The organism is Desulfotruncus arcticus DSM 17038 (assembly GCF_900113335.1).
GTDB lineage: Bacteria > Bacillota > Desulfotomaculia > Desulfotomaculales > Desulfallaceae > Desulfotruncus > Desulfotruncus arcticus.
Window position 1 is genome coordinate 1 of sequence record NZ_FOOX01000010.1, and the last position, 56,543, is coordinate 56,543.

Here is a 56,543-nt window from a genome sequence, read left to right on the forward strand (position 1 = left end):
TTAACATTTAATCTAACCATCGTGGAATGTAAATTTTTTTCCATATCCGTTTCTACCAGTCTATAATGTACTAACAATGATGGTGAAAATTGTCCAGGGTCTGACGGACAATGATGCCAAAGTAGAATCGTCAGTCAGTCAGTCAGACGATTCTACTGCGCCTCCAAGTGTTTTATTTAGCGTTATATTCGATGAGCGTTTATGTCCATCTTGTTTTTGGGGGTCTGTGGCCCCTTTGCGGCAAGTCGCCGTCAATGTCCAAAAGTGAGCCAAAATGGCCAAATCAGTCCGTCAACCCACTTTTTGCCCTAAAAATCCGAAAATGCGAATATTTTTAGCTCGTCACAACATTTATTCAAAATCGCATGAATATAGGCTTTGGACAATTATTTCGTCAAATTAAAGACACTTTAAGCCGTCAATTCTTGGACAAAATAGCTTAGCTGTAACACATATCCCATTACGGCACCCCCTAAACACATTTAATCTAACCATTGTGGAATGTAAATAAGTTTCTCATGGACGCGCTGGTTAGGGCCGAGATCCATTTAATCTAACCATCGTAGAATGTAAATGGATTAACTTACATTGATGAAATGTTATCACTTGGCATTTAATCTAACCATCGTGGAATGCGGCAGACCCAGCTGCACTTAGGGGTCTTTCCGCTACAAGGCACAACTATTGATATTAGACCCCATATTCCTTGTAAAGGGCAGCCAGCGTTACGAGCCCTGCGTTTGCTTGGGCCTTTCGCCGCAGTAGGCTAACATAGGCCTCCCTCCACGTAAAGGGCGACCAGATACTTGTAGTGTTTCAATGTATAATCAAAACATAGGAATTAGCCATTTACACAAACTTTATTGCACTCCCGGCATTAGGCATTGAGAACGTAAAAAGTTTTGTGTAAATGGAAATAACTAACAATAAAGAAGTTGATCCATCGTGGAATGTAAATATGCAATGCTGAAGTATCTTAAACCTTGCGACGTCGTACATTTAATCTAACCATCGTGGAATGTAAATCAGGTTCTTGCTGGCCTGATCCCACAGGTTAACCACCATTTAATCTAACCAGCGTGGAATGAGTTACGTTATCGCAAGGGGATGTTTAGTTTTTTAATCTTACGACTTACAGTTGATTCATCCACATTCAGCGCCAAAGCAACTTGTTTTAAAGTTTTAAATTCATTTAAAGCTATTGTAATTAACTGACGCTCAACTTCTTCCACTGCTGTTTTAAGTGAAGTTAAACCGTGGACGGATATAGTTTTAGTCAGCTGCTTTTCTCTGTGGATATTTAAATAATCTCGTATTAATATTTCCTGGGTAACTAATTCACCGGGTGCTGAAATCACATATATTCTTTCAATAACATTTTCAAGTTCCCGGACATTGCCTGGCCAATCGTATGACATGAAAACTCGAATAACCTCGGACGAGCAATTCATTTTATGCTTATATTTCTGTTCAAACTTTTTTTTAAAAAAGTAAATCAGGGGCATGATATCCCCTCTTCGTTCCCGCAAGGGAGGTATTTTAAGGGGAATAACGTTAAGTCTGTAAAAAAGATCTTCTCGAAATTTACCTTCCTGCACCATCTTGTATAAATTTTTATTGGTGGCGGCAATAACCCTGGTATCTATCGGCTTGGCTTTGCTGCTCCCTATTCGTATAACTTCTTTTTCCTGGAGAATACGCAGTAGTTTAACCTGAAGATGTAACGGCAAATCGCCGATTTCATCCAGTAAAATGATGCCCTTATGGGCTTGCTCAAACTTTCCGGCGCTACCTTCCCTTTTGGCGCCTGTAAAAGCCCCGTATTCATAGCCGAAAAGCTCTGATTCCAGCAGGGTTTCGGGAATTGCCCCGCAATTAACTTTGACCAGGGGGCCGGAACGTTCGCTGTATTTATGTATTAATTTGGCCAGCACTTCCTTACCGGTACCGGATTCACCCAACAATAAAACAGTGCAATCTACCTTTGCCACCTGCATTGCCGTCCTTAACAGTTCCTTCATTTCAACTGATTGAGCAATAATAGGCGTCTTATTGATCATATTATTATCATCAAGCCGTTGTTTGGTAACGACAAAACTGGTCAAGGTTATCCCTCCCAAGCTTTTTTATTATTCCTTGATCTATAGGGGATATAGGCAGAAATTTCAGACATTTAATGCAACAATGCAATTTGTGTTCCTTATTAACTGAAGCGTAACTGTTTCAAAAATAATTATATGCCAAAATTATATACCTAAATGGTGGTTTGGGAAAAGGGTCAATATAACCTATTGGCTTAGACAATAGTCAATTGCAACATTGCAAGAATAATTGCGTTCTTGCCTTATTTTTCAAGTATTCTATGCCAAGAAACGCTTATTAATCCATAATTTCACGTCTGGCAGGCAAATTGCATTTTGATGTATCAATTATTGATTGGGGGTATAGATAATGAGGCTTAAAGATAAAGTAGCCATTGTTACCGGTGCTGGCAGGGGAATCGGCTGTGCCATTGCCAAGGCTTTTTCCAGGGAGGGCGCCAAGGTTGTAGTTGCTGATTTGGATTTTAGTTCCGCTGCCTATGTGGCCGGAGAAATTGAGTCAACCGGTGGTGATGCGCTGGCGGTGAAAGTAAATATAACTGAAAGGGATTCGATAGGTGCATTGGTTGGTACTGTGCTGGAGAAATACAGCACAGTAGATATATTGGTTAATAACGCCGGTTGGGATAAAATAGAGCCCTTTATGGATAGTACGGAAGACACTTGGAATAAGGTGCTCGCCATAAATCTCAAAGGAACGATTTGCTCTTGCCGGGCAGTACTACCCATAATGATTTCCCGAAAGTGCGGTAAGATTGTCAACATAGCCTCTGATGCCGGCCGAGTTGGTTCTACGGGTGAAGCGGTATACTCCGCCGCTAAAGGAGGGGTTATAGCTTTTACCAAAACTTTGGCCAGAGAAATGGCCCGGTATAAAATCAATATTAATTGTGTGGCTCCCGGCCCCACTGATACACCACTTTTTGCCGAAATTGCCGCAGGGAATCCCCAAATTGCGGAGGCTCTGGTTAAAACAATTCCTTTCCGCCGTTTAGGTCGACCGGGTGATCTTGCTAATGCCGTGCTGTTTATGGCTTCTGACGAGGCTGCTTACATTACCGGTCAGACTTTAAGTGTTAATGGCGGATTAAATATGCTGTAGAGGTGGGATGTATCTTGGATTTTAGGTTTAACGACGTGCAGGAATCTATGGCTAAAGTGGTAAGAAACTTTGCCAATAAAGTATTGCTGCCCCAATATGGCTATTGGGACCAGAAAGAAGAATTTCCCTATGAACAGTGGGCTAAGATGGCTGAATTGGACCTATTGGGGCTGCGGGTTTCTGAAAGATACGGCGGGCAAGAAGCCGACTGCGTTACAGCAGGCTTGATCGCGGAAGAAATTGCCCGGGGTGATTTTAACTGCGCGTATGGCGTACTTATGACCTGTCTGGTTGGGGATATCATAGAAAGATTTGCTACGGAAAAAATAAAAAACAACTGGTTAAGCAAAATGGCCAAAGGTGAAAAGATAATTTGCATAGCTTTAACTGAACCGCAGGCAGGTTGCGACGCAGCAGCCCTGAATGCACGGGCTGTTAAAAAAGAAGATAGCTATGTCTTAAACGGAGAAAAATCCGCCATCAGCCTGCTCAGGGCTTCCGACGCGGCCGTAGTCTTTGCTAAAACTGATCCGGCGGCGGGAGCCAGAGGGATTAGCGCTTTCTTGGTGCCTCTGGATCTGCCCGGAATTACCCTGCAGTCATACCCGGACATGGGCAGCAAGGCTATTGTGCGCGGTTCTCTCTTTTTAGATGACATAGTAATACCGGAGGAAAATTTAATCGGACAGGAAGGGGGCGGTTTTATTCAGGTAATGCAGGCCTTTGATTACAGCCGTGTAATCATTGCCCTCATGTGTCTGGGTGCGGCACAGATCACTATTGAAGAAACTGTTGAATATGTAAAGCAACGCAGTGTCTTTGGCAAGCCCCTGGCGAAATTCGAAGGTATCTCCTTTCCCCTGGTGGAATGGCTTACCCGGTTGGAGGCAGCCCGCTGGTTGTGCTACCGCGCCCTTTGGTTAAGGGATCAGGAGTTGCCTCATACCAAAGAAGCCGCGATGTGCAAGTGGCTGTGCCCGGAACTAGCGGTGGCTGCTATTCACGAATGCCTGCTTATCCACGGGCATTATGGTTATACCAGGGAATTTCCTATAGAGCAGCGCATGAGGGATGTCATAGGGCTGCAAATCGGCGACGGTACGGCGCAAGTGCAAAAAATCATTATTTCCAGAGAGGTCTTTGGCCGGGAATTTTTACCCTACTAAGATAGGTGCGCCATGAACTTTTTCGTTCGCTACGTTTAACAAAATTGATTCAGGAGGGATTAATTGTGAAATTTCAAGATATTCTTTACACCAAATACGACGGCAAAGCCAGGGTTACTATTAATAGGCCCAATAAGCTAAATGCCTTTACCAACCAGACTTTACAAGAAATGATCAGTGCCCTGTTAGATGCCTGGACTGACAAAAATATAGGTGTGATTATTATTACCGGCGCCGGCGACAGGGCCTTTTCTGTCGGAGGAGATCAATCAATCCGTTCTAAAGATGGTTATGCTACTTCTAATTCGGAAAAGAGCGGTTTGGAAGGACTGGAAAACCTGCCTCTGGCCAACAACCACGCTATGCTATTGCAGATAATCAGGACAATTCCCAAGCCGGTAGTGGCTATGGTCAACGGCTACGCCATCGGCGGCGGCCACGTTATTCATGTGGTATGTGATTTGTCCGTGGCGTCCGAAAAAGCCAAGTTCGGCCAGGTTGGTCCCCGGGTCGGCAGTTTCGACGCCGGTTATGGTTCCGCTTACCTGGCCAGAATAGTCGGGGAAAAGAAAGCCAGGGAAATCTGGTACCTCTGCCAGCAATACACGGCTGAAGATGCCCTGAAGATGGGATTGGTGAACAAGGTAGTCCCGCCTGAGAACCTGGAGGAAGAAGTGGAAAAGATGTGTGATACCTTGCTGTCCCACAGCCCTACCGCTTTGGCCGCACTAAAGGCGTCTTTTAATGCGGATACCGAAGCGATTTGGGGGATTCATTCCATAGCCGGGATCGCTTTAAATCTTTATTATGGTACAGATGAAGCTATGGAGGGTAGAAACGCTTTTATGGAAAAAAGAAAGCCGGACTTCAGTAAATTCCGTAAGTAAAAGGTTGAAATAAAAGGAGGTGAAAATATGGCAGAGACGCAGTTTACATATGATGTAGGGATGTTCAGAGAGACATTTGAACACGATTTTACTTATATTAATGGATTTTTACGTAATACCCGCCGTTTCGCCAACAGAAAAGCTTTAACTTGTACTGTTAGGGAAAAAAGCTGGACTTATGCAAAATTGAATTTAGAGTGTAATAAACTGGCAAATGCGCTGGCAAAAGACGGCGTTGATAAGAATAATGTAGTCATGTATCAGCTGCTTAACTGCACGGAATTTGTTTTTTTCTATCTTGCGCCACAAAAAATCGGTGCCATCAATTGCCCCATAAATTTCCGGCTTTCCCCCGGAGAAACTGCTTTTATTATTGATGACTGCAAACCTGCAGTGTTTGTCTATGATTCGGAAATCAGTGAAACAGCCGAAAAAGCCCTGGAGATGGCCAGGCATAAGCCAAAGAGGATTGTGTTAGTTGATTATTCCGGAAAAGGCAGCACATTTCCCGGTACGGTCACCTTCGAAGATTATCTGCGCGGGATGCCTGATACCGAGCCGCCGGTTGAATGTCGTTCCCATATTTATGATGAAGTCACCCGCCTGTATACTTCAGGAACCACCGGTATGCCCAAAGGAGTTCCTATAAATCAAATAAACGAAATATTAAGTGCCCACGATGTGATAATGCACTTTCCTCTGTCTCCTTTGGATAAAACGATGAATATGACTCCGTGGTTCCATCGTGGCGGGTTGTATTCAGGGGGCCCGATACCGACCCTTTATGTGGGAGGCGAGGTAATTCTGCTGCGAAATTTCGAGGCCAGGTCCGTCCTGGACTATGTTCAGAAGTATAATATTACTTACCTAATTGGTGTTCCTCCCGTGCTTAAAATGTTGTGCGATCAACAAATTAACAATCCGAAAAACATTAGCACATTAAAGGGCATTGTCACTATGGGAGCTCCCCTGGAGAAAGAGGCTTGCATCAGATATCAAAAGGTGCTTACCCCAAACATTTTTAACGGGTATGGTACTACCGAATCGTTCTGGAATACTTTTTTAAGGCCTTTTGATCTGCCGCAAAATGCCGGCAGCGCCGGGAGAACCTGTACTGACGATGATATGGCCGTGGTAAAGGTTTGCGATGACCGGCTGGCCGAGCCTTATGAACACGTTGCCAAGGACAACCGGGAAGTCGGGGAGATAATTGTTTGGTGCCCCGGAAAGTGCGCTTACAGTTATTTTAATAATCCCGAGCAAAGTAAAAAGCGATTTTATAAGGGTTGGGTATATACCGGTGATCTGGGCACCTGGGATAAAAGCGAATATGTAACCATTGTCAGCAGAAAAGACGATATGCTTATATCCGGCGGTGAAAACGTTTATCCGGTACAGGTTGAGGAAGCACTTAATGAAAACCCGAAAATTGGTGATTCTGTAGTGGTAGGGTTGAATGACCCAAAGTGGGGGCAAATAATAGTTGCTTATGTGGTAAAAAGCGATCCTTCGCTTACGGTTGATGAACTCAATAAATATTGCATGGAGCATCCGATGCTGGCCAATTATAAGAGGCCCAGATATTACTATTTTGTAAAACAACTGCCCATGACCGCAACCGGTAAAAAAATACACTATAAATTAGCGCAGCAGGTTGAAGAAGACTTGCGATTAGGATTGCTGGAAAAAGTTTAAAAGTAAATTCATCATTGATGCCACGCAAAAAGAATTACCAAGGGCAAAACAAAGAAAAACTATTCAAAGAGCATCGGGCATATTGGATCAAAAGGATTACCCTGAATTAAAAACATCTAAAGCTATTTCGAACCGGGTGAGAAATCTCAGGGAGGAATCTGAAGCCAGGAAGAGAGACCTTTTTGAGTAACGGTTTTCTTTTGGATACCACCATCTCATAGACTTATTTCGAGGTCGTCATTAAGCTATAGTTTTTCTTGATCAATTAGCTCAAAAAGGCTCTCTTTTTATTTGCTCTATTGTAGTGTCAGGGATCTTTTCAGGTGGCCGCTTATTATAACTTTATAAAATCCCCTATTATCGCCATCATTTTCGGGTTAATCTTATCCGGCATCGCATCCCGATCAAAAAATCGTAGTTCCACCCCTTCCACCCCGTCAGGCTGAAGCCGGCCGGAAAAATCATTCGTAACATACGCGGCTGTTACTGCGTAATACTGGTCCCAGTTGGGCAGCGTTACAAAGTACTCCGGCCCGGAATAAACTCCCAGCAGTTTCAACTCACCTATTTCTATGTTGGCCTCTTCCTTTAGTTCCCTTCTGGCGGTATCCTCCAGTGATTCGCCCAGTTCCATCAACCCGCCCGGCAAATCCCAGCAGCCGTCTTTTCTTTTTTGCAGCAGCAAACGACCCTGCCCGTCTATAACGAGCACCTTGGCCCCGTTCAGGATAACCGGGTCGTGACCAACGGCAGCACGCAGTTTTTTAACATAATCCGCAGCATAACACATTTTTATACCGCACCACTCCTTACATAATAGTTTTAAGCAGGGGTAAGACTATTCCTTAATATACACTAAACGGATAGTTAGAAGGAGCTTAAATGGCAACAACTTTATTTTACCCGGTATATTTAGTGCTGGCATTTATATTATCACTACTTTACATCCCCAAAGAAGATTATAAAAAGTATTTCATCTACGGCTTACTTATTGGGGGACTCGGCGATGTTATCGCCGTAAGCCTTTTTTCAAATCTTTTCCACATCATTTGGTTTAAAAATGCAGGAATTTTTGCTGTCCTGGGGCATAATATCCTTTCTCCCCCCAGCTGGACTTTTACCGTTATGATATTTCTCCGTTTTTTACCGCATCGACGCCCGTTTTTATATTTTTATGTAGTAACTTTTGCCTTTTCCAGTCTTGGTTATGGTTATTTTGTGCAAAACATTGGTTTATTTGACTTTAAAACATGGTTTTATCCTGTATTCAGTTTTCTTACCTTCCTGGGTTGGTGGAGTTTCGCTGCCTGGTTATATATAAAAACAAGCCTTTCGAGAAATACCCTGGTATAAGTTAAGAGGAGGCGTTCTACATGAGCGAGCCGGTCTACGACGAAATTTTTAAAAAACTGGTTAAATCCTCTTACCGGGGCAACATGGCTGAGGAAATTGAAAAAATACGCCAAAACGGCGATGAGCATACGGATGAGTACATCAAATACGCCTCCGGCGAAGGCGACCCCAACAGAGTTGTTTTTAAGGTCAAGGACTGCCATAAAGACTGCAACCTCAACCGGGAGGACAATTGCGAGGCCTCGTGCCTGTTTAACGCCATTGTCCGCGATATGGAAGGCAACGTGGTTATTAAGCAGAACAACTGCTCCGGCTGCGGCAAATGCGTTGAAGTATGCCGACATTATTCCCTGGTGGATAAAAAGGAGTTCGTCCCCCTGATTGAACTGCTAAAAAACCGCAAGGTGCCGGTGTTTGCCATTGTGGCCCCCGCTTTTATCGGGCAATTCGGGCCTGAAGTAAGCCCGGGCAAAATGCGCGCAGCACTGAAAAGGCTTGGCTTTTACGGCATGGTGGAAGTGGCGTTGTTTGCGGATATCCTTACTTTAAAAGAAGCGCTGGAATTTGACAGGCACGTCACCAAAGCAAAGGATTTCCTGCTGACCAGCTGCTGCTGCCCAATTTGGGTTTCTATGGTCAAGCGGGTTTATCAGGATTTAATCCCCCACATATCGCCCTCGGTCTCGCCCATGGTGGCCTGCGGCAGAGGGGTCAAGCATTTGCACCCAGGCGCCAAAGTCGTGTTTATCGGGCCTTGCATCGCCAAAAAGGCGGAAGCCAAGGAACCGGACGTCAGCGACGCGGTGGACGCCGTGCTAACCTTTCAGGAAGTCAAACAGATATTTGAGGCGGTTGCCATAAACCCGGAGACAATGGAAGAGGACGAAAGTGAGCATTCCTCCACGGCCGGCAGGATCTACGCCCACACCGGGGGAGTGAGCCGGGCGGTTGCAGAGACATTAAACAGGCTTCGGCCGCAAAAGGAAATTAAAATCCGCGCCATCCAGGCCGACGGCGTCAAGGACTGCCGGGAAATGCTTAAAAATATATTAGACGATAAAATAGAAGCTAATTTCCTGGAAGGAATGGGCTGCTCCGGCGGGTGTGTAGGAGGACCCAAAGCCCTGATCGATGCCGGGGCGGGAAGAGATTTTGTGGAGAAATACGGACAAGAAGCGCCCTCCCGTACCCCGGTGGACAATAAATACGTAATGAAACTTTTAGAGCAGCTGGGCATTAAAAATGTTGAAGATTTTCTGGACGGGGAAAAAGCAAAAATGTTTACCCGGAACTTTCAATAAGAATTGTTCACCCGTTATCATATCCTGACTCCTGAATTCTGACTCCTGACTCCTGACTTCTAACTCCTAACTTAGTGCTCGGCCAGGAACAGGTATCTTGCCACCACCAGCACCGCCAGCGCCCACATCAGCCAGTGCACTTCCCTGGCCCTGCCGCTGGTTAACTTCAACAGGGCGTAAAAAATGATACCGGCGGCGATGCCGTTGGCGATGCTGCCGGTAAAAGGCATCAGCACCATGGTCAAAAACGACGGCAGCCCTTCGGTAAAATCTTCAAAGTTAATATCTTTAACCGACTGGGCCATCAGCAGCCCCACGATAATCAGCGCCGGCGCGGTGGCGGCCCCGGGAATAAGGCCGGCCAGCGGCGCCAGAACCAGTGCCAGTAGGAACAACACGCCGGTGGTCACCGCGGTTAGGCCGGTTTTCCCCCCTTCGGCTATGCCCGCAGTGCTTTCAATGTAGGCGGTCACGGTACTGGTGCCCATCAGCGCCCCGAAAGATACGCCGCAGGCATCCACCAGCATCGCCCGCCCCAGTTTGGGGGATCTCCCCTGCTTATCCAATAACCCGGCTTTGCCTGCAGTTCCCACCAGGGTGCCGAAAGTATCAAATAACTCGACAAAGGTAAAAGTGAAAATTGCCGTCCACAGCCCCAAATCCAAAGCCCCGCGCAGATCCAGCCGGCCGACCGCCAGCTGAGACAAATCGGGCAGGGCAAAGGGTTGAAAATTAGCGGGCAGCTGGGTAACCCCAAGGGGGAGACCGATCAAGGTGGTGATGATAATGCCGAAAAGAAGCGCACCCTTGATTCTTCTGGACATTAAAAGGGCTGATATAATCAGGCCGATCAAAGCCAGCAGCGTCATCGGGTTGGCAAAGGAGCCGAAAAAAACATTCCACTCAAAAAACTGCAGGGTGGCGACGCCACCTTGCCGCTGCAGCGATTCCAATGTCGGCGGAATCACCGGGCCTGCTTTAATCACCATCATTTCGGCCATTTTAAAACCCAGCATGCTGATAAACAGCCCGATACCGACAATGATGGATTTTTTTATCGAGCTCGGGATGGCATCCACCAACAGCTGGCGTATATGGGTCAAGGTTAGAAGAATAAAGATGATGCCGGAAATAAAGACCGCACCCAGTGCGGCCTGCCACGGTATCCCCACGTGCTGGGCGGCCACGGTGGCAAAATAGGCGTTTAACCCCATGCCCGGCGCCAGGGCAATGGGGTAATTGACAAAAAGCCCCATGGCGATGGTAACCACCCCGGCCGCCACCGCGGTGGCAAAAAACACGGCGTTTTTGTCCATTCCCGTAGCCGCCAGAATATTGGGGTTTAAAAACAATATGTACGCCATGGTCATGAAAGTAGTCAGCCCGGCGATAATTTCCGTTCGGGCGTTGGTATTATGTTCTTTTAATTTAAAAAAATTGTCCATTTTTAATACTCCCCTGTCATTTATGGCTTGCTTTGCTTAGGGAGTATTCTCTCAAAAAAATTGTTTTTTATAATCCAACAGCGCATAGTTAATCCAATTGGAAGGAAATATATACTGAAAATACTACATGAGGAGTGCCACGCATGAAAAAACTATTCACGCTGCTGACTGTCTTGCTGGCCCTTGCTGTTTTTGGGTGCAGCGCTCAGCAGAAACCCGCCCCGCCCGCTCAGCAGGCCAAATTAATACCCAGTGAATCCAATATTGGTTTTACCGAGGTTGATGAGGATCAAGTCCCCTCATCCGTCAAGAAAATTATTGCGGCTATGTCCGGCACGGAGGAAGCGGCCTGGGCGGCAGTTGACAATAACAACTATATTATTTTAAACCCGGAAGATCAGAATGAAACAGTTAAAATCAGCGAGGTTATCCAGCGGGTACCCAGCCAGAATTTTATCTGGCTTGATGTAAAACTTGTCGAGAGTGATCTGGCAGAAGATCAAAAATCTGATCAGAAAACTGATCAGAAATCGCAGGTAAAAGTTTATAAGCTGGCTAAAACCGATAAGGCTGTAAACGGTGTGGGCTTTGAGTATAAAGAAACAGAAGAGGAAAAACCGGAGGCGCCGGCACAAAACCAGCCGGCTCCGACACCGGCACCCAAGCCAACGCCTTCAGTGACGCCAGCCCCGGCCCAGGAGCCTGTTCAACCGGTAAAACCTGCGCCGGAAAAGGAACAGCCCACCCCCTCGGAACAGGCGGCCCCCGACCGGCAGCAGCCTGAAAACCAGGCCCCCGGGGAAACCAATAATCAGGGAACGAACCAGTAGCATAGCATAAATAAAAAAAGCATGCCCGGTACGTTTGCAACCGGGCATGCTTTTTTTGTTAAAGAACCTTGGGTCCGACAATTACTCAGCTTTTGTCATTGATTAAGCCAACATATCTTTCAGATCCTGTTCCGGTGTAGTGATCAGCTTCAGGCCGTAATTCTGCTGGATCACGCCCAGCACATTGGGTGTCAGGAACGCCGGGGCCGAGGGGCCGATGCGGATGTTCTTCACCCCAAGGTGCAGCAGTGTAAACAGAATGGAAACCGCCTTTTGTTCGAACCAGGAGAGCACCAGGCTGAGCGGCAGGTCGTTCACACCGCAGTTGAAGGCACCGGCCAGGGCTACCGCCACCTGGATGGCCGAGTAAGCGTTATTGCACTGGCCCATGTCCAGAAGGCGCGGGATGCCGTCAATGTCACCCAGATCCATATAGTTAAACCGGTATTTGCCGCAGCCCAGCGTAATTACCAGGCAGTCATCCGGGATTTGTTTAACCAGCTCGGTGTAATAGCTGCGGGAGGACTTGGCGCCCTCACAGCCGCCCACTAAAAAGATGTGTCTGATTTTGCCTGCTTTAACGGCTGCAATTACTTTGTCGGCAATGGAAAGAACAAAGTTGTGATGGAAGCCGGTTGTCAGGGTACCGCCTTGTTTTTCCGGCAGCGGCTGCACTTCTTGGGCTTTGGCGATTACAGCGCTGAAATCGCGGTTTTCAACATGGGTCACGCCGGGCAGCCTGGCGATGCCGCAGGTAAACATGCGATCTTTATAGCTTTCTTTGGGAAGCAGCACACAGTTGGTGGTGCCGAGAATCGCGCCCGGAAATTCTTCAAATTCTTTTTTCTGATTCTGCCAGGCGGTGCCGTAATGCCCCACCAGGTTTTTAAATTTCCTAAGTTCAGGATAGGCGTGGGCCGGCAGCATTTCACCGTGGGTGTAAACATTTACCCCCTGGGCTTCGGCCTGCTGCAGCAATTCGTACAGGTCAAGCAAATCGTGGCCGGTGATCAGTACAGCCGGGCCGGGCTTAAAGCCGGTGGATACGGTGGCGGGCTCGGGGGAGCCGAACCGCTCGACGTTGGCTTTGTCCAAAAGCTCCATGGCGCGCAGGTTCATTTCGCCGCACTGGAGCACTTTGGCCACGTGATTTTCCAGGTCAAAGTTAACGTTGGTAAGGGTGGTAAACAGCGCGTCGTGCATAAAAGCGTCCACTTTCTCATCCCTGTAGCCTAATTCTCCGGCATGGAAGGCATAAGCCGCTACACCTTTCAACCCGATGATCAAGGCATCCTGCAGGCTGGCTACATCTTCGTTTTTCCCGCATACTCCCACTTTGGTGCAGCAGGTTCCGCCGGCGGTCTGTTCGCACTGGTAACAAAACATGCTATCTTCCTCCTTAGTTTAATATTTTTTAGCTGGCTGATTGGTTGCCGTCTTGTTAGGTATACTTTACCGGAGAAAGACAGATGGCTCTATGATCTAGCTCACACTTTGCTCATAAAGTTAATCACAATAAAGTCACATTTGTAAGGTTAATATGATAGAATCGGTTTATGATTATGTTATACCTTGAGGTGATTGGTAATGTGCGGGCGCTTTATTCTCAGCATCGACATCAAAACCATACTGGCTTTGTTCAGGGCCGGATTGCAGCCGGGTTTAGTCTATAAGCCCAGATACAACATCGCCCCCGGCCAGGATATCCTGGTGATAACAGGAACGCAGGATAACAGAGTAGCCCGTTCCATGCACTGGGGGCTGATACCGCCCTGGGCCAAGGATAAGAGTATTGGCTATAAAATGATCAACGCCCGCGCGGAAAATATAGACAGCAAACCGTCCTTTAAGCATTCCTTTAGGCACAGACGCTGCCTGATACCTGCCAACGGCTTTTACGAATGGCGCAGGGAAGGCCAAATAAAACAACCGCTGAGCATAACTTTGCCGGATAAACCTCTGTTTGCGTTTGCGGGTGTCTGGGACAGCTGGACCTCCCCGGAGGGAGAAATCATTTTAAGCTGCACCATCATCACAGCCCCCGCCAGTGATCAGATACAGGAGGTGCATCACAGGATGCCCGTCATTCTTTCTGATGCCTGCGAGTATAATGCCTGGCTTGATCAGGGGCACCCGGCAGCTCTGAAGGAATTGCTGCGCCCTTATTCCAATGAACTTATACTGCAGCGTGTTTCATCCCGGGTGAATTCGCCGCAGAACGAAGGCCCGCAATTAATTGAGCCTGTTACTAAATATTAAGAATTTATTACAATTCAGGTGCTATTCTTGTATTGTTTATGGTTACATTGTAAAATTTATATATATCGTACTTGCTCCTTTGAGATTATGAGATTGCTTCGCCGCACTCGCAATGACATTCCCGTGGCTTGCAGCGGCATGCTCTTGGGCTTGCAATAACAAGCCCGCAAATTTAAATAAAATCGGAGGATGTTTTTATGAAATATTTCTACCTCTTAATTATTATTCTTGCGCTGATCACCATTAATTTGCCTACAGTCCAGAACGCTCTGGGTTAGATAGGTTTTATTCCCTTTTCCCTGGCGCAAACTTGCCGCAGCTCCGGGCGTCCGGGTCACCGCGCTTTAGACACTCATCCAAACCCTCCAGCCCGACCCGCTTAACAATGTCCATAACCGGGACCACAGGCGGGACGGGCTTCTCCAAGTTGCCATACGCCTTTATTTTAACAACGCAGCCTTTGCGGGTTTCCGTTTTGCCCTGGATGCCCACAAAAAATTTGTTTAGATAGCCTATTGACTGAGCATTCATTCAATAATAAATTATAAGAAAAGAATAAAAACCACAACTAAACAAAATAGAAAGGAAAATGAACATGGCTGCAAATTTTTTAATGCCGACCAGAGACCACCAATTTATTCTTAAGGAATGGCTGCCCCTGGAGCAGATCCTCTCCTACGAGGCCTTCAGCGAAGCCTACAGTATGGATGATGTGGACATGATCCTGGAGCAGGCCCACAAAATGTGCCGGGAAATCATCGCGCCGACCAACGAGGATGGCGATAAAAACCCGGCCCACCTGGCAGACGGCAAGGTAATCCTGCCGGAATCCTTTAAGGAAGCTTATGATTTCGTCCAGGAAAACGGCTGGGGCACCAGTAATCTGGATACTGACGAAGGCGCGCTGCCGGAATTGCTGATGACCGCGGTAAACGAGTTTGTCATAGGCGCAAACCCGGCCTTTGCGCCCTATGTAGGCGCAACCACAGGCTCGGCCAAACTGATCCAAACTTTTGGGGACAACCGGCAAAAAGAAATCTTTTTGCCCAAAATGCTGGAAGGCGCCTGGTCCGGCACTATGTGCCTCACCGAGCCCAACGCCGGTTCCGACGTAGGGGACATAACCACCAAGGCTTTTCCCACCGAAACTCCGGGCGCCTATAAAATCAAAGGCACCAAGTGCTTTATCACCGCCGGGGACCATAATCTAACCGAAAATATCATTCACCTGCTGCTTGCCCGCATAGAAAGCGCGGCCCCGGGCACCAAAGGCATTTCTCTGTTCATCGTTCCCAAATTCCGGGTCGACAATGAAGGCAATATTGCCGGTTCCAATGATGTTACCTGCGTGGGTGTCGAGCATAAAATGGGTTTAAAAGCTTCCGCCACGGCCATGCTCAGCTTTGGCGACAACAATGACTGCATTGGCTACCTGCTGGGTGATCCCCCCGACGAAAACGGCAAAGCCAAGGGAATGGCGCAAATGTTCCAAATGATGAACGGCGCCCGCTATGAAACCGGCCTCATGGCTCTGGCTGTTTCGGCTGTGGCCTACCACAATGCCGCCCAGTACGCCAGGGAAAGAATTCAGGGCCGACCGCTAACCAATCCCAAGAGCGACCGTTTACCGATTGTCAAGCACACTGATGTCCGCCGTATGTTAATGAATATGAAGGCCCACAATGAGGCAGTCCGGGCCATGATTTATAAAACCGGCTTCATGCTGGATATGCAGCACCATGACCCCGATGAAGGCAAACGTAAGATGGCTGCGGCTTACGTTGATGTCTCCACCCCGCTGGTCAAAGCCTATGCCTCCGATGTCGTGTGGCCTCTGACGGGTGAAGCGATTCAGGTTTACGGCGGTTACGGTTTTTCTGAAGAATATCCGGTAGCCCAGTCTGCCCGGGATTGCAAAATTTACTCCATCTGGGAAGGCACCAACTACATTCAGGCCCTGGATTTGATCGGTCGCAAGTGGACGATGAAAAACGGAGAAGTTTTTAAAGCCTGGATGAAAGATTTAAAACAAACTATCGAGTCTTTTAGCGACAACCCTGAATTTGCCAAGGAATACGCCATTTTATCCGAAGCCTATAAGGCTTACCGCGGCATCCAGCAAAAGACAATGGAATTTTACATGCAGCAGCAATTCAACCTGCTGCCGCTGTTTGCAACCCGTATCCTGCACTGCACAGCCAAGCTTTACTGTGGGGCCCTGATCACAGACCAGGCCGTGCTGGCTGCCGGCAAGGCGGCGGAACTGGGTGAAGATCACTTTGACTACGCCTTTTACCGGGGCAAGGTGGAAGCAGCCCGCTACTATGTGCGCAACATCGTGCCGGAAGTTATGTGCACCGCCCGAATTATTGCCGAAGCGGATACCTCCGTACTGGATGTCCCGGAAGAAGCCTTTAACTTCTAACACTTCCGTCCTAGCAAGCATACACTCAACACCAAAAGAGCGAGGCGCCCCCGGGGTTCCTCGCTATATTTTTCAATCCCATTCATATGGCCAAACCAATCAGCGCATTTCCGGCAAATCCCCCCGTAATCCGCTATACCTATTCAGATACAATTTTATCCTTTTGATAAAGAAGACTTGATTCAGGTGGGGTTTTGACCATACCTGAACCTTAGTCGCACTTATTTCGAGTTTATCGCCGCTTAACTCCCGCCTGTAGAGGCGGGAGTCTTAGCGGCGGTTAACGAGATAAACTTCGGTAATTTAATATTGCGTAAAAATCTAAAAAATGCTACTATGTTTTCAACAACATTAGGTGCACGATGCACATAGGTTTAAATTAGCCTGAAATGCCGGTAAAATTCTTTACCGCGGGGGGGGGATGGCAATGGAAAGCATGATCATCCAACTTAATAACAAATTTTCTGCTGCCAGTTTGCTCAACATCAGTGATATCCTTCGCTGTCAGCCGGAACTGCGGCTGAGCAGTTTTGATCCAACCACCGGGCAGATGATGGTTGTATTTAATCCTGCCTGTATTGATGCGGATACGATCATTGAAGCCATATTGCAAAAAGGCTATAACATTGACTATTTCTGCAACGTCGCTTGAACGGGAGAGATAAAAATGACCGCGGAAAAAACTGAAAATGGCGCCGGTGTTGCTCTGGACAGAATGATCCAACCCATGCTTCTTTTGCTTATTTTGAAAAAACCGACCCACGGTTATGAACTTATCCAAAGCTTTAATGCTTTGCATGAAGATGAAATTGTGGAGCCGGGCACTATTTACCGGAACCTGAGGCGCATGGAAAAAGAAGGTTTCGTTTTATCCAGCTGGGAGGCTTCCGAATCCGGGCCGGCCCGGAGAAAATATGACATCACCGAAGAGGGGATTAAAGCTTTACAGGAAGCTGTGCTGAAACTGGAACGGCAAAAGCAGCAAATTGAAGATTTTTTAACTGAATATAACGATTTAACGGCAAGGAGGAGCATTGATGAAAACTGACCCGAACGCGCTGAAAATACTGCATGCCGGCGCGTTAAGAAAGCCCATCAAAGAATGCATCCATACTCTTTGGGAAAAGTACCCGAATTTAAAGGTGGAGCTTGATTACGCCGGTTCCCGGGCCTGCGCCAAAGCTGTGGCGGAAGGCAAAATTGTGGACGTGATTGCCCTGGCCGACTACCAGGTGTTTAACGATATTTTAATACCCCGGTTTGTGGAAACCTCCTTTGTTTTTGCCACCGACCAAATGGTGCTGGCCTTTGATGAATTTTCTGCGGACAGCAACAAAATTAACGACCATAACTGGATGGATGTGCTGCTGGGCAATCCCACTATTAAATACGCGCGTTCCGATCACCGTCTTGACCCTTGCGGCTACCGGGCTTTAATGCTGTGGCAGCTGGCGGAGCAATACTACGCCAGGCCGGGTTTATACCAGGCGCTGGAAAACGGCTGGAGCAACTTATACCCCAAATCGCTCGACCTGGCCGTGGCCCTGATGGAAGGCAAAATCGACTATGGCTTTGAGTACCTGTCTGTGGCCAGGCAAATGAATTTGCCATATATCCAGTTTCCAGCGCAAATTAATCTCAGCGACCCCCGTTATGCTGATTATTACGCCCGGGCCAAGGTTATTATAGAGGGCAATTATCCCGGCCTGGAGACGGAAATTTGGGGCGCGCCCATAGAATTTGCCGTGTCTATACCTAAAAATTCCAATCAAAAGGAACTGGCCCAGGAGTTTATTGAGATTCTTACTGGGCCCCGGGGAGAGGAAATATTGGAAGAGAACGGACTGATTCCCTGTTAGCAGCTCTAAAAACGAGGGGTGGATATAATGTATTTTCCTGTTTCCGGTGTGGAGATTAACCCGGTCATCCCGCCGCTGGTGGCTTTTATTGTTTCGTCAATTACCGCCTCCGCCGGTGTGTCCGGTGCATTTTTACTGCTGCCTTTTCAGGTGAGTGTGCTGCACTATACCAGTCCTTCGGTTAGCCCGACCAATTTGATTTATAATATCGTGGCCATTCCCGGCGGTCTGTATAGATTTATTAAAGAGGGGCGCATGGCCTGGCCGTTAACCTGGGTGATGTCTATCGGCACGCTGCCGGGGGTATTTTTAGGTTCATGGATCAGGATAGCGTATTTACCCGACCCCCGTTCGTTTAAATTATTTATGGGCGGCGTACTGTTATATCTGGGTGTCAAAATTGTCACTGAGTTTACCGGCGGCTCTAAAAAACAAAAGGCGCAAAATAAAGCGCTGGAGCAAAAGTTTAAAGAGCGGGTGGCTCAGATCAAGGCGGAGAGCAACCAAAAAATAGCCGCCGGGCTGCCTGCCGACGCTGTCGTTAAAACCAAGCACTTTTCGCTGGCCAAAATTGAATATGAATTCTGGGGCGAAACGTATTCTTTCAGCACCACGACCATTTTTACGCTGGCGCTGGCGGTGGGCTTGATCGGCGGCATTTACGGCATCGGCGGCGGCGCTATCATCGCCCCCTTTTGCGTTTCAATTCTGGGCTTACCCGTTTACACCGTAGCCGGGGCGGCCCTGGCCGGGACATTTCTTACCTCCATAGCCGGAGTGATATTTTATTCCATACTGGCAATGACCGCCGTGGGCGCGTCCACCAACGTTGCGCCCGATTGGGCACTGGGTGCGCTGTTCGGTGTCGGCGGCCTGCTCGGAACATACTGTGGCGCGTATATTCAAAAGTATCTCCAAGAGAATATTGTGAAAGTCATCATGGCTGCATTGATCCTGTTCCTGGCGCTGCAGTACATTATTCAGTTTTTTGTTTGATTTCTTTTCTAAATATCCGGATCAATTTATTTTCTACTTTGCAGGACAAAGGATTGCAAAGCGCCGTCGTCGTTAAACAGTTTCTTATACGATAACCCCACCAAGATCAAACAGCCGATGGCCACGGCAGCGGCAATCATTAACATTACCACTATTTGATATCGTACCGCTTCCCTGGGGTCGGCACCGCCCAGGATTTGACCGGTCATCATCCCCGGTAAGCTTACCAATCCCACCACCATTAAAGAGTTGATGGTAGGGGTCATCCCGGCTCTAATGGCTTCGCGAACACTGGAACGAACGGCCTCCCAGGGGGTGGCCCCGAAGGTGAGCATAGCCTCTATCTCAGCGGCCCGGGAGCGGGCCTCCCCGTAAAGACGGTCCAGAGAGATGGCGATGCCGTTCATGGAATTGCCAAGAATCATGCCCAACATGGGTATGACAATCCGGGCCGAATACCATGGGTCCGGAGCAATGATCAAGACTGTTACTATGGTACCCACCAGGTAGGTGCTGGCCAGAAGGGATAAAAAGGCCAGAACGGCAGGGTAATCCGGCACGTTTGGCGTCCTCTTTACTGCTGCACGGGAGGCGATATAACACATCAGTGTAATAATGGCCATGATCAGCCACAGGTTGTTGATTTGGAAAATATAGGTCAGGGCATAGCCTACCAGTGTCAGTTGGATGAAGGTACGGCTGGTGCCCCAGATTAGGGATTTTAACAAACCCAGCTTAAGCAAGGAGGAGATGCCCCCGGTAATTAAAATTAAAAGGACAGAAAAGGCCAGTTGAAAATTGGAAATCGGAATAATTGAATTATCCATACTGATCTTCCTTTCCCAAAGGTTTTATGTCCAGAAAAGAAATATGATCCAATTGCTCATAGTCGTCGATATGGGATATCAACAGAGCGGCACGTTCAGGGGTTTTCAACCACCCGGACAGCACCCGGTAGAGGGCTTGCCGGGCCGGCTCATCAAGGGCCGCAGTGGGCTCATCCAAAAGCAAAACCACCGGGTCTATGAGGAGGGCACGGATAAAGGCAAGCCTGGAGGCTTCACCGCCGGACACTGTTCGGGCATCCTGCTCCCACAACTCCGGTGATAAAAGCAACTGCCCCATCAGCTCTTTGGCCCTGTTTATGTCCAATTTTTTTTGGCTCCCCACCCTTGTTTCAAATGGTTTGGCCAGGTTATCCGCCACAGTGCCGTCAAAAAGAGCGGGTTTTTGGGTCAGGTAATGGACGTTGGCTCGCCAGGTTGTACCTGGTATTTGCAGCCAGCTTTGCCCCTGCAAAAAAGCCTCACCTCCGGTTCCGGTCCGGAGCCGGGACAAAATTCTGAGCAAGGTTGATTTTCCGGCTCCCGAAGGGCCCCTGACAATTAAAACATCTCCGCTATCAACTGCTCCGGACACAGTAATACTGCGTTCCCGTTTATTTCCAAGGGTATAGGTAATGTCTTTGAACTCAAACAGCAATTATACTCCCCCTTAAGCACTTCCCGGGCCAGTTCATGAATCTTTTTTCGGGACTCAATTAAAACGTTTCCGCCTTCTTCAGTAATCTTATAGTATTTTCTTACCTTGCCTTCTAGGTCTCCTGTACAATAAACGGCATCTACATGCTCTCCTTTAATTGCCTGCAACACCTGCTGCATGGCTGGTAAATTGCCGTGAATATCCCCTAAAATCGCCAGTCGCATGGTTTACTCCTTCCTCAGGTTATTGAGTATCTATCCCCATTATGATTTTTTCCCTGGTTAAGCTAAATTGGTCCCTTAAACCCTCTGGCCTGCATTTCCACTTCCTTTAGCATCAGGTGTTCCTCGGGAGAGAGTACTTCCCCGTCCTCTTCCATCAGGTGAGTAAAAAATGTACACTCACGTTCAGTTCCCGGCGTATCCGGTGACATTAAGTGGTGATATTTTAAGCAGTGTAGTTTGTTGTTTTCCCTTTTGGCTATACCACAACTGGCACAATTTATTTTCATGGTCGAAGCCCCCAATATAATTTAATTATTATTTAATAATAGTTTAATTATATTTTTTTGCCAATAGATTATGAAAAATAATTCATTATCAATTGACAATAATAAATGTTATAGATATTATTGAATAAAGTTATCATTATATAAATAAACCTTAATGGAGGTAAATTACTGAGCATGAATAATTACGTTAAGATATTTAAAGCCCTTGGCGAGCCCACCCGGCTAAAAATACTGAAGCTGCTGTCCATCAGGCCTATGTATGTCTGTGAGCTGGAGTCTGTGCTGCAAATGACCCAACCAAGGATTTCCCAGCATTTGCGGACCATGAAAGAAGCGGGTCTGGTTACTGAAAAAAAGGAAGCGCAGCGTACCTTTTACAGCTTGCAAATAGACTACCTCGATGAGAGTTTCAATAATTTAATTGCTTTTTTCCATGTGGATCTGGCCGACCTGCCCCAGTTTAAAGAGGAATACGCGCGGTTGAAGCAACTGGACAGCGATACGAATGTATCGCTTTGTAAAGAAGGTAAGACGCAGTCCATGTCTTTGAAGCAGGAAGCTTAATATGCTTTAGGAAAGTTCCGGTGTCCGGAAATGGACAGGAGTTGCCAAAAGCGAGCGGGCTGATGACTCCGGGACTGGTGATAAACGGCAAGGTAAAGGTGTTTGGTCGTGTGCCCAAGCACCAAGACATAGTCCGTTATATTAAAGAAGAAATGTAAAGGAGGAATAAATAATGGCCGAAAGATGTACTTGCAGCTGCAGTTGTGACGCTTCCGAGATTCTTATTTTTCCTTGCTCTGGAGCTTCCAATGTAGGACAGATTGCCAACCAGGCGGGCGTGGAATTGACCAAAGCCGGATGCGGCAAAATGTTTTGCCTGGCCGGTATCGGCGGGCACGTGGATAGTTTTATTGAATCGACCAAAGGGGCCAAAAAAGTAGTGGCTATTGACGGTTGTCCAGTGCAATGCGCTAAAAAGACCCTGGAACATGCCGGTCTAATGATCACCGATTATGTCCTGGTAACAGATGAAGGCATCCAGAAAACCCACGATTTTAACTTGCAGGTGGCTGATATTGAAAAGATATGCGATAAGATAAAAGCCAACCTTGGCGTTGGTTAGTCAACCAGGTAGTTATTTTTATATTTGCGTTAACATTCGGTGTGAAAGGGGTAGCTTAAGCTAGCATGGCGGTTCTAAAACACTTCAGCCCCCGGGCAACTCGATGAAAGAGCGGTCCGGGGGCTTTGGATTGTTGTAACAAGCATAAGCAAGGTGTGTGTAATAGTAGTTGATATTATTTACCTGTTTGCGGCAGCACATTAACCCAGTATTTGTGTAAAACAGGCGTTAATCTGAAAAATCCCGCCATAAAAAGCACCTGGATCAGCGGTTTTATGGCAATTATCATCACTGTCAACGGCGGGAAAAACACTACCGCCAGCGCCAGGGCAATAGAGATGTTTTTGCCGCTGACTCCATAGGCCAGGGCCACCATATCCGGGTAATTGGTGCGGGTCAGCCGCGCATATAGCACGGAAATACTAAACAGCAGCGTGTAAAAGACCACCAGCGGCACGGCAATTATACCCAGGTACTGCGGGTTATGAACCAGTGTTACGGACTCGGCCATCATTGATATGAAGAAAACCATATACATGCCCAAAGCGGAAACTGCCGGAAACACTGGCTTTAATTCCATAAACTTTTTGGGCCCCCATTTTTTCACCAGCCACACCCTCGTGAGGTTGCCCAGGAGCAGTGGAATCACGATGGTATACAAAATTGTCTGTAGCATCTTGAAGGTGTCCACCGGCACATATTTGCCGGCCAGAGCGCTCATCCATAACGGAATCAGCACAATGCCGGCCAGGAAACTGGTCACCGTAATCACCAGGGTCATAGGAGCGTTTCCCTTGGCCAGTGCCGTCCAGGCTACGATCATTCCCGCGCAGGGCACCACCCCGGTAAGGATGAGACCCACCGCAAAGTCCGGGTAGCCGGCTAAGAATACTTGAGCCAATAGTGCCGCCAGTAAGGGGGAAATGAAATAATTGAAAACCAATACTGCCGTCATAAACCCCAAGCGCCTGGCCGCACCAGTAACCTCATTGATTTTAATGCCCACCATCATAGGGTACAGCATAACGAAAAGGGCCCCGGGGTATAATGCCTGCAGCTTTTTGCCAGTCCCCGGCAGCATATAACCTACAAGCAGCCCCAGAACAATTAACCCCATTAACAGCTTAATCATATGCTGGTTAATAAATTGAGCTACGCGCACTTGAATTACCTCCCAGCCTTAAATATCTTATGTATAAATATTTGGAGAACGCAAGCTCACATTGCTTCGCTTCCGTTCTCCAGAGCATTAATTAACACTTTTCCAATACCTTCGCTTCACTACGGCTGAATTAAGAAACCGGGTTTATCCCCGCCTTCGGCATTATACACTTCGTTGACGGCCTGGACAATATGTTCAGAAATTTTATCCAGATCCTGCCCTGCGTTTAAATCGAAATCCAGTTTTCTTTTATTTGCTCCTTGGACTGTTGTTCCTTTGGCTGTGTATTTACCGGTTTGATTTCCTGCACTGTGGAACAACCGCAGCCGCAACCTGTTTTGTTTTCCATGCTGACCATCTCCTTAATAATTATGTCCTTATATAAGGTTATTATAATTAAATTATATCCTTATATTATTTTGCAATTTGCTGATTGTCAACACTATTATTTGAAAACCGCAAACGACTATGCTTAAATTGGTTAGCCATGTGTTAGTAATTTTAAAATAAGTCGGCATAATTATTAGTTGACAGATCAAAAACGTAGTATTACTATCTAATCATATTATAAAATGCTTATATTAGAATATAAGGAGGTTGACATTATGTACAAAAAATTGCTCTTGATTCTGGGACTTGCCGGGTTTACGGTGATGGCCGACAACTGGGTGGTATCGCCTATATTACCGTCCATTGCCCAAAATATTAATATACCGGTGACCAGGGCGGGGCTGCTGATTACCGCCTATATGATTCCATTCGGTTTGTTTCAGCTGGTCTTCGGCCCTCTGGCCGACCGTTATGGCAAACGGCAGGTGATTAATACAACCATGCTCCTGTTTACCTTTGCCACGGCACTATGCGCCATTGGCGTCAGTTTGACCGACCTGGCCATATACAGGGCGCTTACCGGCATTTTTGCCGCTTCAATCATGCCGGTATCCCTGGCTTTGATTGGCGATGTGGTGCCAATGCCCCAGCGCCAGTCAGCCATTGGCACTTTTATGGGCATTTCCTTTTTAGGCCAGGGTCTGAGCATGGCCATCGGTGGCACCATTGCCTACTTTGTCAGCTGGCGGGGCGTGTTTATCATTTACGCCGGGCTGGCCGTTGTTTCCACCGTGCTGCTGTTTACGGCGGGCCGGAAAATTCCTTCGGCTAAAAACCCGAACAGTCGGCTCCTGGCTCCTTACTGGCGGCTGCTGACCAATAAAGACAGCGCGCTGACTTATCTGGTGGTTTTAATTGAAGGTATTTTGATTATCGGCTCATTTTCTTATCTGGGTGCCTTTATTGAACATCTATATCATTACAACAACCTGTATATCGGCCTGATGATGACTGCGTTCGGCGTGCTGGCGGTAATCGGCGGGCGGCTGAGCGGCAAGCTGGCCGCTAAAATGGGACGTAAGCGAGTGCTGAGCCTGGGTCTGCTGTCCGCAACTCTGGCCGATGTAATCTTTTACCTATACGGCAGCCAGCTGATTGTGCTGGCTATCGGAATCGGGCTTTTGGGCCTGGGGTTTATGCTGGCCCACTCCACGCTGCTGACTATCGCCACGGAATTTGCCCCGCAGGCCCGGGGCACGGTAATGTCGCTGGTGGCCTTTTGCTTCATGGGCGGCGGCGGACTGGGCACTGCGCTGGGCGGCCGTCTGATAGCCGCACATAGTTATACATGGTTCTTCTCCGCCTATGCCCTGTGCCTGGCGCTGCTGATTTTATTGGCTTGGCTGGTGGTGCCCGGGATGGTGGCCCGGCAGCAGCCACAACCGCAGCCGGGGTCAGCAAAGTAAGACTCTTACAAAACAGAAAAGGAGGAATTCAAATGAGCAACCAGTTACCCACAGCTCAACAGGTATTAAAACAAATGGAGGGAAAAATGGGCGGTGTGCCCCGTCCCCTGGCAATTATCGCTGAAATTAATCCCGGTGCCGTGGTGGAACATGCGATGAACCAGCAGTCTCTGGCTCAACAGGAGCAGCTGCCGCCCAAGTATAAAGCGCTGATTAACGTAGCGGTGGCGGCAGCCCTGGGATCGGAAACCTGCACTAAAAATCAGGTGGCAATGGCCTTAAAAAGCGGTGCCACCAGGGAAGAAATCGTTGAAGCGCTGCTTTGCGCCAAACAGACTAAAAGTTCAACTATTTTCTCAGCATCCTTGGCCGGTTTGGAATTACTAACTGAATAGTAGAAGACACATAAAGGTTGCTTAATAGTATGTGGTTTTTTGAATAATGAAGATAAGGGGACACTCCATTTTTTCGAGGAATGTCCCCAATTTTGGCTTCTCTCCGTGGCTAAACTGCTAACCCGGCTTCGGAGAACATACGGATCAATTCTTCCTTTTGTTTAATATTCTCATTTTGCTGCAGCGGCGCGCATTCCTCCAGGGTGGATTCCTGCTTAATTAAGCGCCCGGCAAAAGCCATGCAGCTTTTTTCCCCGCAATCGCCGCAGTTGGTCCAGGGCAGTAGTTTAAAAACGTCGAGCATTTTCAATTCCGTGCCCCGGCGGTAACTAGGTTCTATTTCACCACGCCTGGCCCAGGTGTCGGTCAGCAGGTGCCTGATGAATTCAACCAGGTTGCGCGCTTCCTGCTCACCGGTCATCCCACTGATGGTAAAATAATTAGGGTGCAGGGTAAAGGCTTTTCTTCCCTGGATGAAGCGCAAAAAAGGCGTGTCAGGGTGGTAAAAACAACTGCCCAGGTCCCCGTTAAGGTAGGGAAATATTTCTTTTATGTCAGTGTCAAGCTCCACAACGGCGTTAACCGTTGTGCGTGTGTGACACATCGGCCGCACCAACTTCATTTCATAACGGTCAAACATTTGCAAGCCCTCCTCATTAATATTTTTTAACGAAAATGACAATAGTCGCAAATGAATAAAAATGGAGTGTTTTTAAATTAATAAGTGCATTATTATTTAATTATAACTTCATTTAGGCAATAACCCAATAGGATAACTGCAATAGTTGACTCAATTATTAAATAAAATTATCATTATATAAATAAATTCTAATTTGAGGTTCAAAATGAATATCAGCGGTTATGCAATATATCTATTTCTAAATGCATTACAATGTCTACCCTAACCCAACGGAAGTACAGCTGTAATAATTAATTACCCGGACTCCAAGGCAAGATAAATATAATTCCAAGTCAGGAGTGGCAAATAAAATGACAATTTCAGTATGTGGTTTTAATGCGCTGGATAATACTAATGCACAGTGTCCTATCTGCAATACACCAGGAAAAAAAATAAGGCCGGAAACTCTATTGAGCTTGGTTAAAAGCGACCGGCTGCCGGCTGAACCGAACGGCTACAGCCTGTGTTTATCCCCTAAGTGTGACGTTATTTATTTCGGTGAACGGGTCTTTTTTAAAGATGATGTAAAGGTTAAGGTTTGGTTTAAAGAATCAGAACCGGATATACCGGTGTGTTATTGCCGAAGCGTGACGGCTAAAGACATATTTGAGCACATAGCCGTCAGGGGCTGCTGCAAAAATCTCGAAGACATTCAGGCACACACGGGGGCCAATACGGGCAAGGATTGCCTGACCCAAAACCCTGCGGGAACTTGATGTAAACCGGCAGTGCAATCGGTGATTGCCGTCGTGTTAAAAAAATAATGCGAAAAACGCGAGCCCACCGCTAATAATTTTCATTTCCCTCCTGCACCGATTGCAAGTTCCTGGACGGCTGCTCCTATGTGGATAACAACGACGGGGACTGCTGGGGCAACAGCCCGTCCTGCGCCTCCTGCGCCGGATGTCTCTGGTCCAGGCAGCTTATTGCCTGCCCGTAAAATTTATATAAAGCTATTGACATTAAAGGTGTTAGAGAATTATTATATAAGCAAACCTTTATATGCATTTAGCTACCGAAATGCATAAATCCATTTTTATATACAAAGAGTATGTGCACAAACTGAATGATAAAAAAGGGTAACAATAAAACCGCTGAAATGAATCATAACTTTATTTCTGGCCTAAAATATAAAAAAACTTTTATGTAATAACACAGGAGGTAAAATGATATGCCAGATTCAGTTACCGGTAAACTCAATTTTTTAGACCGTTATTTAACGCTATGGATTTTCCTGGCGATGGCAGTGGGGGTGGCGGGAGGTTACATCTACCCGCAAATTGCTGATTTCTGGGGGCGGTTCCAGGTGGGCACCACCAATATCCCCATTGCCGTCGGACTGATTATTATGATGTACCCGCCTCTGGCCAGGGTGAAGTATGAGGAAATCGGCAAAGTGTTTACCAACGGCAGGGTTGTGGGACTCAGCCTGGTGCAAAACTGGATTGTCGGCCCGCTGTTGATGTTCTTTTTGGCCATCATTTTCCTGCGGGCCTACCCGGAATATATGGCAGGCCTGATTCTTATCGGACTGGCCCGCTGCATCGCGATGGTTATTGTTTGGAACGGGCTGGCCAAAGGCGATTCAGAATATGCTGCCGCCCTGGTGGCATTAAACTCCATCTTCCAGGTGCTGTTTTTTTCAGTGTACGCTTACTTGTTCATCACCCTGATGCCGCGGTGGTTCGGCCTTACGTCTTTGGAGGTACACATTTCGATGGCGGAAGTGGCCAAGAGCGTGTTTATCTACCTCGGCATACCTTTTCTGGCGGGCATTATTACCAGGTTTACCTTAATACCGATGAAGGGCAAGGAATGGTATGACCAACAGTTGATGCCCAAAATCGGTCCTTTAACCTTAATAGCACTGCTGTTTACCATCCTGGTGATGTTCTCCCTGAAGGGCAATTATATTGTTACCCTGCCGCTGGATGTGCTCAGGATTGCCATACCGCTGGTCCTATATTTTTTAATCATGTTCCTTGTATCGTTCTTTATGAGCAATAAGATGGGGGTCAACTACGAGCAGGCCACAACCCTTTCCTTTACCGCCGCCAGCAATAACTTTGAGTTGGCCATCGCTGTGGCGGTGGCGGTGTTCGGGATCAATTCCGGCCAGGCTTTTGCCGCGGTAATCGGTCCGCTGATCGAAGTGCCGGTGATGATCTGGCTGGTCAATGTGGCACTTTCTTTTAAACGGAAATATTTTGCTCACAGGGTGCTGCCGACCAGATAAAATAAATAAGTAATAGCCGGGATGCTGCCGCTGTCTCCCGGCAGTACCTTGGGGAGGAAGAATAATGAAGGATGTATTGGGATTTTTAAAAACTTTAGCCGATGAAACCCGGTTAAAAATTATTATGATGTTATCCCGGCGGGATATGTGTGTCTGCGAAATCATGGATGAGCTGGGCATGTCTCAGCCTGCTGTTTCCCACCATCTGAGGCTGCTTAAGAAAAGCGGAATAGTACGTGATGACAAAGACGGGCGCTGGGTGTTTTATTCTTTAAATCAAAAAGCTTTTGCACAAGGGTTGGTATGCATCCATAATGATTTATTTGATCAAATACGCAACAACCTGGAAAACCGCCAGGCTAACCGGGATTACGGTGCCTGCCTGCGCATGGAAAAAGAAATGAACACCTGCCTCAAAGCGAAAAACTAGAAAGTTAATTTTATCCGGCCATGCGGGCCGGCGGTAGGGGGAATAAGTTATGCGAATTGCAGTATTTTCCGATATCCATGGCAACAAACATGCCCTGGAAGCAGTTTTGGCCGACATACAAAGTCGCGAGCCGGATCTGCTGGTCTGCCTGGGCGACCTGGTCGGGTACGGGGCTGATCCCGATGCGGTGGTGCAGGCTATTCGTGCCAGCGGCATTCCTACAGTTATGGGCAATTACGATGACGCTATCGCCAACCGGCGCCTGGTCTGCGGGTGTGACTACAAAGATGAAAAAGCACTGGAAGCGGGGGTGAAATCAATTTCCTGGACAATGGAACATACCAGGGAGGCAAGCAGGGAATTCTTGCTTACCCTGCCGGACAGGATCGTTAAAACAATCAACGGGCGCAGGGTGTTGTTCGTACATGGCAGCCCCCGCAAATTAAATGAATACCTTTACGAGGACGTGCCCGCCGCCGATATCATACCCATGCTGCGGGAAGCAAATGTCGACGTATTGGTGTGCGGCCATACCCACTTGCCTTACCACCGGGTTGCTGAAGACCGGCACATAATTAACGCCGGCAGCGCCGGTAAGCCTAAGCACGGCGATCCACAGGCGGTGTATGCGCTGATTGAATTAAGTAATGATATACGGGTGGAATTTATTAAAGTCCCCTATGATTATGAATCTGCCGCTCTGGCCGTAGAAAAGGCCGGGCTGCCTGCTGAATTCGCTGCTATTTTAAGGACGGGGATTGGTTAAAACATGAAATATATCGCCAATAAAGATTATTTTTATATCAAGTACCTGGGTTTGTTTTTTGTAAGTGCAGGAGCAGTAACCTTGCTGCTGACTATTCTAAAGGTATCTACTGCAACCTATCAACTGGTCACCGACCAGATTGCCCTGCTTGGCATTCTGCTGGTGGCCTGTGCCGGCAGGAAAAAGTACTTTTTAATTGATATCAAAAAAATTAATTGGCCGGTCCTGGCTTTTAGCCTGTTGCTTGGCCTGGCCATTTCCCTGATAACCCGCTGGCTGCAGATAAAACTGCTGGAATTAGGCTATATGGTTATGCCCGGCGCTAGCCAGATAACAATTGCCGATATGGTGGCAGTAAACACTGATTATTATGCTGTTTTAGTTTCTGTGATTTTATTAGGGCCATTAATGGAAGAGCTGCTTTTCCGGTTTATTGGTTTGGGCCTGGTTAATCAAACTGTCATAGACAATATAGAAAACCGCAGGTTCAGGATTTTGTTGTTTGTGTCCTGGTCGGTAGTTTTATCCAGCTTGTTTGCATTACTGCACCGTCCGGATTTATCCGCCTTCCCCTTTTATTTCGGCTCAAGTATAATCTATTGCCTGGTATTCAACAAATATGGTTTTTTTGCCTCTTTACTGGCTCATTCCGCCACCAACACCGGTTCCGCCCTGATGTTTTTATGGTCCTGGTAAAACGGGCAAATTCGCTGTGCCCGCATGACAAGAAGCACTGTGCCTACAATACAAAAGCGCTTTGGTCGTAATGACAAAAGCGCTGCACTTATATGGCTGTTGCTTGTTACTTGGCGGGCTTTATCAGAGCCCTTTCACAAAACGGGCAAAACCTTGGATCATCCCCTGCGTCAGCCCAAAAAGCAAGTCCGCAATCTTCACAAACGTATTTGGTCAGGTTGGCTTTGTCATCCACGCTAAAAACCTCCTTACACGTCTTAACTACATTTCTTAATTAATTTGACAGCATTAACCGGCATTAGTTCAACAGCAACGGTATTACTTCTATAATCGAATCACATTTGGTACATTTTACTTTCCGGCCGGGCGGCAGTTTTTCAAATGTGATTTCTGTTTCGCAAATAGGGCACTTAACCGCCGACTGGCCCAAACAATTCTTATATTCCTGAGCCCTGTCATCACTACCTCCACAGGCGGAGCAGCTTCCGCAACCAGACATGTGTCAATCTCCCCCTTATCTATTATAACTACTCACGTATTCATAAGTCAGTAGTCAGAATTCAGAATACCTCGAACCGTTTTTTTCTAACTACTGACTTCAGGTAGCCGCACTTTCACCGGCCACAAAACCGGAAGACCAGGCCCATTGCAGATTATACCCTCCGCAATCGCCGTCGATGTCCAGAATCTCACCGGCAAAATAAAGGCCCTGAACCAGCCTTGATTCCATGGTTTTATTATCTATTTCCTTGACGTCCACTCCGCCAGCCGTAACCTGTGCCTGCATCCAGGAATTGGTGCCGGTTACTTCAAATCGCCAGTCCTGCAAAATGTTTAGTATGGCGTTTCTTTCTCCGGCCGTTACCTGTCCCGCTTTCTTATTGATATCGCGCAGTCCGGCCTCTTTAAGCAGCACCGGCACCAGCCGCTTATTAATAAAGCCGACAAAGCTAAAGGGCAAGTCTTTATGCGCCTGCTGTTCCAGGCGTCTGATTAAAAAATCTGCCAATTCGTCTCTGGTCATGTAATCTATAATAATTAGTTTAAGCTGAACCTGTTCGCCTTTTTGCAGGTTTTCCCCAACCGTTCTGCTTAAGGTCAAAATAGGCGGCCCGGAGATGCCGTAATCGGTAAATAATATCTCTCCCCCGGCACGAGCAATAGATCTTTCCCCAACCAACACCTCGGCCTGGAAATCAAATTTAATCCCGGAGATCTGTTTGAGAAAATCCGACGCCAGGCGAAGCTGCACCAGGGCGGGAAACGGCTCCAGCACTTGGTGCCCCATTTTCCGGGCCAATAGATAGCCGCTGCCGTTGGAGCCCAGGTTTGGCGCCGCTTTCCCCCCGGTGGTCAATATCACCCTGTTGGCCTTGAAACGACTTCCATTACCCAGGTTTAGTATAAATTCGCCGTCGTTTTTGGAAATACCTTTTACCTCGGCCTCACAGATTACTTCCACGCCAAGCCGCTCTATTTCGTACCTCATTACATCCAGCACGCTGGACGCCTGATTGGAAACGGGAAAAACCTTGCCGCCGTCTTCAGCTTTCCAGGCTATGCCCAGTTGTTCAAAAAACTCCATCGTCCGGCTAAAATCAAAGCGCCCCAGGGGTGCATAAGCAAACTTGGCATTTTGGCCGTGGTAATGGTTAATGCCCAGGTCCAAATTACTCATATTACAGCGGCCGTTGCCCGTTGCCAAAATCTTTTTGCCCACCCTGTTCATCCGTTCCAGCATCGTGACCGCGGCGCCCCGGCGCCTGGCCGCTATGGCGGCCGTCAGGCCGGCGGCGCCGCCGCCCACCACGGCCACCCTGATAGGTCTGGTTTTGTTAGGCTTCATCGATCAACCACCAGGTTTATATTTTAGTGCTATGTACTCAGCCACCCGCATGCCGTCCACAGCCGATGAAATTATCCCTCCGGCATAACCCGGGCCCTCACCGGCCGGGTACAGCCCGGCAATATTAGACTGGCATTGTTCATCCCTTAATATTCTAACCGGGGACGAGCTTCTTGTTTCAACCCCGGTCAACACCGCATCCGGCAGGGCAAATCCCTTTAGCTTGCGATCAAAATACAGTATTGCTTCCTTTAAAGTATCTGTTACATAACCGGGCAGGCACCTGGTTAGGTCTGAGGGCACCACCCGGCGGGTATAAGTTGGCACCACCGCCCCGATGTCGGACGAAGGCCTGCCGGATAGGAAATCCCCTAGCAATTGGACCGGTGCGCCGTAATCTTGGCCACCCCCAATAAAAGCCTGGCTTTCCCATTTCCGCTGGAATTCAACCCCGGCCAGCGGGTGATCACTGCCGAAATCACCCGGGTTAACCCCAACCAGCAGTGCGCTGTTGGCATTTTTGCCGTCCCTGGCGTATTCGCTCATGCCGTTGGTGACCACATGGCCCTTTTCGGAAGCTGCCGCCACCACGGTTCCCCCGGGACACATGCAAAAAGTGTAGGCCGATCTGCCGGACGGAGCATGGTAGGCCAGCTTATATTCCGCCGGACCCAGTTTGGGATGCCCGGCAAAGCCTTTGTATTGCGCAGTGTCGATCAGTTCCTGGAGATGTTCAACCCTGACCCCGATGGAAAAAGACTTGGGGGTGATCGCCAGCCCCCTGTCATAAAGCATGGAAAAAGTGTCTCTGGCGCTGTGGCCGATGGCTAGAACCACAACTTGGGCTTTAATCTCTTCGCTGCCGTTAACGATCAAGCCCTTGATTCGATTATTACGGACTATCAAATCCGTTACTTTGCTGTTGAACCGTACTTCGCCGCCCAGGTCCTGAATTTTACGGCGGATGTTTTTGACTACCGTCCTTAGTATATCGGTGCCGATATGTGGTTTATAAGAATAAATAATATCCTCCGGGGCGCCGGCAGAAACCATTTCCCGGGTTACAAAGCCGCACCTTTTGTCCTTAATCAGTGTGGTCAGCTTACCGTCGGAAAAGGTCCCGGCCCCGCCTTCCCCAAACTGGACGTTGCAATCGGTATCCAGTTGGCCGGTCTGCCAGAAAGCCTGAACAGCACCGGCACGCGTGTCCACATCTGCGCCTCTTTCCAACAGCAGCGGCCTGTATCCCATCCGGGCCATGAGCAGCCCGGCAAAAAGCCCGGCGGGACCTGTTCCCACCACCACCGGGCGGCAGGCCAGATTCTCCTCACCCGCGCGGACATAGACATACTCTCGCTCAGGCGCCTCTATAACATCTTGGCCCGGTATTTTGAGGCTGACGGATTTCTCATTTTTCAGCTCCACATCAACGGTATATACAAAATAAATCATTTCGCTTTTCCTGGCGTCAATTGACTGCCGGAAAATTTCATACCGAATGATATCGTTTTCTTTAACTCTTAATTTTTTTGCTAATTTGGCCTTAATTAATGGCTGATCTTCATCCAGGGACAATTTAATCCCCGACACCCTGAGCATATCATCCCGTCCCTTTACAGTGTTGCTTATTATTTGTTACTTGTTCTTTTTGGCAAGTTCAGCCTGGTATGCTTTCCAGCCGGGGCACCATTTGGTGTGCCACCTCCACAACTTGCCAATAAGGGATCCCGGCTTTCTCTCCGCACGCTCCCTGAATTTACAGGACTCACAGCGAGCCATAATAGAACCCTCCGTCATACTATAATGACTCTAGTATTTCGTCTACATTTTTTATATCCGCACCGTAAACATCGACGAGATATTTCATCCCCATCTGATAATCCTCTTCCGTAAAGGCGTCGGTGGCATCACTGGGAACGATTATTTTATAGCCCCACTGAAAGGCGTCCGCCGTGGTATGCCGCACACACATGTGGCAGTGCAGGCCGGTGATAATCAGCGTATCCACACCCAGTTCGGTCAATATAAGCTGCAGGTCGGTCTGGAAAAAGCCGCTGTACCTCCTCTTGGGCACAATATAGTCACCGGGCTCCGGCTTTAGCTCTTCGATCACTTCCGCGCCTGCGGTACCGGCAATAGCGTGATCGCCCCAATGCTCAAGTTCTTTATCCATTCCTTTATAGTGGGCGTCATTGGAATAAATTACAGGAACACCTCTCGCCCGTGCGGTCTCAATTAGTTTTTTAAGCGGCGCTATAATTCTGGAAGACCTTTCGCATTTTAAACAGCCGGTAACAAAGTCGTTCAGCATGTCTACCACAATAACCGCTTTTTTAGACATAAGTTCCCCTCCCGTTTAGTATTCAAGGGTCATAGTCGAATTCCATGGTAAGAACATTATTCCGACTCAATTTTTTTATTCTGACTCCTGAATTCTGACTCCTAACTCCTGCATTTAGATAGCATTCTTTTCTTTTAACGCGCCGTTAATATACTCCATGAATTCTTCCGCTTTGGCCGCGGGCGGCTTTGTAAACCAGCTGACGACAATAAACAGCACTGTGGAAATAATCCCGCTCCAAACACCGGGTCCCCAGCCCAGCGGCTTGATGTTGGCAAATTGAAACAGCAAAGCGGCGGTGCCACCCGCCAGGATACTAACAACCACAGCAGCGGCAGTTCCCCTTTTCCAGAAAAACGCGCCGAATATAGCCGGCACGGTTACCAGCAGGCCGGCGGAGGAAGCCACTGACAGCACTGCGATCAAGCCAAGACGCATGGTGGCAAAAACAAACGCCCCCAGCGTAAAGAGAAACACAAAAATTTTGCCGGTTAAAAGCAGATTATTCTCTTCAACAGCAGGCATGATCTGCTTAATCACGTCCTGGGAGATCATCGAGGAAAGGGTCAGCACAATTGAGTTAATTGTTGATATGGCCGCGGCGGTAATCCCCACCATCACCAGCAGGGCTATTACCGGAGGTATAATGTTCATGGACAATAACGCCGGTGTGGCCAGATCGCCATTGGACAGGTCGGGCACCAACAAGCGCGCGGAAAAGCCCCAGAGCACTGAAATTAAGGTATATACAAAACCAAAGCATAAAAAACCCATCACCATAGTCCTCATGTGGGTTAGCGACCGGGGTATAAACAAGCGCTGACTGACCTGCGGGTTGGATAGGGAAAAGAAGAACCAGGGCAAACTAAGACCGAGAAAGGTATTAAAATTAAAAAAGCCGGGACCCGGGACGGAAAGCCAGCCAGGGTAATTTTTCTCCAACATGCTGAACATTGTCCCCGCGTCACCGAAAGCCCGGTGGATAATAAACACTACCGAAAGGGTGGAAACTGTTATCATAATCAAGGCCTGCAGGGAATCCGTCCAGGCCACAGCCCTCATCCCGCCCATAAAGGCCCAAACGACGGCAACCACAGTGGCAATGATTAAACCCGCCATAAACGGGATCGTACCTTTGGACATACCCTCCATCAAAGTTCCTATCCCGATAAGCTGCACCGCACTATAGGGGATCAAAAAAATTATTGAAGTTATGGCTGTGATCGCCTGAACCGCCCTACTCTGGTAACGGTCGCCCAGCAGTTCGGCAGGCGTGATATAGTTATATTTTTTACCCGCCAGCCAGAACCTTGGTCCAAAGAAAGCCACCAGCACCAGGCCCGATAAATAAATAAGCTCAAAGCCCCAGGCCCCCACGCCGCCAATGTAGGTAAACCCGGCCAGTCCCACCAGCATAAAGGCACTGTAGGTAGTAGCGCTGTAGGTAAGCGCGGCAACAATACCGTTAACTGTTCTGTTGGCCAGAAAAAAGTCGGCCATGCCCCGTCCCATTCCCCTGCGGGCATAAACGGCCACAATTGTTCCAAGAGCAAAATACAACCCAATAGCCAGGTAAATATAATATGAACTCAAAACTTATTCCCTCCATCTGGCGGTAATAATGCCGACGCTAATCATGGCGGCCAGCGCAAAAATTCCCCAGTACATGAAAGCACCGTATACATTCGAAATTCCGGACAAAAATTGGTATGGCACGATAAATGCCGATAACACTAAAACCAAGAACCACACTGCCCAGCCCGTTATTTTATTTCCCATTTTTCCACCTCCGGAATTCAAATTACGCAATAGCTTTATCTCGTTAACCGCCGCTAAGACTCCCGCCTTTACAGGCGGGGGTTAAGCGGCGATAAACTCGAAATAAGTGCGACTAAGGTTCGGGTGGGGGTCAAAACCCCACCTGAACCAAGTCTTCTTTATTATAACCAACGGCATAGCCTACTATTGCCAAACATGAAAATGGCTGTTCCAGAGCACAGCCTGTCTACAGCCATGGGGCCAGGATATTCCATAAATAAATAATATCACATCAAAGACATAAATCGATAAAAATCTGCTTTTAAAATTAAAAATCCGGGCTGAACAGTTTAAAACCCCTTCCAGATAGAAGGGGTTTTAATAGAGGGGGTTTTGCATAGCTTTTGGCTATTAACAGATACTGGCACCGGATTTTTTTAAGACCAAATGCTCTATGTCCTTAAACAGTTCCGCCCCGTAGTTCTCTACCTTACCGGCGTCGCAGAGCTCGGCCAGTTCAGGATCGACCGGCAATTTTTCCAGTAAGCGCAGGCCCATGGAGGTCGCCAGAGAAGCTGACTTGCTTTCTCCGAAAATTTTTATTTCCTTGCCGCAATCCGGGCAGCGCAGGTAACTCATATTTTCCACAAAGCCCAGCAGGGGGATATTCATGTGATTGGCCATGTTGACGGCTTTTCTGACCACCATGTTGGCCAGATCCTGAGGTGATGTTACTACCACGATCCCGTCCAGGGGCAGTGATTGCATAACGGTAAGGGGCACATCACCCGTACCGGGAGGAAGATCCACAACCATAAAATCAATTTTGCCCCAGGCTACGTCGGTCCAAAACTGTTTTACGGCACCGGCGATAATCGGCCCCCGCCAGATTACAGGCTGGTCTTCGTTTTCCAGCAGCAGGTTCAGCGACATGATTTTAATTCCTGAACTGGTCATCGCAGCGTAAAGCACATTTTCATCATGCAGCGGACGCGAGCTGATGCCGAACATTTTGGGAATGCTGGGTCCGGTGATATCAGCATCCAGAATCCCCACCCGGTACCCCCTGCGGGCCAGGCTTAATGCCAGCAGCGCCGAAACTGACGATTTTCCCACCCCGCCCTTGCCGCTCATTACGGCAATAACATGCTTGATTTCGGTATAATCGTTTTGGGGTAAAATATCAATGCCGCATTTGTCAGGTGTGCATCCCTCAGTTTTTTGATTACAGGAATCACATTTTTCGTTTTCCGCCATTTTTTTCTCTCCCTTTTTAGCTATTCAATACTCCCTCAACATTATGCCAGAGGGAAACAATATCCTCTACCGCGGAACTCATCATCTGAATAACCGGCTTTCTTTTCATCACTGCAGCCATAAAAGTAATATCATAGCCGATTTTGCCGATAACGGGAACATTCATATTCCGGCAGGCTTCTTCTATTATACTACTGTTCCGAAGATTAAGGTCCCACTTATTGATGCATACGGCAGTTTTTACATTAAAATGTTCTGTTAGCTTCAGCACTCTGTCCAGGTCATGAATGGATGAAATCGTAGGTTCAACTACTACGACGGCAAGATCCGTGCCCCCCAGCGAGGAAATCACCGGGCAACCAATACCCGGCGGGCCGTCGGTGATGATTAATTCCCGTCCTTCCCGCTGGGCCAGGTCACGCGCCTGACGGCGCACTTCGGCCACCAGCTTGCCGGAATTTTCCTGGGCTATTCCCAACCGGGCGTGTACAAACGGACCAAAGCGGGTCTCGGAGATATAATACTCTCCGGCGTGAGTCTCAACCAGACGTATAGCTTTTTCGGGGCAGGCATGGTAGCAAACCTGGCAGCCCTCGCACTCCATTTTATTAACAGAGCCATCCTTGATCGCCCCGTAGCGGCATAAATCTTCACAAATACCGCAACCGCTGCATTTTTCAGCATCAATTTCAACTTTGGGCATGCCCCAGAAATTATGCTTTGCTTTGATCTCCGGCAACAGTAATATATGAAGATTTGCGGCGTCAACATCACAGTCCGCCATGACGTGGTTGTGGGCCAAAACTGCAAAGGAAGCGGTAATGCTTGTCTTGCCGGTTCCGCCTTTACCGCTAATGACAGTTATCTCTTTCACTCTCAACCATCCCCCTGATATCCCGGAAAAGACGCCTAAAAGCATCCTCCCATTCCTTATCCAGGAATGTTAGAGGTATCCCTCTGGAATAAGCTCCGGCGATTTCACGGCTTAATGGTATCTTCATTAAAATACTAATACCATTATGTTGGCAATATTTATCAATGATGTCCCACCCTTCCCTGGCGCGGTTAACCAGTACTCCACACGGCACACCAAGTGCCCTGGCCATCTCGACGGCCAGCGCCAGGTCATTTAACCCAAAGGGGGTAGGCTCAGTAACCAAAAGACAAAAATCCGTACCCCGCACTGTGTGAACAGCAGGACATGAGGTCCCCGGAGGGGCGTCAATGATAGTGACGCCCCCATCCTGTTTCTTTTTTACTGCATCAACCAGAGGCGGGCTTAAGGGGACACCAATTTCCAACATGCCATGAGCAAAATTGAGTCCCTCTGCCGCCGACCCCACTTCAATGGTGCCGATTTTTTTAGGGATAAGGTTTACCGCCCCTTGAGGGCAAAAATAATTGCAGCCGCCACACCCGTGGCATAATTCGTGGAAAACCACTACGCTTTCACTGGCCACCAGCAGGGCATTAAATGCACACAGCTCAGCACATTTTCCACAATAGTCGCATTTTTCCCGGTTAATTTCCGGCACCTGGATATAAACATCTTCATTTTTTTGCATATCGGGCTTAATAAAAATATGCCCGTTTGGTTCCTCCACATCACAGTCCAAAAAAGTAACCTGATTATCGATGGATTGCAGCGCCAGGGCCATACCAACTGCTACCGTGGTTTTACCCGTTCCGCCTTTACCACTGGCCACTGAAATTATCATCTTCTCACCCGCGCCTGCGAACCCATACCGGAATGACTGGCGGAATTAGGTGAGGCTAGGGGCTGCATTTCACCTTTTAGATAGCTTTTCAAGCTTTGGGCAACTGTTCCAAAAACACCGGTATAAACAGCCAAACCGCCTGCCTGGATGGCGCTCATAGCCTTTGGTCCTACTCTGCCGGTAAGCACCACATCCACCTTGTGATTGATCAAAGTCTGAACGCTCTTAATTCCGGCCCCTTCGGCAGCGCTTAATGCGGCATCGTTTTTTAATACCTCCAACAGGTTCTCCGCTTCGTCGAATACTAAAAAATAATTGCAGCGGCCCAAGCGTTCTTCTGCCGGTTCCGCAGCCTCGTAACCGGTGGAGCTAACGGCAATTCTCATTTAAATCGACCTCCCACAATTCTGGCGCCCTCGGCCCTGGTTCATACCCCGGACCTTATTCATACCCCGGCCACCATTCATTCCACGGCCCATATTACCCATGCCGCTTCCAAAAATAAATGTATTATTTTGTTTTCCACCGGCAATGCCTTGATTGCCCGTGGCATTTAGAGCGCCGACGGAATGATCCCGGACCATCCTGCCGCCGCAATCAGGACAACTCATATCCCTGCAGCTCAAGCCTGTGCAACTGTCAACTGTGATACTTTTACCACAAGAAACGCACATAATTCTTCGCACAGTACTCCCTCCCAAGATTATGATCATCTGTTCATACTGATATAATATGCTTATTTTGAACCTATGTCAATAACCAGCCCTGTAAAATTTATTAGCTCGGATAGATCAACATGCCGCTGACGCGGCACAATAAAGAAAACTTGGTTCAGGTGGGGTTTTGACCCCACCTGAACCTTAGCCGCACTTATTTCGAGTTTATCGCCGCTAAGACTCCCGCCTGTAGAGGCGGGAGTCTTAGCGGCGGTTAACGAGATCAGAAAAAGATAAAGAGGTGTAGGGGCGGGCTGAGCTCGTAATAGCCAGTTCTTTTATAGAAACCATGGACTAAAAGTGTTAATATAATCTAAGTGTTAACCAATCTATGTTATTTAATATTAGGAAGGAAAAGAAAATATGAGCAGCGTTAAATTAACCGGCAGACGAAGAGACTTTTTTTTATTTTGCCTGGCAGGAGCATTTTTAGGCGTCTACACCGGCCTCTATGACCCGACTTTTAACAATTATATCGCTGATACATTTAACGTCAGCGAGACAACCCGGGGCGGGCTGGAGTTTTTCAGGGAATTGCCGGGCTTTCTTACTGTAATTCTAGCCGGTGCATTGCTTGCTCTGGCCGATATTAGAATTGGCATGGTTTCGTTAATCATTATGTCCCTGGGATTGTTCGGCCAGGGGTTCTTCGCCCCTACTCTGCACTGGTCAGTAGTCTGGATGCTAATGTGGAGCGCCGGAGCTCATCTCTTTACCCCCATTGCCAACAGTATCACGGTCAGCCTGTCAGATCCGGGAGAAGTCGGGCGCAAGCTGGGCAAGTGGAGCGCCGTCAACACAGCCGCATCTCTGATTGGCTACATCATTGTTTGGGGAGGCTTCCGCTACTTCCACCTTAACTACCGTTTTACCTTTGCCCTTGCTGCCCTTATGGCAATACTGGCGGTAATTTGCCTGTGGGGTATGAAGATAGAGAAAATCAAGCGGCCGGCTACGAAAATTATGTTCAAGAAAAAATATACTCTTTATTACGTGCTGAGCGTTCTTTTCGGTGCGCGCAAGCAGATATTCCTTACTTTTGGACCATGGGTTTTGATAAAAATATTTCACCAGCCGGTTACTACATTCGCTATACTGGGCATGATTGGAACCGCGCTGGGAATATTTTTTAAACCGGCACTGGGCATAGCAATCGACAAGCTTGGCGAGAAAACCATCATTATGCTGGAATCCGCCGCTCTGGTGGTGGTGTGCCTTGGTTACGGCTTTGCGAAAAATATTTTTCCGGCCGGTGTCGCCTTATTCATCGCTTATGCCTGTTTTATCGGCGACAACCTGCTGTTTGCCTGCCTGATGGCCAGGACCACTTACCTCAATAAAATCATTGAATCAAAAAGTGATTTGACCCCAACCTTATCCATGGGAGTAACCGTGGATCATGTAGTTTCCATGACCATCCCGTTTTTCGCCGGGCTGCTCTGGCAGTTTATGGGTTTCAGGTACGTTTTTTTGGTGGCGGCGCTGCTGGCACTGGTAAACCTGTGGGTGGCAACTTTGATCAAAACAGGATCGGAACAGCTTCAGCAACAAATGGCACGGGCATAAATGCCGGCGGGTGCGGGATCAGACCTCTGTTACTGGGGCGGTACTTTAGATATGCTCCTCTTTCTCATCCTTTTCCGCATTCAACGCCGCCAGGGGATTAGTATCCTCATCCTCTAAATTTTTTATTTTTTTCAACCCCGGACCCGGCCTGGTATCGGGCTGTGGCATTAAATCATTGGCATCATATGTTTTTTTGTTTTTCAAATGATTCACCCCACTGTTTAACATACCAATTCACCAGGAAAGTATACTCATTTGAGTACTCGCAAAATAGTTTAATTGCTTACTTTTAAAGGAAATACACGTTAAACGTCGTAATAAAACTCAAGGTTTAAAGTAGCGCAACGGGCAACAGAGTCGTCCATCCCCACAGCTAAATTGAAAGGGAGAAAATCCGGTGTTGGATATACAATTTAAAAGGAAATAATAAGGTGTGCAGGCACGCAGTTCGACCCTGCCCTGGTAAAACACTTTATAGAATATATCGAATAAAAAATGCTTTGTCGGAGGTTGGATTTAATGCCGCATACAGTATTGGTTGTTGATGATGAAAAGTCTATCGTCAGGCTGGTGACATTTAACCTGGGTAAAGAGGGTTTCCGAACTCTTGAAGCATATGACGGCAACGAAGCGCTGAATCAGATTGCTTTAGAACAGCCGGATTTGGTGATACTTGACTTAATGCTGCCCGGAATTGACGGTCTTGAAGTATGCCGGCGCGTGCGCCGGGAAGGGCTGCCGGTGGCAGTGATCATGTTAACCGCCAAGGACCAGGAGATAGATCGCGTGCTGGGACTGGAACTGGGAGCGGACGACTATATCACCAAGCCGTTCAGCCCCCGGGAGCTGGTGGCCCGGGTTAAGGCGGTTTTAAGGAGAACTTCGGCCCGTGAGGACCAAAGCCAGCCGGAAGAAGGAATCAAATTTGGAACGCTGACCATAGATTCGGAGCGATACGAGGTCAAGGTCAGCGGGCAGCAGGTTGAGCTTACCCCCAAAGAATTTGAACTGCTGGACTTTTTGGCCAGGAATGCAGGCAAGGTAATGACCAGGGACATTCTGCTCAACCATATTTGGGACTACACTTATGACGGAGATACCAGGATTGTAGATGTTCACATCAGCCACCTGCGCGAAAAAATTGAAGCCAACCCCAAAAATCCTGTTTACATTAAAACAGTGCGAGGTGTGGGCTATAAGTTCAAAGGGGAGTAGGTAACTGGTACTCATGATCTTTAAACGATTGCGCTGGAAATTAACAGTCTCATACATTGCCGTGGTTATTCTCTCCATGCTTATTCTGGGAACATATCTTTTAAATTCCCTGGAAAATTATTTTTATCAAAACCTCGAAAAGAGGCTGACGTCACAGGCTTTGCTTGCTTCTAAGCTTGTAGCTGAGGAAATCGGCATTTTAGATGCAAACGGCCTGGAACAACTGGCCGGGCAAATCAGTGAAGATGTCCAGGCCAGGGCAACCATCATCAATAGCAGGGGGCTCGTGCTGGGTGATTCAGAAAGAGATCCCACCAGCATGGAGAATCACCTAAACCGTCCTGAAATTCAGGCTGCCGGGCAAAAAGGCTCAGGGACCGCCATTCGCCATAGTAAAACCCTTAACACCGATATGATGTATGTCGCAGTACCGATAAAAGCACATGGCACCGAAGATGGTTATATGCGTTTAGCACTGCCCCTTACAGAAATAAAGCATGCTTTTTTTGGTTTATGGTCAGACGTGCTGAAGGCTATATTGATTGCAATGTTAATTGCTATTCCGGTGGGGCTCACGCTGGGTAAAAAAATAACCGGTCCGGTTGAACAGCTGATCGATTTTGCCAGGCAGATTGCCAGAGGCAATTATGACGGCAGGGTCAGGATCAGAAGCAGTGATGAAATTGGGAAACTGGCCATGACACTGGATGAAATGGCGGATACGATTAAAGAAAAAGTCCGGCTGATTTCGGAAGGTAAAAACAAGCTTGAAGCAGTTCTGGCCAACATGTCCAGCGGAGTTATTTTTATTGATAAATTGGGCCGGGTGGATCTGGTTAATCCGGCGGCGGAAAAGTTCCTGGCGTTCCTGATTAAAAGAGGTGCGGACATACCCCACGGCTCTTCGATAAGATACCCGGAATTATCATCCGCGATAAATGACGCACTGCAAAAAGGACAGGTTATTGAGCAGGAAGTAAAAATATTTATCCCGGAAGAGGCGATTCTGGAAGTGATTGTCTCACCGTTTCGCGACCAGTCGGGCGCTTTAAACGGCGTGGTTGCAGTATTGCACGACATCAGCCAGATCAGAAAACTGGAAAAAATTCGCACGGAATTTGTTGATAACGTGTCACATGAATTAAAAACACCGGTAACAGCTATCAAAGGTTTTACCGAAACATTGCTGGACGGGGCCATGTACCAGGAGGACACCTGCCGGGAATTCATCGAGATCATCGACAACGAGGCCGCGCGTTTAAGCCGCCTGGTGCACGACCTTTTAGATTTATCAAAAATAGAATCAAAACATGCGCAAATTAAAACCAATCCGGTGGATATCAACGAAATAGTCCGGGATACAGCCGCGAAGCTGCATGGACAAATCGACAGTTCCGGGCTTGAACTAAAGCTTGCGCTGCCCGGCCAACCGGTGGTGGCCGAAGTTAACAGCGACATGATCGACCAGGTGCTGATTAATCTAATCGATAATGCGATTAAATATACCTACGCCGGTGGCAGGATAGAAGTTGAAGTTTCAGAGGACGATCGAAACATTGTCGTCCGGGTTCGGGACAACGGTATCGGTATTCCCGCGGCAGATCTGGACAGAATTTTTGAAAGGTTTTACCGGGTGGATAAAACCAGGAGCAGGGCTATGGGTGGAACCGGCCTGGGACTGAGCATAGTAAAACACATAGTAGACCTGCACGGCGGAACAGTGGGGGTACATAGCACCCCCGGGGTGGGGTCGGAATTTTACTTTACATTACTAAAAAACGCGCGCTAAATCAGTTCCATTAGCGCGCGCGTTTTTATACTTTATTCCTTAGCCCTTGCCATATATATGGCAAGGTATACTTTCCTAAAGTGCTAATAAATCGTAGAGGCACCCCTGGCGGGTGCCCCACGATTTATTAGGATTCATTTAATTCTAACCTTTCCCCGGTGATCATGTAAATAATCCACTCGCTTAAATTAGTGGCGTGGTCGCCTATACGTTCCAGGTACCTGGCAATAAATAAAAAGTAGGTTGCTTGCTTGATGTTTTTGGAATCCTTGGTCATAAACTCCAGCAGCTCATTAAAAACCTTGGTATAGTAGTTATTAATTTCATGGTCATGCATGGCGGCCTTCAGAGCCATATCACGATCCTGATTGACATAAGCCGTCAGGTTTTCCCGGACCATTACCTGGGTTAGATCGGCCATAAGCGGGATATCTACCAGCGGCTTGATAAACGGTTCTTTACCTATTAATAGCACTATTTTAGCAATGTTGCAGGCGTAATCGCCCATCCTTTCCAGGTCGGTGTTGATTTTTAAAGCTGTGCCGATGAATCTGAGATCACGCGCCATGGGCTGCTGCAAAGCCAGCAGTGACAAACACCCGCGTTCTATATCCAGTTCCAGCCGGTCAATCTTTTCATCATCCATGACCACTTGTTCAGCCAGATCCAGATCCTGACGTTTTAAAGCGGCAATTGACAATTCAATTGCGTTGCCCACCATTTTGCCCATAAGCAAAATATCGTCTCTCAATTTATTAAGTTGTTCATGAAAAGACTCTCTTGCCATTTTTTTAGCTCCTTTTTAACCGAACCTGCCGGTGATATAATCTTCTGTACGCTTATCCCGGGGCGTGGTGAATATTGCATTAGTCTTATCGTATTCAATCATTTCACCGTTTAAAAAGAAACCAGTATAATCTGAGATCCGGGCAGCTTGCTGCATATTATGAGTAACTATTACAATAGTATAGTTGTTTTTTAGTTGGTGAATCAAGTCCTCAATTTTCGATGTGGAAATAGGATCCAGAGCTGATGCAGGTTCATCCATCAGTATCACTTCAGGGTCCACGGCCAGCACCCTGGCAATTACCAACCGCTGCTGCTGGCCTCCGGAGAGCCCCAGCGCGGACTTGTGCAGCCTGTCTTTAACTTCCTCCCACAGAGCTGCCGACCGGAGACTGTTTTCAACAATACTCCCCAGCTTTTCCTTGTTCTTGATGCCATGAATACGTGGCCCATAAGCTATATTATCAAATATATTCAGCGGAAACGGATTTGGTTTTTGGAAAACCATTCCTACCACCCGTCGCAGTTGCACCGGGTCTACATCCGGTCCATAGATATTCGTTCCGCCAAGCAGCACTTCTCCTTCTATTTTGGTGCCGTCAATAACATCATTCATGCGATTGAGAGTTCTAAGGTAGGTCGATTTTCCACAACCGGAGGGGCCGATTAAAGCGGTTACCTTATTTTTTTTAATTGGTATACTAACATCATAAAGAGCCTGAAAGTTTTTATAAAAAAGGTTAAGGTTTTTGGTTTCTATTTTGTTAGTCGATGCAAGCACAGCATTCACCACTTTCCTGTATCAAACACATTCGGTATTGGGTTTACCAGCATAGCTCAAGCCGCTGTAAGCCGCTTTTGAATCAACCGGCCCAACCAGCGGGCGCCAAAATTAAAAGATAATACCACTAATACCAGCATCGCCGCTGAACCGTCCGCAACTCGCCTTAAGTCAGGAATGAGGCCCTCCGAATTGACTTTCCAGATATGCACGGCCAGTGTTTCCGCCGGCCTAAACGGATTTAAAGGTGAAGTTTGGCTAAATATATTCCAATTGGTAAAATCCAGCGGAGGGCTGCTCATGCCGGCTGTATAAAGCAGGGCCGCCGCCTCACCGAATACCCGCCCCGAGGTAATGATAATACCGGTGATCAGGCTGGGAAAAGCGCAGGGCACAATGATGCGCCAGATAGTCTCCCAGTGGGTGGCGCCCAGTGCCAAACTGCCCTCCACCAATTCCCGGGAAACACCCCGAATGGATTCTTCACAAACCCGCACTAAAAACGGCAGGTTAAAAACCGTTAGAGCCAGCGCTCCGGACATGATGGAATAGCCCCACCCGGTGGCGTTTACGAAGACAAGCAAACCAAAAAGACCTACGACAATGGAAGGTAGAGAGGTAAGAGTTTCAATGGCGATCCGCACTCCCTCGGCCAGTTGGCTGCGCCCGGCGTATTCCGCCAGGTAGATGCCCGCCAGCAGGCCAATGGGAATAGATATGACCATAGTTAAAAATAAAATATAAAAGGAATTGAAAATTTGCGGCCCGATGCCCCCGCCGGCACGAATCGATTGAGGTGGTGAAGTAATAAACTGCCAGTCAATAGACTTTAAGCCGTGGTAAAAAATATATCCCAGCAGGGTCCCCAAAATTAACAGCACCAAACCGGCGCCGACCCAGAATGTAATTGTGGCCAGATTATCCTTTAACTTTGCATTCATTAGACCGCCCCCCTCCTCACCACAAACCGGATAATTAAAATAAAGAATAACGACATCAACAGCAGCAGCAATCCCATTGACCAAAGAGCATTGTTCCAGGTGGTGCCCTGAATAGTGGCCCCCATATCCATGGTTATGGCGCTGGTAAGAGTCATTATCGGGCTTAAAATAGAAGTAGGTATTGCCCGCGTATTGCCAATAACCATTTGCACCGCCAGGGCTTCACCGAAGGCCCTGGCCATGCCCAGCACCACCGCAGTTATCAGACCGGAACGGGCGGCAGGTATCATAGCCATGCGGATAGTCTGCCAGCGGGTGGCCCCCAGGGCATAAGAAGCGTGTTTCCATTCCACGGGCAGCGCCCGCAGGGTGTCCGTGGAAACACTGATAATGGTTGGCAGAATCATAACCGATAATACCAGGAAACCGGCCATCAAGCTAAAGCCCCCGCCTCCAAATACAGACCTGATCAAAGGCACCAGCAGGCTAAGGCCAATATAGCCGTAAACTACCGAGGGTATGCCGGCCAGCAGTTCAACCGCAGGCTGTAGTATCCGCTGGCCCCAGCCGGGAGCAATTTCCACAATAAACACCGCCACTATCACCCCCAGGGGCGCGCTTATACCTACCGACAATAAGGATACCGCTATTGAACCGATTATAAAAGCCAGTGAACCAACCTGGGGTCCCCCTTCTCCCGGCGGGCGATCCGGGCGCCATTGGTCGCTGAATAAAAACTCCCGCAGGCTTACTCCATGATTAATAAAGGTGGATAATCCTTTAGATCCGATATAATAAATGATGGACATGGTAAGAAGAATTACAAAAGCCGCACATAACATCGTCAGCCCGCGGCCGGCTCTGTCGTAAAATGATTTTTTATTCATTTAACTAACTCCTTTGATCTGTCTTTAATACGTAAAACAGGCGAGGTGATGTTGGGGTTTAGCCCTCACAACACCTCGCCGGAAATCACCGTTATCATCTTCTTACCAGTAACATGGCCATTTATTTATTAGTAATATTACCACTGGCATCACGATCAATTTTCATATCAGTGGAAGGAATATAGCCGAGATCAACCACCAGTGATTTTTGAACTTCATCGGATAACATATAATCGAGGAAGTCTTTGGCCAAACCGGTTGCCTCACCCTTGGTATACATATGTTCGTATGCCCATACCGGGTACTCACCTGTGGCTATGTTTTCTTCACTGGGTTCAACACCGTCCAATTTCAGAGTGGTAACACTGCCGTCCAGGTAAGACAGGGCCAAGTAGCCAATAGCACCGGGGGTTTCGCTGATGATTTTACGCACTGTGCCGGAAGAATCCTGCTCGATACCCTGGGCTTCTTCGGCGCCATTCAACGCATAGGCTTTAAAAGTAGCCCTGGTGCCGGAACTGCTGGGCCGGTTGACCAGCTGAACTTTTACGTCTGCTCCGCCCACGTCTTTCCAGTTAGTTATTTTGCCGGTGAAAATATCAATCAGCTGCTGCTGGGTTAAATTGTCCACTTTTACATCAGGATTAACCACCGCTGCCATGCCTACCACGCAAACCTTGTGGTCAACCAGCTGGGAAGCTTCCTCAGGGGTAAGCTTTTCTTCCGCAAACACGTCGGAGTTACCAATATCGCTGGCCCCGGACGCCACCTGGCTGAGACCTGTGCCGCTGCCGCCGCCCTGCACAACAACTTGCGCTTCGGGATTGCTGGCCATGAACTGTTTGGCTGCTTCTTCCACCAGGGGCTGCAGTGCTGATGAGCCCACCGCGGTAATGGAACCTGTAGAACCGCCGCCTTGCTGTTCCTGTTGTTCCTGTCCCTGGGACTGCTCGCCCTGCTGATCGGCTGTATTGCCTCCACAGCCCGCTGCGACAGCCATCAACAAAACGACACCAATCAATAAGCCTAAAACCTTGAATCTCCTCACCATTCTTACCTTGTCCTCCTTTTTTAATTGGATGCAATTAAATTTCACTAAAGCAAATATAGCAGACGCTTTTTAAGAGGGCTTGAAGGTTGTGTAAATAATGTAAAGATATCTTTAAAACTTTCTTTAGCCAAACCTGCCGGTGATATAATCTTCGGTTTGCTTTTTCCTGGGGGCCGTAAAGATGTTATTCGTAAGGTCATATTCAAGCATTTGGCCGTTTAAAAAGAATCCGGTGTAGTCGGATATCCTGGCCGCCTGCTGCATATTATGAGTAACTATAATAATGGTATATTGCGTTTTAAGCTGATGGATTAAATCCTCCAATTTGGAAGTCGATATCGGATCCAAAGCAGAGGCGGGCTCATCCATTAAAATAACTTCCGGATCTACTGCGAGCACCCTGGCTATGACCAATCTTTGTTGTTGGCCGCCTGAAAGGCCCAGGGCCGATTTATGCAACCGGTCCTTCACTTCATCCCAGAGAGCGGCAGACCGTAAGCCCTTTTCCACAATGTCGTCCAGCGCACTTCTGTTTTTTATGCCGTGGATACGGGGACCGTAAGCAATGTTATCATAAATCGACATGGGAAAGGGATTAGGTCTTTGAAATACCATCCCCACCTTTTTGCGTAAAGCCACCGGGTCGAGTCCCGATTCGTAGATATTAATGCCGTCAAGAAAAACTTCTCCCTCTATTTTTGTCCCGTCAATAACATCGTTCATGCGGTTTAAGGTTTTTAGGAAGGTGGATTTACCGCACCCCGAAGGCCCGATTAAAGCAGTAACTTTATTTTCAATAACCGGTAGCGTAACATCTTTAAGCGCCTGAAAGTTTTTATAAAACAATTTTAAATTTTTTGTTGCCATTTTATTGGCCATGTGATCACCTTTTCTCGTCTAATAACTGATTAATGAATAAATTTATCCTCCATTAAATACTCTAACAAAACAGTTTTAAAGAAAAGTAAACCGTTTGTTACTTTTGTAAAGGCAATATTTATATTCTGTTAAGTTAAATTAAAAACCGTTTTGCCAACCCTTTAAAGCTTGCAAAATAGAAGAAACCCTTTTCCCGTAAGAAAAGGGTTTCTATGTTATAAGCCCGTAATGACCTACGCTACAACCATTACGAATATCTGCGCAACCCATGACAACCTTTCGGCTGCCATGAACCGTTACGACACCCGCAATGATCTTTGCTCGACCATTATGGATATCTATAGAGCTTGCAACGATCTCTCGACCGCTGCAAACCCAATGTTAAATTATCAATACCCATAATGATCTTAGCTCGACCGGTAAACATCCCTTGTGACCGCGTTACAATCGTTCGGACTGTAAAACAGCCTGCCGGAACACTTACCGATCTTCCCGCCGGCTAATACCGAACCATTTTGATCCGGCATTAACCTTTGGCCGGCTATTACAGAGCCAGTGGAGACCCTGTAATAATCTTGGCTCGGCCATTACGAACCTTACGCTAAATAGTATGACCATAAAAACGTGAATTATAGCAGTAAATATCTACTGCGATGGAAACATACTCCGTAACGGCAAGCCGGTGGTTCATAAAATTGAGTGGACCACGCTCAATCTTTTAATATGCAACTAGGAATTATCCCAATTTCGGCGAATTTTAACGTTAGTTTGTAAAGAGGAGATATTTATTTTGAACAGGGTTTATCTTATTATCCTGCTGATTTTCGGAACACTGGTTGCGGGTTCGCATATTTCTATGCCAACCTTCACTGACCAGGCAACTTTAATCATATTTAAAATTCTTTTTGTTTTGATAGCTGCTATGCTTGTGGTTATAGCAATCCTATTGTCTAACATTGCAATGAGAAAAAAAGTTGAAAAGCAACTAACTTTTAATGAAGCCCTATTGCGACTGGCAACGGGTTCGTCCCCTTATGCCATGATTGTTTTAAACGAGCATACAGGTAATATTTTATACTTTAACCGGCAGTTTTGCAGAACCTGGAGCCTTGAACACGTAATAAACCAAGACGGTCCAATTCCCGAACAACTCACCGGCAACATAATCTCGCACTGCAATGCCCAAATAGCCAAGGACACGCCGGTATTTATAGAAACCGTAAGCAATCATAGTATAATCGAAGATGAAGTGATGCTACTGGACGGCAGATTACTACGAAGATTTTCAACGCCAATTTATAATGAACTAAAAAACTATTACGGCAGGTTTTACATTTTTGAAGACATCACTGAACAAAAACGCGAGCTGGAAGAGATTAGACACTTTAGTTTTCATGACAAAGTGACCAAACTTTATAACCGGGCCTATTTTGAAGAGCAGTTAAAGCGCCTGGATACAATCAGGCAGCTTCCGTTAAGCATAATTTTAGGTGACGCCAATGGCTTAAAATTGGTTAATGATACTTTTGGTCATAAAGTAGGGGACCAGTTGCTGGCAACGCTTGCCCAAATCCTCGTTAATTCCTGCCGGCAAGAAGATATTATCGCCCGCTGGGGCGGAGACGAATTCGCCATCCTGCTGCCTAAAACTACAGCCCGGGAAACCGAAAAAATATGCCGGCGCATAACAAAGGCTTGCAACGAGATACAGGACAGTCCCATACCGATCAGCATTGCCCTGGGACAGAGCACCAAGGAGCACCCGGAAACTGATATGCAAAGTGTAATTAAAGCCGCGGAGGACCGGATGTATCAATGTAAACTATCTGTAAGCAGAGCCGTTGGCAGCACATTTTTATCAACCCTGATAAAAACAATGAATGATAAAACATACGATACAGAAGACCACATTCAACGGCTCAAAGAGCTTGCTCTGCAAGTGGGCCAAAGCTTTAACCTGCCGCAAAATGAATTAAACAACCTCGTCCTCCTGGCCGAATTGCATGATATCGGCAACGTTGCATTGGATAATGAAGCATTAAATAAAACTTCCTCTTTATCTCCGGTGGAATGGCAATCAATCCAACGGCACCCGGAAATTGGCTGCCGGATTGTAAATATATTACCGGACATACCGCATATAGCAGAGGCAATTCTAGCTCATCACGAACAATGGGACGGCAAGGGATACCCCCGCGGCCTGAAGGGGGAAGAGATCCCTTATATTTCGCGCATACTGGCAATCATCCATGCTTACGACGTTATGACGCACGGCCGTCCTTATCAACAGAAAATGACCGGAGTAGAGGCCCTGGCTGAACTAAAGAAATGCGCAGGCACCCAATTTGACCCCGGTCTGGTTAATGCTTTTTTAAAAATCATAAATTAATAATTTTTTAGGCTAAAAGTTGAACGCCCAAAGCCGCCAGCCGGCTGCGTTCGGTTTTGCACAACGAAACATGAGCATATAATTCATTACCCTTAAACCTGTCTATCAGTGTCACAAAACCATTGTTTTGAGCAGATAACCTGCAGTTGTCAATCTGCTGGATATCACCGATGATAATAAGTTTTGTCCCCTCACCTGCTCTGGTGATAATCGTTTTTATATTTTCCTTGGTCAGGTTTTGAGCCTCGTCAATTATTATCCACTGCTGTGGAATTGAACGCCCCCTGATGTAAGTCAGCGCCTCCAGATCAATGTATCCTTCCTGCATGAATGATTTCAGTTTTTCAGCAGGTGTGGAAGATGCTCCATACTTGGATGAAGTGAAATTTCGAATCAAATATTGCAAATTGTCAAAAATAGCTCCCATCCAGGGACTTATTTTTTCATCCTTGGACCCCGGCAAAAAACCAATATCATGTCCATGAGGTATTAAAGCCCGCGATACCACCAGGTTGCTGTATCGCTGCAAGTTAACCACCTGATGAAGTCCGGCGGCTAAAGCAAGCAAAGTCTTGCCGGTACCGGCCGGCCCCATGAGGGTGACCAAATGGATATCGGGATTTAACAGAGCATCTATTGCAAAATGCTGTTCAATGTTGTCTTTAATCGGATTGATACCAAATATATTCATTTCTCTGCATAGAGGAAATATTTTTCTTGCCCGTTTATTATACCTGCCCAGGTTTTTTCCTCCTGTTTCATCCTTCATGACCAGATACTGGTTATCTAATAATTTATCTGACTCATACTCGATCATATTGTGCTGGTAGAATTGCTGTATTTCATCACTGTTGATGCTAATAGCCACCCAACCCTGATAAAGTATTTCGGGATCTACTTTTTCCACAACATAATTTTCAACGCAGATCCCCAGCGCATCAGCAAGAATACGCACGCACATATCCTGGGTAACCAGGGATACTTCCCTGGCTTGTTCCCCTAATCCTTTGGCTACCCCGATTATACGCGTGTCGACCTTGTCTTTGGGCAAAAAAACGGGCAGATCGACATTTAAATGATTTAATTCAACAGTGATGACATGGCCTGATTCAATAACAACACCCCGATGCAAGTTCGGACGCAAAGCGTCCAGAAACCTGATCGCCTGTCTGGCGCAATAGCCACGTGAATCATCAAGGTGCTTAAAACCATCCAATTCGTTTATTACCGCCAGTGGTATAACTATATTACATGGTTCCATCGTGTTTAGAATATCGCCGATAGGTCTATCAAGAAGCACGTTTGTATCAAGCACCTTTATAATCATACCAAACCCCCTAGATGATATTGGACGCAGGCAAACAGGTATTTCTCTTGGGTCGAATCAGCAAATCCTCAAATAATTCAATTTACCCAATATAATTTTAAAGCCCAAAAGTTAAGAGAGTTTACAGTTAAGGTTAAAGATATCTAAATAAATCTAAATCATGATCACCTTTAATTAGTCAAAAATTTACCCAATAGCAACAATAACGCAAAAAAGGGTTAACTTTTACCTGCTATTATTTAAAAAGAAAGAAAAATTACTAGTTCTACCTCTCCCGAATACAAAACCCAACCAGGCGGTTGGGTAATTTTTTAGTTAGGAAGGTGTTTAACGTTGAAATGCAAAGAATGTCCATATTACCTTAATTCCAAAAAACGTACCGAACCAGGACTGTGCAAGGTAGATTTAAATCCCAGGTGGCCGGGTGAAAATTGTGATTTAGCAATAAATATTTTACCCAAGCATCCAAACAGCTTAAATAGAAAATCTATGGATGCCAAAGTTATAGATTATACCGGCAGTCCATCAGGCCGATGCTATTTATATTGATGCCATTTATATTAAAAAAAAGCGGGCAATTGATATAATTCAACATGCCCGCAGGAAACATTTATTTACATGAAAGGAGGTTTGAAAAAGTGTTATATCAATTATAGACAACCTTTGTTAACTCCATATTGCTTTCCTGTAAATACTTATCCTATATCATTAAATTTCTAAAAAACTTTGGATATCTTCTTCAGGCTCTATTCCCAGTTCTTCTTGGAGAATTTTTTTGTACCCCATAAAATGACTGATAGCCTTATTTCTTTTGTTTATGTGCTTATACAGCTTTAAAAGAAGCTTTGTCGTATCTTCCAGATAAGGATTTTTCTTGAATATTTTTAATAAAATCTCCTCGGCTTGGTCAAATTTTTTATTTTGTATATAAATTTGGGACAATTTCAGCACAACCTCAATATAATTCATTAATAGCCGCTCCCGTTCGAGGTCGGCCCACATCCAGTCAACCCCTTCCAGATAATCGCCGCTATAAAGAGCTTCCACCCTTGCCAGCGCTTCCAGGCTACTCTCACCCTTACTGATTAATTGGATATATTTTTTGAAAAGCAGGACATCGGTCTCAGCCTCTCCCAGTTTCAGCAAATAACTTCCCTCCACGGCAATCCGTGTTCCGTCAACATCATATTTATCAAGTGTCTTTCTGATATAATAGATGCCGTTATGAAGTTGGTGTATCGCCCGTACCACCTCGGTATCGGGCCAGATGGCTTCCAATATCTTCTCCTTGGTTACTTCCCTGCCTTCATGATGAAGTAAAAAGGCAAAAAGTTCTTTTGTTTTTTCCGAACGCCACTTTATCGGCGCCTGCCCCTCCCAGCCGGCTTGGAAATTACCCAGGCAGCTAATTTTGAACTTTTCTCCGGTTATTGGGGATATGGTGTAGTTGTTCTTTTTTATAATCCTGCTCAGGGTTTTATCAAAGCGCTCTTTTTTAACAGGCTTCAGTATATAGTCCAGGGCGTGAAGTTCAAATGCTTCAATGGCATATTGATCATAAGCCGTAACAAAAATCACATCCACCCAGGGGCATTTATCCAGGATTTGTGAAGCAGCGTCAATTCCTTTTAACTGCGGCATATGGATGTCAAGGAATACAACTTGCGGCTGCAAAGTATTGATCTGATCAATACCTTCCAGAGGATTTATAAACATGCCGACCACTGCAAAGTTGCCGTCCTCTTTGAGCAAGTATTCAAGCTCTCTTAAGCTGGGTCTTTCATCATCAATTAAAACAGCTTTGATCATATTCCGACATCCCCTTTGCTCTTTCCTTGCTCTTTTTTAATTATTCTTGCAACAAACCTTTTCCTGCCAACAAACCCAACTCTCTTCTCCCGAATATCAAAAATATTTAAAAAACCCCCATAGTGTTTAACCACGGGGGTTTTGGAGTGATTAACCTATGTCCTAAATCAAATCTGCCTGCTGCAGCATTCTCATTATCATGGCCGCAGTCTCAGCCCTGGTGATGTTGTTATCCGGTGCCAGCACGCTGTTGCTGCCAACTACTATATTATATTTGATGCATGAAGCAACAGACTTTTTCGCCCAACCGTTAACGCTGTCCTTATCCTTGAACTCGGCCAGTTTTGCGTCTACGCCGGAACCGGCAATATTGGTGTCCATTCCGGCTAGCTCCATGGCGCGGGCGATCATCGCCATAGCCTCTTCCCTGGAGATAGCCTGGTCAGGCTTGAAGGTTCCATCCTCATAGCCGCTGACGATGCCGTATTCGCAGGCCGCGCCAACTGCACCGCAGAACCAGTCATTTCCTTTAACATCGCTGAATTTGTCGGCTGTGCCGCCGGCCTTAAGTCCAAGGGCTCTGCCGACTATGGCGGCAAACTCAGCGCGGGTGATGTCCCGGTCGGGCGCAAAATTATTTTCGTCTACACCGCCGATAACCAACCTTGAACCCATTTCATTCACGCTGTCCCTGGCCCAGTGATTCTCCACGTCCTTAAAGGTTTTAGAGTGCCATATTACAAAGTACGTGCTGTTTGTAAGGCAGTTGATTTGGGCGTAATATTTGC

General features: G+C 47.1%; 63 protein-coding genes (1 of these 63 running past the window's edge). 27 read left to right on the plus strand and 36 right to left on the minus strand.

Going from position 1 to position 56,543, the window contains the following annotated elements; genetic code table 11:
• Nucleotides 1–1,094: 1,094 nt before the first annotated feature.
• Entirely contained in the window at nt 1,095–2,105 is a 1,011-nt protein-coding gene (locus tag BM056_RS13500) for a sigma-54 interaction domain-containing protein (RefSeq protein WP_092471957.1), read from the minus strand.
• A gap of 346 nt (nt 2,106–2,451) precedes the next feature.
• Here BM056_RS13500 and BM056_RS13505 point away from each other — a divergent pair, with 346 nt between their 5' ends.
• From BM056_RS13505 to BM056_RS13520, 4 genes are all read left to right on the plus strand, one after another.
• Entirely contained in the window at nt 2,452–3,204 is a 753-nt protein-coding gene (locus tag BM056_RS13505) for an SDR family NAD(P)-dependent oxidoreductase (RefSeq protein WP_092471958.1), read from the plus strand.
• A gap of 14 nt (nt 3,205–3,218) precedes the next feature.
• Nucleotides 3,219–4,370 carry an acyl-CoA dehydrogenase family protein gene (locus BM056_RS13510; protein WP_092471959.1) on the plus strand — a complete coding sequence of 384 codons (1,152 nt, stop codon included), beginning with the start codon at nt 3,219–3,221 and terminating at the stop codon, nt 4,368–4,370.
• A gap of 65 nt (nt 4,371–4,435) precedes the next feature.
• Complete coding sequence (gene menB / locus BM056_RS13515) at nt 4,436–5,257, plus strand: 1,4-dihydroxy-2-naphthoyl-CoA synthase (protein ID WP_092471960.1); 822 nt, start codon at nt 4,436–4,438, stop codon at nt 5,255–5,257.
• A gap of 27 nt (nt 5,258–5,284) precedes the next feature.
• Complete coding sequence (locus BM056_RS13520) at nt 5,285–6,952, plus strand: class I adenylate-forming enzyme family protein (protein WP_092471961.1); 1,668 nt, start codon at nt 5,285–5,287, stop codon at nt 6,950–6,952.
• Between the two features lie 334 nt (nt 6,953–7,286).
• Here BM056_RS13520 and BM056_RS13525 read toward each other — a convergent pair whose 3' ends face one another.
• The gene (locus tag BM056_RS13525; protein WP_092471962.1) at nt 7,287–7,742 is read right to left on the minus strand and encodes an NUDIX hydrolase; all 456 of its coding nucleotides are present in this window, start codon (nt 7,740–7,742) and stop codon (nt 7,287–7,289) included.
• A gap of 92 nt (nt 7,743–7,834) precedes the next feature.
• Between BM056_RS13525 and BM056_RS13530 the strand changes: the two genes are divergently transcribed.
• Nucleotides 7,835–8,305 (plus strand): hypothetical protein, encoded by a 471-nt coding sequence (locus BM056_RS13530; RefSeq protein WP_092471963.1) that lies wholly within the window; start codon nt 7,835–7,837, stop codon nt 8,303–8,305.
• A 20-nt stretch (nt 8,306–8,325) separates the two neighbouring features.
• Entirely contained in the window at nt 8,326–9,606 is a 1,281-nt protein-coding gene (locus tag BM056_RS13535; RefSeq protein WP_092471964.1) for a [Fe-Fe] hydrogenase large subunit C-terminal domain-containing protein, read from the plus strand.
• A gap of 71 nt (nt 9,607–9,677) precedes the next feature.
• Here BM056_RS13535 and BM056_RS13540 read toward each other — a convergent pair whose 3' ends face one another.
• Nucleotides 9,678–11,051, minus strand: a complete 1,374-nt coding sequence (locus tag BM056_RS13540) for an NCS2 family permease (protein ID WP_092471965.1) — start codon at nt 11,049–11,051, stop codon at nt 9,678–9,680.
• A 143-nt stretch (nt 11,052–11,194) separates the two neighbouring features.
• Here BM056_RS13540 and BM056_RS13545 point away from each other — a divergent pair, with 143 nt between their 5' ends.
• Nucleotides 11,195–11,881 carry a hypothetical protein gene (locus BM056_RS13545; RefSeq protein ID WP_092471966.1) on the plus strand — a complete coding sequence of 229 codons (687 nt, stop codon included), beginning with the start codon at nt 11,195–11,197 and terminating at the stop codon, nt 11,879–11,881.
• 102 nt (nt 11,882–11,983) lie between these two features.
• Here the strand turns inward: BM056_RS13545 and hcp are convergent, their stop codons facing one another.
• A complete protein-coding gene (gene hcp, locus BM056_RS13550; RefSeq protein WP_092471967.1) occupies nt 11,984–13,267 on the minus strand; it encodes a hydroxylamine reductase in 1,284 nt (427 codons plus the stop codon).
• Nucleotides 13,268–13,468: 201 nt separating this feature from the next.
• Here hcp and BM056_RS13555 point away from each other — a divergent pair, with 201 nt between their 5' ends.
• Entirely contained in the window at nt 13,469–14,140 is a 672-nt protein-coding gene (locus BM056_RS13555) for an SOS response-associated peptidase (RefSeq protein WP_092471968.1), read from the plus strand.
• Between the two features lie 285 nt (nt 14,141–14,425).
• Here the strand turns inward: BM056_RS13555 and BM056_RS13560 are convergent, their stop codons facing one another.
• The gene (locus BM056_RS13560) at nt 14,426–14,671 is read right to left on the minus strand and encodes a hypothetical protein (protein ID WP_092471969.1); all 246 of its coding nucleotides are present in this window, start codon (nt 14,669–14,671) and stop codon (nt 14,426–14,428) included.
• 64 nt (nt 14,672–14,735) lie between these two features.
• Here BM056_RS13560 and BM056_RS13565 point away from each other — a divergent pair, with 64 nt between their 5' ends.
• The 5 genes from BM056_RS13565 (at nt 14,736) to BM056_RS13585 (ending at nt 19,420) form a co-directional block, all read left to right on the plus strand.
• Nucleotides 14,736–16,565 carry an acyl-CoA dehydrogenase gene (locus tag BM056_RS13565; RefSeq protein WP_092471970.1) on the plus strand — a complete coding sequence of 610 codons (1,830 nt, stop codon included), beginning with the start codon at nt 14,736–14,738 and terminating at the stop codon, nt 16,563–16,565.
• Between the two features lie 427 nt (nt 16,566–16,992).
• Nucleotides 16,993–17,217 carry a hypothetical protein gene (locus tag BM056_RS13570; RefSeq protein ID WP_092471971.1) on the plus strand — a complete coding sequence of 75 codons (225 nt, stop codon included), beginning with the start codon at nt 16,993–16,995 and terminating at the stop codon, nt 17,215–17,217.
• A gap of 15 nt (nt 17,218–17,232) precedes the next feature.
• The gene (locus BM056_RS13575) at nt 17,233–17,613 is read left to right on the plus strand and encodes a PadR family transcriptional regulator (protein WP_092471972.1); all 381 of its coding nucleotides are present in this window, start codon (nt 17,233–17,235) and stop codon (nt 17,611–17,613) included.
• Entirely contained in the window at nt 17,603–18,424 is an 822-nt protein-coding gene (locus tag BM056_RS13580) for an extracellular solute-binding protein (RefSeq protein ID WP_092471973.1), read from the plus strand. Before BM056_RS13575 ends, BM056_RS13580 begins: the two co-directional genes overlap by 11 nt.
• 27 nt (nt 18,425–18,451) lie before the next feature.
• Nucleotides 18,452–19,420 carry a sulfite exporter TauE/SafE family protein gene (locus BM056_RS13585; RefSeq protein ID WP_092471974.1) on the plus strand — a complete coding sequence of 323 codons (969 nt, stop codon included), beginning with the start codon at nt 18,452–18,454 and terminating at the stop codon, nt 19,418–19,420.
• A 26-nt stretch (nt 19,421–19,446) separates the two neighbouring features.
• Here BM056_RS13585 and BM056_RS13590 read toward each other — a convergent pair whose 3' ends face one another.
• The 4 genes from BM056_RS13590 to BM056_RS13605 all read right to left on the minus strand — a co-directional run bounded on the left by BM056_RS13590 (nt 19,447) and on the right by BM056_RS13605 (nt 21,413).
• Nucleotides 19,447–20,247, minus strand: a complete 801-nt coding sequence (locus BM056_RS13590) for an ABC transporter permease (protein WP_092471975.1) — start codon at nt 20,245–20,247, stop codon at nt 19,447–19,449.
• Complete coding sequence (locus BM056_RS13595; RefSeq protein ID WP_092471976.1) at nt 20,240–20,902, minus strand: ABC transporter ATP-binding protein; 663 nt, start codon at nt 20,900–20,902, stop codon at nt 20,240–20,242. The genes BM056_RS13590 and BM056_RS13595 overlap by 8 nt, the downstream gene beginning before the upstream one ends.
• Nucleotides 20,806–21,126 (minus strand): metallophosphoesterase family protein, encoded by a 321-nt coding sequence (locus tag BM056_RS13600; protein ID WP_092471977.1) that lies wholly within the window; start codon nt 21,124–21,126, stop codon nt 20,806–20,808. Before BM056_RS13600 ends, BM056_RS13595 begins: the two co-directional genes overlap by 97 nt.
• 62 nt (nt 21,127–21,188) lie before the next feature.
• Nucleotides 21,189–21,413 (minus strand): hypothetical protein, encoded by a 225-nt coding sequence (locus BM056_RS13605; RefSeq protein WP_092471978.1) that lies wholly within the window; start codon nt 21,411–21,413, stop codon nt 21,189–21,191.
• A 174-nt stretch (nt 21,414–21,587) separates the two neighbouring features.
• Between BM056_RS13605 and BM056_RS13610 the strand changes: the two genes are divergently transcribed.
• From BM056_RS13610 to BM056_RS13615, 3 genes are read left to right on the plus strand one after another with little or no spacing between them, the layout of a single operon-like run.
• Complete coding sequence (locus BM056_RS13610) at nt 21,588–21,977, plus strand: ArsR/SmtB family transcription factor (RefSeq protein ID WP_092471979.1); 390 nt, start codon at nt 21,588–21,590, stop codon at nt 21,975–21,977.
• A gap of 20 nt (nt 21,978–21,997) precedes the next feature.
• On the plus strand, nt 21,998–22,135 hold the full coding sequence (locus BM056_RS25620; RefSeq protein ID WP_238456464.1) for a thioredoxin family protein: 138 nt from the start codon (nt 21,998–22,000) through the stop codon (nt 22,133–22,135).
• Between the two features lie 14 nt (nt 22,136–22,149).
• On the plus strand, nt 22,150–22,539 hold the full coding sequence (locus tag BM056_RS13615; protein ID WP_092471980.1) for a putative zinc-binding protein: 390 nt from the start codon (nt 22,150–22,152) through the stop codon (nt 22,537–22,539).
• A 175-nt stretch (nt 22,540–22,714) separates the two neighbouring features.
• Here the strand turns inward: BM056_RS13615 and BM056_RS13620 are convergent, their stop codons facing one another.
• Nucleotides 22,715–23,701, minus strand: coding sequence for an arsenic resistance protein (locus BM056_RS13620; RefSeq protein WP_092471981.1), 987 nt, complete (start codon nt 23,699–23,701; stop codon nt 22,715–22,717).
• A gap of 226 nt (nt 23,702–23,927) precedes the next feature.
• The gene (locus tag BM056_RS27280) at nt 23,928–24,050 is read right to left on the minus strand and encodes a hypothetical protein (protein WP_274377548.1); all 123 of its coding nucleotides are present in this window, start codon (nt 24,048–24,050) and stop codon (nt 23,928–23,930) included.
• Between the two features lie 256 nt (nt 24,051–24,306).
• On the opposite strand from BM056_RS27280, the gene BM056_RS13630 reads away from it, so the two are divergent.
• Nucleotides 24,307–25,497: an MFS transporter gene (locus BM056_RS13630; RefSeq protein ID WP_174549961.1), complete on the plus strand. Its 1,191-nt coding sequence runs from the start codon at nt 24,307–24,309 to the stop codon at nt 25,495–25,497.
• 32 nt (nt 25,498–25,529) lie between these two features.
• A complete protein-coding gene (locus BM056_RS13635) occupies nt 25,530–25,892 on the plus strand; it encodes a carboxymuconolactone decarboxylase family protein (RefSeq protein WP_165613524.1) in 363 nt (120 codons plus the stop codon).
• 109 nt (nt 25,893–26,001) lie between these two features.
• Here BM056_RS13635 and BM056_RS13640 read toward each other — a convergent pair whose 3' ends face one another.
• On the minus strand, nt 26,002–26,532 hold the full coding sequence (locus BM056_RS13640) for a (Fe-S)-binding protein (protein WP_092471984.1): 531 nt from the start codon (nt 26,530–26,532) through the stop codon (nt 26,002–26,004).
• Between the two features lie 350 nt (nt 26,533–26,882).
• On the opposite strand from BM056_RS13640, the gene BM056_RS13645 reads away from it, so the two are divergent.
• Nucleotides 26,883–27,287, plus strand: coding sequence for a (2Fe-2S)-binding protein (locus BM056_RS13645; RefSeq protein WP_092471985.1), 405 nt, complete (start codon nt 26,883–26,885; stop codon nt 27,285–27,287).
• A gap of 124 nt (nt 27,288–27,411) precedes the next feature.
• Here BM056_RS13645 and BM056_RS27285 read toward each other — a convergent pair whose 3' ends face one another.
• Nucleotides 27,412–27,534, minus strand: a complete 123-nt coding sequence (locus tag BM056_RS27285) for a hypothetical protein (protein WP_274377549.1) — start codon at nt 27,532–27,534, stop codon at nt 27,412–27,414.
• 208 nt (nt 27,535–27,742) lie between these two features.
• On the opposite strand from BM056_RS27285, the gene arsB reads away from it, so the two are divergent.
• The 4 genes from arsB (at nt 27,743) to BM056_RS13665 (ending at nt 30,699) form a co-directional block, all read left to right on the plus strand.
• Entirely contained in the window at nt 27,743–28,807 is a 1,065-nt protein-coding gene (gene arsB, locus BM056_RS13650) for an ACR3 family arsenite efflux transporter (RefSeq protein WP_092471986.1), read from the plus strand.
• Between the two features lie 64 nt (nt 28,808–28,871).
• On the plus strand, nt 28,872–29,237 hold the full coding sequence (locus BM056_RS13655; RefSeq protein ID WP_092471987.1) for an ArsR/SmtB family transcription factor: 366 nt from the start codon (nt 28,872–28,874) through the stop codon (nt 29,235–29,237).
• A 49-nt stretch (nt 29,238–29,286) separates the two neighbouring features.
• Nucleotides 29,287–30,003 (plus strand): metallophosphoesterase family protein, encoded by a 717-nt coding sequence (locus BM056_RS13660; RefSeq protein ID WP_092471988.1) that lies wholly within the window; start codon nt 29,287–29,289, stop codon nt 30,001–30,003.
• 3 nt (nt 30,004–30,006) lie between these two features.
• Complete coding sequence (locus BM056_RS13665) at nt 30,007–30,699, plus strand: CPBP family intramembrane glutamic endopeptidase (RefSeq protein ID WP_092471989.1); 693 nt, start codon at nt 30,007–30,009, stop codon at nt 30,697–30,699.
• A gap of 106 nt (nt 30,700–30,805) precedes the next feature.
• Here the strand turns inward: BM056_RS13665 and BM056_RS27290 are convergent, their stop codons facing one another.
• The 13 genes from BM056_RS27290 to BM056_RS13720 all read right to left on the minus strand — a co-directional run bounded on the left by BM056_RS27290 (nt 30,806) and on the right by BM056_RS13720 (nt 40,305).
• Entirely contained in the window at nt 30,806–30,934 is a 129-nt protein-coding gene (locus BM056_RS27290; RefSeq protein WP_274377550.1) for a hypothetical protein, read from the minus strand.
• Between the two features lie 63 nt (nt 30,935–30,997).
• Nucleotides 30,998–31,198, minus strand: a complete 201-nt coding sequence (locus tag BM056_RS13670; RefSeq protein ID WP_092471990.1) for a hypothetical protein — start codon at nt 31,196–31,198, stop codon at nt 30,998–31,000.
• A 99-nt stretch (nt 31,199–31,297) separates the two neighbouring features.
• The gene (locus BM056_RS13675; RefSeq protein ID WP_092471991.1) at nt 31,298–32,545 is read right to left on the minus strand and encodes a BaiN/RdsA family NAD(P)/FAD-dependent oxidoreductase; all 1,248 of its coding nucleotides are present in this window, start codon (nt 32,543–32,545) and stop codon (nt 31,298–31,300) included.
• Nucleotides 32,546–32,548: 3 nt separating this feature from the next.
• A complete protein-coding gene (locus tag BM056_RS13680) occupies nt 32,549–34,144 on the minus strand; it encodes an NAD(P)/FAD-dependent oxidoreductase (RefSeq protein ID WP_092471992.1) in 1,596 nt (531 codons plus the stop codon).
• Between the two features lie 36 nt (nt 34,145–34,180).
• The gene (locus tag BM056_RS26255) at nt 34,181–34,324 is read right to left on the minus strand and encodes a hypothetical protein (RefSeq protein WP_165613523.1); all 144 of its coding nucleotides are present in this window, start codon (nt 34,322–34,324) and stop codon (nt 34,181–34,183) included.
• Between the two features lie 19 nt (nt 34,325–34,343).
• Nucleotides 34,344–34,886 carry a cysteine hydrolase family protein gene (locus tag BM056_RS13685; protein WP_092471993.1) on the minus strand — a complete coding sequence of 181 codons (543 nt, stop codon included), beginning with the start codon at nt 34,884–34,886 and terminating at the stop codon, nt 34,344–34,346.
• A 114-nt stretch (nt 34,887–35,000) separates the two neighbouring features.
• Nucleotides 35,001–36,479 (minus strand): sodium:solute symporter family protein, encoded by a 1,479-nt coding sequence (locus BM056_RS13690; protein ID WP_092471994.1) that lies wholly within the window; start codon nt 36,477–36,479, stop codon nt 35,001–35,003.
• A 3-nt stretch (nt 36,480–36,482) separates the two neighbouring features.
• Nucleotides 36,483–36,665, minus strand: coding sequence for a hypothetical protein (locus tag BM056_RS13695; protein ID WP_092471995.1), 183 nt, complete (start codon nt 36,663–36,665; stop codon nt 36,483–36,485).
• 390 nt (nt 36,666–37,055) lie between these two features.
• Nucleotides 37,056–37,901, minus strand: a complete 846-nt coding sequence (locus tag BM056_RS13700; RefSeq protein ID WP_092471996.1) for an Mrp/NBP35 family ATP-binding protein — start codon at nt 37,899–37,901, stop codon at nt 37,056–37,058.
• A 16-nt stretch (nt 37,902–37,917) separates the two neighbouring features.
• Nucleotides 37,918–38,775 carry an ATP-binding protein gene (locus BM056_RS13705; RefSeq protein ID WP_092471997.1) on the minus strand — a complete coding sequence of 286 codons (858 nt, stop codon included), beginning with the start codon at nt 38,773–38,775 and terminating at the stop codon, nt 37,918–37,920.
• Nucleotides 38,753–39,619 (minus strand): P-loop NTPase, encoded by an 867-nt coding sequence (locus BM056_RS13710; protein WP_092471998.1) that lies wholly within the window; start codon nt 39,617–39,619, stop codon nt 38,753–38,755. The genes BM056_RS13705 and BM056_RS13710 overlap by 23 nt, the downstream gene beginning before the upstream one ends.
• Nucleotides 39,616–40,005 carry a NifB/NifX family molybdenum-iron cluster-binding protein gene (locus BM056_RS13715; RefSeq protein ID WP_092471999.1) on the minus strand — a complete coding sequence of 130 codons (390 nt, stop codon included), beginning with the start codon at nt 40,003–40,005 and terminating at the stop codon, nt 39,616–39,618. The genes BM056_RS13710 and BM056_RS13715 overlap by 4 nt, the downstream gene beginning before the upstream one ends.
• On the minus strand, nt 40,006–40,305 hold the full coding sequence (locus BM056_RS13720; protein WP_092472000.1) for a hypothetical protein: 300 nt from the start codon (nt 40,303–40,305) through the stop codon (nt 40,006–40,008).
• A gap of 393 nt (nt 40,306–40,698) precedes the next feature.
• Between BM056_RS13720 and BM056_RS13725 the strand changes: the two genes are divergently transcribed.
• Nucleotides 40,699–41,901: an MFS transporter gene (locus tag BM056_RS13725; RefSeq protein WP_092472001.1), complete on the plus strand. Its 1,203-nt coding sequence runs from the start codon at nt 40,699–40,701 to the stop codon at nt 41,899–41,901.
• A gap of 45 nt (nt 41,902–41,946) precedes the next feature.
• Here the strand turns inward: BM056_RS13725 and BM056_RS26260 are convergent, their stop codons facing one another.
• On the minus strand, nt 41,947–42,105 hold the full coding sequence (locus BM056_RS26260; protein WP_165613525.1) for a hypothetical protein: 159 nt from the start codon (nt 42,103–42,105) through the stop codon (nt 41,947–41,949).
• Between the two features lie 315 nt (nt 42,106–42,420).
• Here BM056_RS26260 and BM056_RS13730 point away from each other — a divergent pair, with 315 nt between their 5' ends.
• Nucleotides 42,421–43,116, plus strand: a complete 696-nt coding sequence (locus tag BM056_RS13730) for a response regulator transcription factor (protein ID WP_092472002.1) — start codon at nt 42,421–42,423, stop codon at nt 43,114–43,116.
• A 13-nt stretch (nt 43,117–43,129) separates the two neighbouring features.
• Complete coding sequence (gene pnpS, locus BM056_RS13735) at nt 43,130–44,905, plus strand: two-component system histidine kinase PnpS (RefSeq protein ID WP_092472003.1); 1,776 nt, start codon at nt 43,130–43,132, stop codon at nt 44,903–44,905.
• Nucleotides 44,906–45,032: 127 nt separating this feature from the next.
• Here pnpS and phoU read toward each other — a convergent pair whose 3' ends face one another.
• From phoU to pstB (BM056_RS13765), 6 genes are all read right to left on the minus strand, one after another.
• Nucleotides 45,033–45,692: a phosphate signaling complex protein PhoU gene (phoU, locus tag BM056_RS13740; protein WP_092472004.1), complete on the minus strand. Its 660-nt coding sequence runs from the start codon at nt 45,690–45,692 to the stop codon at nt 45,033–45,035.
• Nucleotides 45,693–45,707: 15 nt separating this feature from the next.
• Complete coding sequence (pstB, locus tag BM056_RS13745) at nt 45,708–46,484, minus strand: phosphate ABC transporter ATP-binding protein PstB (RefSeq protein WP_435050966.1); 777 nt, start codon at nt 46,482–46,484, stop codon at nt 45,708–45,710.
• 44 nt (nt 46,485–46,528) lie between these two features.
• Nucleotides 46,529–47,413, minus strand: a complete 885-nt coding sequence (gene pstA, locus BM056_RS13750) for a phosphate ABC transporter permease PstA (protein WP_092472006.1) — start codon at nt 47,411–47,413, stop codon at nt 46,529–46,531.
• Nucleotides 47,413–48,300: a phosphate ABC transporter permease subunit PstC gene (pstC, locus tag BM056_RS13755; RefSeq protein WP_092472007.1), complete on the minus strand. Its 888-nt coding sequence runs from the start codon at nt 48,298–48,300 to the stop codon at nt 47,413–47,415. Before pstC ends, pstA begins: the two co-directional genes overlap by 1 nt.
• Before the next feature lie 121 nt (nt 48,301–48,421).
• The gene (locus tag BM056_RS13760; protein ID WP_092472008.1) at nt 48,422–49,351 is read right to left on the minus strand and encodes a phosphate ABC transporter substrate-binding protein; all 930 of its coding nucleotides are present in this window, start codon (nt 49,349–49,351) and stop codon (nt 48,422–48,424) included.
• Nucleotides 49,352–49,474: 123 nt separating this feature from the next.
• On the minus strand, nt 49,475–50,230 hold the full coding sequence (pstB, locus tag BM056_RS13765; RefSeq protein ID WP_092472009.1) for a phosphate ABC transporter ATP-binding protein PstB: 756 nt from the start codon (nt 50,228–50,230) through the stop codon (nt 49,475–49,477).
• A 790-nt stretch (nt 50,231–51,020) separates the two neighbouring features.
• Between pstB (BM056_RS13765) and BM056_RS13770 the strand changes: the two genes are divergently transcribed.
• Entirely contained in the window at nt 51,021–52,619 is a 1,599-nt protein-coding gene (locus tag BM056_RS13770; RefSeq protein WP_092472010.1) for a sensor domain-containing diguanylate cyclase/phosphohydrolase, read from the plus strand.
• A gap of 7 nt (nt 52,620–52,626) precedes the next feature.
• Here the strand turns inward: BM056_RS13770 and BM056_RS13775 are convergent, their stop codons facing one another.
• From BM056_RS13775 to BM056_RS13790, 3 genes are all read right to left on the minus strand, one after another.
• Nucleotides 52,627–53,946 carry a PhoH family protein gene (locus BM056_RS13775; RefSeq protein ID WP_092472011.1) on the minus strand — a complete coding sequence of 440 codons (1,320 nt, stop codon included), beginning with the start codon at nt 53,944–53,946 and terminating at the stop codon, nt 52,627–52,629.
• Nucleotides 53,947–54,654: 708 nt separating this feature from the next.
• A complete protein-coding gene (locus BM056_RS13785; RefSeq protein WP_092472013.1) occupies nt 54,655–55,755 on the minus strand; it encodes a response regulator in 1,101 nt (366 codons plus the stop codon).
• Between the two features lie 162 nt (nt 55,756–55,917).
• Nucleotides 55,918–56,543, minus strand: partial view of an S-layer homology domain-containing protein gene (locus BM056_RS13790; RefSeq protein WP_165613526.1) — the end only. It continues 1,240 nt past the right edge of the window; 626 of the gene's 1,866 nt are visible here — the last part of the coding sequence; its start codon lies beyond the right edge, outside the window — the gene reads right to left on this strand; its stop codon occupies nt 55,918–55,920.

Excerpts from the sequence above, each read along its gene's own strand:
- BM056_RS13655 (WP_092471987.1), top strand. The coding sequence starts at position 28,872 with ATGAAGGATGTATTGGGATTTTTAAAAACTTTAGCCGATGAAACCCGG.
- pstA (WP_092472006.1), bottom strand. The coding sequence starts at position 47,413 with ATGAATGCAAAGTTAAAGGATAATCTGGCCACAATTACATTCTGGGTC.
- BM056_RS13535 (WP_092471964.1), top strand. The coding sequence starts at position 8,326 with ATGAGCGAGCCGGTCTACGACGAAATTTTTAAAAAACTGGTTAAATCC.
- BM056_RS13700 (WP_092471996.1), bottom strand. The coding sequence starts at position 37,901 with ATGGCGGAAAACGAAAAATGTGATTCCTGTAATCAAAAAACTGAGGGA.
- BM056_RS13760 (WP_092472008.1), bottom strand. The coding sequence starts at position 49,351 with ATGGTGAGGAGATTCAAGGTTTTAGGCTTATTGATTGGTGTCGTTTTG.
- BM056_RS13580 (WP_092471973.1), top strand. The coding sequence starts at position 17,603 with ATGAAAACTGACCCGAACGCGCTGAAAATACTGCATGCCGGCGCGTTA.
- BM056_RS13610 (WP_092471979.1), top strand. The coding sequence starts at position 21,588 with ATGAATAATTACGTTAAGATATTTAAAGCCCTTGGCGAGCCCACCCGG.
- BM056_RS13680 (WP_092471992.1), bottom strand. The coding sequence starts at position 34,144 with ATGCTCAGGGTGTCGGGGATTAAATTGTCCCTGGATGAAGATCAGCCA.
- pstC (WP_092472007.1), bottom strand. The coding sequence starts at position 48,300 with ATGAATAAAAAATCATTTTACGACAGAGCCGGCCGCGGGCTGACGATG.
- BM056_RS13685 (WP_092471993.1), bottom strand. The coding sequence starts at position 34,886 with ATGTCTAAAAAAGCGGTTATTGTGGTAGACATGCTGAACGACTTTGTT.
- pnpS (WP_092472003.1), top strand. The coding sequence starts at position 43,130 with ATGATCTTTAAACGATTGCGCTGGAAATTAACAGTCTCATACATTGCC.
- BM056_RS13640 (WP_092471984.1), bottom strand. The coding sequence starts at position 26,532 with ATGTTTGACCGTTATGAAATGAAGTTGGTGCGGCCGATGTGTCACACA.
- arsB (WP_092471986.1), top strand. The coding sequence starts at position 27,743 with ATGCCAGATTCAGTTACCGGTAAACTCAATTTTTTAGACCGTTATTTA.
- hcp (WP_092471967.1), bottom strand. The coding sequence starts at position 13,267 with ATGTTTTGTTACCAGTGCGAACAGACCGCCGGCGGAACCTGCTGCACC.
- BM056_RS13670 (WP_092471990.1), bottom strand. The coding sequence starts at position 31,198 with ATGTCTGGTTGCGGAAGCTGCTCCGCCTGTGGAGGTAGTGATGACAGG.
- BM056_RS13630 (WP_174549961.1), top strand. The coding sequence starts at position 24,307 with ATGTACAAAAAATTGCTCTTGATTCTGGGACTTGCCGGGTTTACGGTG.
- BM056_RS13645 (WP_092471985.1), top strand. The coding sequence starts at position 26,883 with ATGACAATTTCAGTATGTGGTTTTAATGCGCTGGATAATACTAATGCA.
- BM056_RS13590 (WP_092471975.1), bottom strand. The coding sequence starts at position 20,247 with ATGGATAATTCAATTATTCCGATTTCCAATTTTCAACTGGCCTTTTCT.
- BM056_RS13560 (WP_092471969.1), bottom strand. The coding sequence starts at position 14,671 with ATGAATGCTCAGTCAATAGGCTATCTAAACAAATTTTTTGTGGGCATC.
- BM056_RS13665 (WP_092471989.1), top strand. The coding sequence starts at position 30,007 with ATGAAATATATCGCCAATAAAGATTATTTTTATATCAAGTACCTGGGT.
- BM056_RS27285 (WP_274377549.1), bottom strand. The coding sequence starts at position 27,534 with ATGTCAATAGCTTTATATAAATTTTACGGGCAGGCAATAAGCTGCCTG.
- BM056_RS13520 (WP_092471961.1), top strand. The coding sequence starts at position 5,285 with ATGGCAGAGACGCAGTTTACATATGATGTAGGGATGTTCAGAGAGACA.
- BM056_RS13555 (WP_092471968.1), top strand. The coding sequence starts at position 13,469 with ATGTGCGGGCGCTTTATTCTCAGCATCGACATCAAAACCATACTGGCT.
- pstB (WP_092472009.1), bottom strand. The coding sequence starts at position 50,230 with ATGGCCAATAAAATGGCAACAAAAAATTTAAAATTGTTTTATAAAAAC.
- BM056_RS13600 (WP_092471977.1), bottom strand. The coding sequence starts at position 21,126 with ATGCGACTGGCGATTTTAGGGGATATTCACGGCAATTTACCAGCCATG.
- BM056_RS13730 (WP_092472002.1), top strand. The coding sequence starts at position 42,421 with ATGCCGCATACAGTATTGGTTGTTGATGATGAAAAGTCTATCGTCAGG.
- BM056_RS27280 (WP_274377548.1), bottom strand. The coding sequence starts at position 24,050 with ATGGAAAACAAAACAGGTTGCGGCTGCGGTTGTTCCACAGTGCAGGAA.
- BM056_RS13545 (WP_092471966.1), top strand. The coding sequence starts at position 11,195 with ATGAAAAAACTATTCACGCTGCTGACTGTCTTGCTGGCCCTTGCTGTT.
- BM056_RS13635 (WP_165613524.1), top strand. The coding sequence starts at position 25,530 with ATGAGCAACCAGTTACCCACAGCTCAACAGGTATTAAAACAAATGGAG.
- BM056_RS13675 (WP_092471991.1), bottom strand. The coding sequence starts at position 32,545 with ATGAAGCCTAACAAAACCAGACCTATCAGGGTGGCCGTGGTGGGCGGC.
- BM056_RS13605 (WP_092471978.1), bottom strand. The coding sequence starts at position 21,413 with ATGAAAATAAATTGTGCCAGTTGTGGTATAGCCAAAAGGGAAAACAAC.
- BM056_RS13785 (WP_092472013.1), bottom strand. The coding sequence starts at position 55,755 with ATGATCAAAGCTGTTTTAATTGATGATGAAAGACCCAGCTTAAGAGAG.
- BM056_RS13615 (WP_092471980.1), top strand. The coding sequence starts at position 22,150 with ATGGCCGAAAGATGTACTTGCAGCTGCAGTTGTGACGCTTCCGAGATT.
- BM056_RS13570 (WP_092471971.1), top strand. The coding sequence starts at position 16,993 with ATGGAAAGCATGATCATCCAACTTAATAACAAATTTTCTGCTGCCAGT.
- BM056_RS13505 (WP_092471958.1), top strand. The coding sequence starts at position 2,452 with ATGAGGCTTAAAGATAAAGTAGCCATTGTTACCGGTGCTGGCAGGGGA.
- BM056_RS13715 (WP_092471999.1), bottom strand. The coding sequence starts at position 40,005 with ATGAGAATTGCCGTTAGCTCCACCGGTTACGAGGCTGCGGAACCGGCA.
- BM056_RS26255 (WP_165613523.1), bottom strand. The coding sequence starts at position 34,324 with ATGGCTCGCTGTGAGTCCTGTAAATTCAGGGAGCGTGCGGAGAGAAAG.
- phoU (WP_092472004.1), bottom strand. The coding sequence starts at position 45,692 with ATGGCAAGAGAGTCTTTTCATGAACAACTTAATAAATTGAGAGACGAT.
- BM056_RS13585 (WP_092471974.1), top strand. The coding sequence starts at position 18,452 with ATGTATTTTCCTGTTTCCGGTGTGGAGATTAACCCGGTCATCCCGCCG.
- BM056_RS13530 (WP_092471963.1), top strand. The coding sequence starts at position 7,835 with ATGGCAACAACTTTATTTTACCCGGTATATTTAGTGCTGGCATTTATA.
- BM056_RS13710 (WP_092471998.1), bottom strand. The coding sequence starts at position 39,619 with ATGATAATTTCAGTGGCCAGTGGTAAAGGCGGAACGGGTAAAACCACG.
- BM056_RS13725 (WP_092472001.1), top strand. The coding sequence starts at position 40,699 with ATGAGCAGCGTTAAATTAACCGGCAGACGAAGAGACTTTTTTTTATTT.
- BM056_RS13525 (WP_092471962.1), bottom strand. The coding sequence starts at position 7,742 with ATGTGTTATGCTGCGGATTATGTTAAAAAACTGCGTGCTGCCGTTGGT.
- BM056_RS13695 (WP_092471995.1), bottom strand. The coding sequence starts at position 36,665 with ATGGGAAATAAAATAACGGGCTGGGCAGTGTGGTTCTTGGTTTTAGTG.
- BM056_RS13575 (WP_092471972.1), top strand. The coding sequence starts at position 17,233 with ATGACCGCGGAAAAAACTGAAAATGGCGCCGGTGTTGCTCTGGACAGA.
- BM056_RS13660 (WP_092471988.1), top strand. The coding sequence starts at position 29,287 with ATGCGAATTGCAGTATTTTCCGATATCCATGGCAACAAACATGCCCTG.
- BM056_RS13540 (WP_092471965.1), bottom strand. The coding sequence starts at position 11,051 with ATGGACAATTTTTTTAAATTAAAAGAACATAATACCAACGCCCGAACG.
- BM056_RS13565 (WP_092471970.1), top strand. The coding sequence starts at position 14,736 with ATGGCTGCAAATTTTTTAATGCCGACCAGAGACCACCAATTTATTCTT.
- BM056_RS13775 (WP_092472011.1), bottom strand. The coding sequence starts at position 53,946 with ATGATTATAAAGGTGCTTGATACAAACGTGCTTCTTGATAGACCTATC.